Here is a 57,001-nt window from a genome sequence, read left to right as displayed (position 1 = left end):
CCATGAAGCCCTCGAAGGCGACGTTCTCCACCTCCACCCGCTCCGGCATCGCCACACGGGTGCCGTAGGTCGTCTCCACCATCGCCGTCTTGGGCTTCACCGCCCAGGGACGGGTCAGGTCGAAGCGCAGCGCGGCCTTCTCGCACAGCCGCCCGGAGGAGTCCTCGCGCACCGCGGCGAGGCAGTCCTCGTCGACGGCCATCATCACCGCCAGGCAGTCGGGCGCGGGCACGACGTCGTCGTCCATCAGCCAGAACCGGTCGTGGCCCAGGGCGTGGGCGGTGCGCAGCCCGAGGTGGAAGCCGCCCGCGCCGCCGAGGTTCTCCTCGCTGCGCACGACCGTGAGCGGCGCGAGACCCGGCAGGTCGGCGCCGGCCCCCGCGAGCACGTCGGCCGTGGCGTCGGTGCTGGCGTTGTCCACGACCACGATCGCGTCGGGGCTGTGCTCCTGCGCGGCCAGCCCCCGCAGCATGCCGACGAGGAGCTCGGCACGGTTGTAGGTGACCACCACCACCGCCACGCTCTCGGCGGGCGCGCCCGGCCGGCTGGGCGGGCTGGACGGGCTGGTCACGACAGGTACCTCCGGTGTCCGGTGAAGTCGCCGCGCAGCCCGGCGAGCATCGCCCGCGCGCTCAGCAGCAGCCGACCCGGCTGCGGTCGGGTGAAGGAGTAGAACCACACCGTCTTGGCCACGAAGGCCAGCGCGTGCGGCCAGCCACGGTAGTCGCGCAGGTTGAGCAGGTTGTTGCGCGCCATGCAGTAGTGCTTCAGGTCGCTCGGGCTGTGGTTGTACGTCGTGCGGCCGAAGGCCATCGGGGTGCCGAGCGCATCGGTCGCGGGGTGCAGGACCCGCGCCCCGACGACGGTCGCCACGCGCGCACCGGCGCGCCGGGCGCGCCACAGGTACTCCACGTCGTCGCCCCAGATGAAGAACTCCGCGCGGGGCAGACCGATGCGCTCCACCAGCGCGCGCGTCACCAGCACGCCGTTGAAGGGGATGACCACGTCGGGCAGCAGGCCGTCGGTGGCGGCGGCCTCGACGTCGTCCATGGCGTGGACCACCCGGGTGCCCCCGGGCAGACGGATCGGGAAGACCAGGCGGCGCGGGTCGTCGTGGGCGGCCACGACCGGACCCCAGAAGTCGAGGTCGCGGTGCTCGAGCAGCAGCGGCAGCGCCTCGACGTCGGGCAGGCCGTCGTCGTCCATCAGCCAGACCAGGTCGGCGCCCTCCTCGAGCGCCCAGGCCAGGCCGTCGTGGAAGCCGCCGGCGCCGCCGCGGTTGTCCTCCAGCGTGCGGGCGCGCACGTCCTCGCGCCCGGCCAGCCAGTCGCCGGTGCCGTCGGTGGAGGCGTTGTCGACCACCAGGACCTGCGCCAGGCCCGGCACCTGCGCCAGACGGTCGACCAGGTCGCGCAGCAGCGCGAGGCGGTTGAAGGTGACGACGACCGCCACGACACGGGGGGCGGGGGTCTCGGGCACGGAGGTCACCCTAGGTCAGCAGGCGGCGCCGAGGTCCTGGGCCTGGTTGGCGGCGTAGCCCCCGCTCAGCGAGCCCACCGAGCCACCGGTCACGGGGCCGTCGACGGGGCTCGTCGAGCCCGAGCCGCCCGAGCCGCCCGAGCCGGAGCCGGCCGGGGCGGTGCCCTCGGCCTTGGCGATGGCGGCGGCGACCTTGGTCTGGATCTCCTCGACGTCGGGGTGCGCGGTGTCGATCATCGGCGGCACCAGCGAGAGGGTCGAGACCTTCTGGCCGCGGGCCTTGAGCGCCAGCTGCATGAACGTGTCGAGCTCGGAGGCCGGGAGGTTGGTGGAGACCATCTCGGAGGAGGCGGCGGCGATGGACTCGAAGTTGCGCACCGCGACCTGGGGGCTGACCTGCTGGAGCATGGCGTTCATGACGCACTTCTGCCGCGCCATGCGCGAGTAGTCGTCGGAGCCCTCGCGGGCCCGGGCGTACCAGAGCGTCTCGAAGCCGTCGAGGGTGCGCGTGCCGGGCTCGATGTAGCCGGTGACGTCGTCGCCGAGACCGCCCACCGGGATCGGGGAGCGCACCGTGAGCTCGACGCCGCCGACGGCGTCGACGAGGTCCTTGAAGCCCTGCAGGTTGACCATGGCCCAGTAGTTGACCCGCAGCCCGGTGATGCCCTCGACGGCCGAGACGGTGGCGTCGACGCCGGGGTTCTCGGAGTCGCCGAAGAGCTCGGTGTTGTCGCCGGCCCAGGTGCTCACGCCGTTGAGGTAGCAGCCGTCGCAGTCGAAGCCGTCGGGGAACTGCTCGTCCATGACCGAGCCCGGCGCGAAGGGGAAGTCGGCCATGTTGCGGGGCAGGCCGACCAGCACGGTGCGGCCGGTCTCGACGTCGATGGAGGCCACCGTCATCGAGTCGGGGCGCAGGCCCCAGCGCCCCGCACCGGAGTCGCCGCCCATGAGCAGCACGTTGTAGCGGCCGTCGTGGGCGTCGGTGACGGTGGAGGAGGCGAACATCGTGACGATGAAGTCGCGCTGCACGGCCACCACGTGGGCGCCGAAGAGCATGGTGCCGGCGACCGAGAGGCAGAGCAGGCCGTTGACCCCGACCACCGCGCGGCGGTGGCTCATCGAGAGCGTCAGCGGCTGGCCGATGCGCCAGGCGTCGACGAAGAGCGCGGCCCAGGCCACGGCACCCACCATGAGCAGCACGCGCAGCACCAGCAGCACGGCCGGGCTCACGGCCATCTGGAGGGCCAGGCCGGGGTGGATCGCGACGGCCAGGCCGACGACCAGCACGGTGAGCAGCGTGCCGAGCCAGATCCGCACGGCGATCCTGCCGATGCGGCGGTCTCCGGCGACGAGCTGGGCCGAGCCCGGCACGACGAGGGTCATGGCCATCAGCGCGAGCGCTCGGCGGAAGCGCACGCGGGCCGCGCGGTCGGCTGCGCTCGGACGGGGCTGGCCGTCGAGCAACCCGGGGGAAGGTACGGGTGGCATCGAGGTGTCTCTCTCCTGCTCAGGACTGGTGGGGAAGGGTCCAGTGCTGTCGGCCAGTATCACCAGCCTCAGGAGTCACACGGGCCCCGACGCGCCGTGCCCGGCCAGGTCGGCCCATCGCGTAGCGTCCTCCCCATGGCAGACGGGCCCGGCCGCGGCGGCGACGACGAGAAGCGCTTCGACTGGCTCTACGGCGGACAGGGGGCGAGCGACCCCGACGCGACCCGGCCGGTGCGGCGCCAGCCCCGCCCCGCCTCCCCCGCCGCCGGGTCGGGCGCCCCCGACGACGAGGCGACCCGGGTCATGCGGGCCCGACCCCGTGACCAGCCCCGTGACCAGCCCCGTGACCAGCCCCGTGACCAGCCCCGCACGGCCACCCCTCCGCCCCGGGCCCCGGTCGCGCCGGCGCCGGCCGCGGCCTCCTCGGGCCGCCGACGTCCGCGCTTCCGCGCGCGCTACGTGCTGCTCCTGGTGCTGCTGTGGGTGGTCTACCTGGTCGCCGTGCCGGTCTTCGCCTGGACCAAGGTCGACAAGGTGGCCTTCGAGCCCCGCGGGGAGCGCCCGGCGGAGCAGCCGGGCACGACGTACCTGCTCGTCGGCAGCGACTCGCGCCAGGGGCTGAGCGCCGCGGAGCGCAAGGAGTACGGCACGGGCGACGCGAGCGGTCAGCGCACCGACACGATCCTGCTGCTGCACACCGGCTCCGGGCCCAACCTGCTGATGTCGATCCCCCGCGACTCCCTCGTCGACGTGCCCGGGTCGGGCACCACGAAGATCAACGCCGCCTACGCCTTCGGGGGCCCGAAGCTGCTCACGCAGACCATCGAGCAGAACACCGGCATCCGCGTCGACGAGTACGTCGAGATCGGCATCGGCGGCTTCGTCGACCTCGTCGACGCCGTGGGCGGCATCGAGATCTGCCCCCGGCAGGCCATGGTGGACCCGCAGGCCAACCTCGACGTGAGGAAGGGCTGCCAGGAGGCCGACGGCGTGACCGCACTGGGCTACGCCCGCTCCCGCAAGACCAGCGGTCTCGGCGACATCGAGCGCGCCCGCCAGCAGCGCGAGGTGGTCGCGGCCATCGGGCGCGAGGTGGTCTCGCCCTGGTCGGTGCTCAACCCCGTGCGCTACTGGCGGCTCAACCTCGCCGCCACCGAGACGGTCACCTTCGGCGACGGCATGAACCCCGCGCGGGCCGCGATGTGGGCCTCGGCGATGACCCGGGTCAACGGGGAGAACGGCCTGACCTGCTCGGTGCCGATCAGCGACCTCGCCGTCAACTGGGACCCCGAGCGCTCGCGGCAGATGTTCCAGGCGATCATCGACGACGACACCGACAGCATCGACGACAGCCTGTGCACGCCCTCGGGCCTGCCGGAAGGAGCCACCTCGTGAGCTACGAGACCCTCACCTGGAGCGTGGACGACGACGGGGTCGCCACCCTGACGCTGCACCGCCCCGAGCAGCTCAACGCCTTCGACCTGGTGATGGCCCGCGAGCTGCTCCAGGTCTTCACCGTCGACGCCCACGACGACGCCGTGCGCGCCGTGGTCGTCACCGGCGCCGGTCGCGCCTTCTGCGCGGGCATGGACCTCTCGGCCGAGGGCAACGTCTTCGGGCTCGACGAGTCCCTCGACGTCACCCCCGAGGAGCTGCGCGAGCGCTACGACCAGGAGCCCTACCAGGACGGCCTGCGCGACACCGGCGGCAAGGTGACGCTGGCCATCCACGCCCTGCCCAAGCCCGTGATCGCGGCCATCAACGGCGCCGCGGTCGGCATCGGCGCCACGATGACGCTGGCCATGGACCTGCGCCTGGCCTCGACCCGGGCCAGGGTCGGCTTCGTCTTCGGCCGGCTCGGCATCGTGCCCGAGGCGTGCTCGAGCTGGTTCCTGCCCCGCATCGTCGGGGTGCAGCAGGCGCTGGAGTGGGTCTACTCCGCCGACGTGCTCACCGCCGAGCAGGCCCTCGAGGGCCGGCTGCTGCGCTCGGTGCACGAGCCCGACGACCTGCTGCCGGCCGCCCAGGAGCTGGCCCGCTCCTTCGTCAAGGACCGCTCCCCCGTGGCGCTCGCCCTGGCCAAGCAGCTGGTCTACCGCAACAGCGCCGCCCCGGAGCCGCTCGACGCGCACCTGTCCGACACCCTCGCGATGTTCCACACCTCGATCGGCGACGGCAAGGAGGGGGTGGCGGCGTTCAAGGAGAAGCGCACGCCGGTCTTCACCTCGCGCGCCTCCGAGGTGCCGCGGGTCTTCCCGCGCTGATCCGGGCTCCGGTCCGCGACCGGACCTGCCCCGGACGCCGACGACCCCCCGCCCAGCCGGGCGGGGGGTCGCCTGCGTCGACGGGGCGTGGCTCAGCCGGCGGCGGCCGCGGCCTGCGCCTCGGAGGTGGCGCCGGCGGTCGACAGACCGCCCGACTTGTCCTCGAGGTGGGCGCGCACGAACCAGTGGAAGAGCTCCAGCTCGTTGATCTGGGCGATGAACATGTCCTGGGTGACCAGGTCGAGGTCGTCGAGCTCCTTCATGCCGTCGCGGTAGGAGGAGATGACGCCCTGGTAGACCAGGTCGAGGGCACCGAGGTGCTCCTGGGTGGTGGCGCGACCGATGCTGTACTCGTCCCAGGTGCGGTTCTCCACCAGCGAGCCCGGGGTGCCCTTGGGCGAGCCGCCGAGGGTCGCGATGCGCTCGGCCAGGTCGTCGGCGAAGCCGCGCACGGTCTCGACCTGGGGGTCGATCATCTCGTGCACCGCGATGAAGTGGGGACCCACGACGTTCCAATGGACGTGCTTGAGCGTCAGGTGCAGGTCGTTGCAGGCGTAGAGGCGGCCCTGGACCAGCTCGACGACGCGGGCAGCGTCCTCGTCGCTCATGCCGGGCACGGTGTACTTGAGGTTGGGAGTGGCCATGGATCGAACGTACTGCGCCCCTCCGGGGGTCCCATCACCCGAAGGGGTGCCGCCCCCGCGCACGCCTCAGGCCGGGGCGATCGTGCGCTCCAGGAGGGCTTGCAGCTCGCTCATGTGGCGCTCCGCGGCCTGCTCGTCGTACATCGAGGTGTCGGCCATGGAGTAGCCGTGTGCGGCGCCGGCGTAGACCTCGTTGAGGTGCGGGCGACCCGCCTCCTGCAGGGTCCGCTCGAGCGTCTCGACGGCCTCCAGCGGCATCGAGGCGTCCTGGTCGGCGTGGCCGAGCACGAACTCCGCGGTGGAGGCGGCCACGGCCAGGTGCGGGCTGTCGGGCTCGTCGGTGACCAGTCCCCCGCCGTGGAAGCCGCCGACCGCGCCGACCGTGCCGGGGAACTGCCCCGCGGTGCGCAGCGCGAGCCGCGCGCCCATGCAGTAACCGATCACGCCGATCGGGCCATCCCCGGCGTGCTCGAGCAGCGTGGCCACCCAGGCGTCGGCGTCGGGACCCGACCGGTCGGGGGTGAGGGCGGCGATGCGGTCCATGACCCCCGAGGCGAAGAAGGCCTCCCGGGCGCCGTCCTCGCGCAGGTCGCCCTCGGGCTCGAGGTCGGCGGCCGAGCCGTCGCGGTAGAACACGTGCGGTACCAGCACGACGTGGCCCCACGAGGCGATGCGGTCGGCCATGTCGCGGGTCTGGCGGCGCAGGCCGATGGCGTCGACGTACATCAGCACGCCGGGGCGGCCGTCCTCACCGGTGAGGTAGGCCTCCGCGGTGCCGTCGGCGGTCTGGATCGAGAGCGTCTGCTGGGTCATGGCGCCGACGCTAGCGACCGGCCGGTCACCGGTCGGCGCCGACCTAGAGCCAGGCGTCCTCGACGTCGAGGACCGTGCGGTCGAGGCGCTCGAGCAGGTCGAGCTGCGGGTGCACCCGGGGCAGGTCGCAGCGCACGAACCAGCGCGCCGCGTGCCGCTTGCCGGCGTGCAGGTCGCTGTCGCCGTCGGCGGCCATCGCCTGCTGCAGCCACAGCCACGCGACCACCACGTGCCCCGCCACCTCCAGGTACGCCGAGGAGTTGGCCGTGCTGACCCGGGGGTCGCCCGCCGACCAGAGCGTCGCCGTGACCGCGACCAGCCGGTCGGCCGCGGCCTGCACGGCCGCGGCGTCCTGGGCCAGCTCGCCCCCGCGGGCCGCGGCCGCGTCGGTCGTCTCCCTGATCCGGCGGGCGAGCAGGCGCAGGCCCGCACCGCCCTCGGCGACGACCTTGCGCCCGAGCAGGTCGAGGCCCTGGATGCCGTGGGTGCCCTCGTGGATGGGGTTGAGCCGGTTGTCGCGGTAGTGCTGCTCGACGTCGTACTCGCGGGTGTAGCCGTAGCCGCCGTGCACCTGGATGGCCAGGTCGTTGGCGGCCAGGCACCACTGGGAGGGCCACGACTTCGCGATCGGTGTGAGCACCTCGAGCAGCCGGTGCGCCTCCTCGCGCGCCGCGGCGCCCTCGGCGGTCTGCTCCTCGTCGACCAGTCGGGCGGTGTAGAGCACCAGGCCGAGACCGCCCTCGACCCAGGCCTTCATCGTGAGCAGCATCCGGCGCACGTCGGCGTGCTCGACCAGGCGCACCGGCGGCGAGGCCGGGTCCTTGGCGCCGACGGGGCGGCCCTGGGTGCGCTCGCGGGCGTAGGCGAGGGCCTTGAGGTAGCCGGTGCAGCCCAGGGCGGCCGCGCCGAGCCCGACGCCGACGCGGGCCTCGTTCATCATGTGGAACATGAGCGCCAGGCCACGGTGCTGCTCCCCGACGAGGTAGCCCACCGCGCCCGGCTCGCCCCCGGGACGGTGGGCCCCCTCGCCGAAGTTGAGCAGGGTGTTGGTGGTGCCGCGCCAGCCCATCTTGTGGTTGAGCCCGGCCAGCACGACGTCGTTGCGCTCGCCGAGCGAGCCGTCGTCGGCCACCAGGTGCTTGGGCACCAGGAAGAGCGAGATGCCCTTGACCCCGGCCGGCGCGCCCGCGGTGCGGGCCAGCACGAGGTGCACGATGTTCTCGCCCATCTCGTGGTCGCCGCCGGAGATCCACATCTTGTTGCCGCGCAGCCGGAAGGTGCCGTCGGGCTGCTCGGTGGCGGTCGTGGTCACGTCGGCCAGCGAGGACCCCGCCTGCGGCTCCGAGAGGCACATCGTGCCGAAGAACCGGCCCTCGAGCATCGGGCGCACGAAGCGCTCGACCTGCTCGGGGCTGCCGTGGGCGACCAGCAGGTGGGCGTTGGCCTGGGTGAGGAACGGGTAGCCCGCCGTGCCGCAGTTGGCGGCCTGGAACCACGCCGCCACCGCCGAGGCGACCACCTGGGGCAGCTGCAGGCCGCCGAGCTCCTCGTCGAAGGTGGCGCCGGTGAAGCCGCTGGCGGAGTAGACCGCCAGCGCCTCCTCCACCTCGGGGTGCAGGTGCACCCGCTCCCCGTCGAAGCGGGGCTCCTCCTGGTCGTTGCGCTTGTTGTGCGTCGCGAAGTGGCGCGTGGCCACCGTCTCGGCCAGCTCGAGCACCGCGTCGAGGGTGTCGCGCGAGTGCTCGGCGTACCGCTCGCGCGTGAGGAGGTCCTCGACCCGCAACCACTCGTGCAGCTGGAAGGCCAGGTCGGCGCGGGACATCACCGTCGACGACGGGGTGGTGCTGCGGGTCATGACGACCTCCTGCTCAGAGCTGGCTCTGCACCCCCGCGAGGAGCTGCCGGGCCATGACGATGCGCTGCACCTGGTTGGTGCCCTCGTAGATCTGGGTGATCTTCGCATCGCGCATCATGCGCTCGACGGGGTAGTCCTTGGTGAAGCCGTAGCCGCCCAGCACCTGCACGGCGTCGACGCAGACCTGCATGGCCACGTCGGAGGCGAAGCACTTGGCCGCGGCGCCGAAGAAGGTGAGGTCGGCGTCGCCGCGCTCGGAGCGGCCGGCGGCGGCGTAGGTCATCTGGCGGGCGGCCTCGATCTTCATGCCCATGTCGGCGAGCATGAACTGCAGGCCCTGGAACTCCGCGATCGCCTTGCCGAACTGCTCGCGCTCCTTGGCGTACTGCAGCGCGTAGTCGAGCGCGCCCTGGGCGACGCCGACGGCCTGGGCGGCGATCGTGACGCGGGTGTGGTCGAGGGTCTTCATGGCGGTCTCGAAGCCGGAGCCCTCGGCGCCGATCATCCGGTCGGCGGGGATGCGCACCTGGTCGAGGTAGACCTCGCGCGTCGGGCTGCCCTTGATGCCCAGCTTCTTCTCGGGGGCGCCGAAGGAGACGCCTGCGTCGGACTTCTCGACGACGAAGGCCGAGATGCCCTTGGAGCGCTTCTCGGGGTCGGTGACGGCGAGCACCGTGTAGTACTCCGACTCCCCCGCGTTGCTGATCCACCTCTTGGTGCCGTTCAGCACCCAGTCCTCGCCGTCGCGCACGGCCTTGGTCTTCATCGACACCGCGTCGGAGCCGGCCTCGGGCTCGGAGAGGCAGTAAGAGAAGCCGCCCTCGCCGCGGGCCAGCGCCCCGAGGTACTTCTTCTTCAGCTCCTCCGAGCCGGCGATCTGCACCGGCAGCGAGCCCAGCTTGTTGACGGCCGGGATCAGCGAGGCCGACACGTCGGCGCGCGCCACCTCCTCGATGACCAGCACGGTCGCGAGGGCGTCGGCACCGGCGCCGCCGTACTCCTCGGGCACGTGGGGGGCGTGGAAGTCGGCGGCGAGCAGCGCGGCCGCGGCCTCGTGGGGGTAGCGGGCCTGCTCGTCCACCTCGGCGGCGTGGGGGGCGACCTTGGCGTCGCACAGGTCGCGCACCGCCTCGCGGATCGCCTGGTGCTCCTCGGACAGGGCGTAGAGGGGATAGTTGGACGTCATAGCATCCGAGGTTACTCGGAGGTAGGACGCGCGTGCACCCCGCGACCTAGGCTGGCGGTGTGACCTCCGACGCTCCCCTCTCCGGCGCCCCCCTGACCGGCGACTGGCAGCACGCCGCCTCGGTCGACCTCATGCTCGACGCGTGCGACACCTGGGCCGTCGTCGGGCTCTCCGGCGACCCGAGCCGTACGGCGTACGCCATCGCCCACCTGCTCCAGCAACGCGGCAAGCGCATCGTGCCGGTCCACCCGGCCGCCGCCGACGGGCGTCTCGTCGTGCTGGGCGAGCCCGCCTGGCCCACCCTCGCCGACGTGCCCTTCGCCCTCGACGTGGTCGACGTCTTCCGTCGCTCGCAGTTCGCCGGCGAGGTGGCCGACCAGGCGGTCGCCGTCGGGGCGCGCGGGGTGTGGCTGCAGCTCGGCGTGGTCGACGAGGCGGCCCTGCGCCGCACCCGGTCCGCCGGCGTGGCCATGGTGATGGACACCTGCCCGGCCATCGAGTGGCGCCGTCGCGGCTCAGCCGTCTGAGGGGCCGTCCGAGGGGCCGCCCGAGAGGCCGTCCGAGGGGCCGGCTGAGCGCCCGCGCACGAGTCGGGCGGCCCCCTGGGAGGCCAGGGAGACCAGCTGCTCGAGGGGACCACGGCGCCCGGCCGCGGCGTAGAGCGCGCCGATGCCGAGCAGCACGAAGAGGTGGGCGGGGTAGGCCGAGGACTCCTCGGGCGGCCACAGCCGGTCGGTGCGCAGCAGCACGTGCAGCGAGTAGAGCGTGAGCACCATCGTCCCGGCGCCGAAGACGATGCCGACCGCGCGACGCGCGACGTCGAGGCCGTGGCGCACCAGGGTGGCGTCGAGGAGCAGGCACAGCCCCAGGACCAGGCCCGCGCTGCCGATGGTCTGCAGCAGGTCGAGCGTGGTCGAGCTGTGCGGCGCCGCGGCCACCAGCCAGCCCGGCTCGCCGGGCGGCGTCGTGCCGAACTTGCCCCCGGCGGCCTCGTCGAGCTGCGCGGCGGTGAGGTCGGTGCGTGCCACCAGGGCCCCGGCAAGGGCGCTGGACCCCACCGCGAGGGCCAGCCCGCCGAGCGCGACCGCCGTCCCGACCGCGCGCCGGGCGAGGTCGAGACGGCCCAGGGCCAGCCCCACCAGCACGTAGGACAGCCAGGGCACCGCCGGGTAGTAGCCGGTCCACAGCAGCTCGGCCGCCAGCCCGGTGGGGTCCGCCACCAGCTGGGCGAAGGTCGGGCTGGCGACGCCGCGCGGGGCGAGCTCGGCGCGCAGCACGTAGGAGAAGAGCGGCGCCGCCACCACCCAGGCGGCGGCCAGGCCCAGGAGCGCGGGCGGGCGGAGCCCGAGGAAGGGCAGGGCCAGCAGCAGCAGCACGGCGTAGTAGGTGAGGATCACCGCGAGCCCCGAGTCGGGCTGGCCGAGCGCGAGCCCGAGCAGCCCGATCAGGACCGCGCGGACCACGATGCCCGCCGAGCGCGCCGCGCGCTCGCGCCCCTGCACCGGCTCGCGGCGCCCGGTCGTCAGCGCGAGGCTGACCCCCAGGAGCACCGCGAAGAGCGCCGAGGCCCGTCCGCCGGCCAGCCACTGCGCCGCGCTGAGCGACCCGTCGGGGTCGCGCGGGTCGACGACGTGGGTCGCCACCATGCCGACCAGGGCCAGGCAGCGGGCCACGTCGACGCCGAGCAGGCGCCCCGCGCCGTCTCCCGACCTCGGCACGGTCGGGTCAGAAGCCGAGGCGACGGGGGGCGGCCTCGCGGCGCACGACCTCGCCCTTGGCGTGGGCCGCGGTGCGCAGCTCGGCCTGGAAGTCGCGCATCCGCTCCTGCAGGACCGGGTCGGTCGCGGCCAGGATCCGCACGGCGAGCAGGCCGGCGTTGCGCGCACCGCCCACCGCGACGGTGGCCACCGGCACGCCGGCGGGCATCTGCACGATGGAGAGCAGGGAGTCCATGCCGTCGAGGTACTTCAGCGGCACCGGCACCCCGATCACCGGCAACGGCGTGACCGCGGCGAGCATGCCGGGCAGGTGGGCGGCGCCGCCGGCGCCGGCGATGATCACCGACAGGCCGCGCTCGTGGGCGCGGCGGCCGTAGTCGAGCATCTCCTCGGGCATCCGGTGGGCCGAGACCACGTCGGCCTCGTGCGGCACCTCGAACTCGGCCAGCGCCTCCGCGGCGGCCTGCATCACCGGCCAGTCGGAGTCGGAGCCCATCACGATGCCGACGCGCGGGGCGGGCCGCCCGGTGGCAGGACCGGTGGGGGTGCCGGTGGGGGTGTCGGTCACGGGTCTACTCGCTCTCGTTGCCGAGGTCGCCGCGGAACCAGGCGGCGGCGTGCCGCGCCCGCTCCAGGCAGTCCTCGAGGTCGTCGCCGTAGGCGTTGACGTGCCCGACCTTGCGCCCGGGGCGCAGGTCCTTGCCGTAGAGGTGCACGCGCAGGTGGGGGTCGCGGGCCAGGGCGTGGGGGAAGCCGTCCCACAGCTGTCCCACCTCGGTGTCGTCGCTGCCGAGGATGTTGACCATCACCGTCCAGCGCGCGCGGGGGGCCGGCGAGCCCAGCGGCAGGTCCATGACGGCACGCAGGTGGTTCTCGAACTGGGAGGTCACCGCGCCGTCCTGGGTCCAGTGACCGGTGTTGTGGGGGCGCATGGCCAGCTCGTTGACGAGGATCCGCCCGTCGTTGGTCTCGAAGAGCTCCACGGCCAGCACCCCGGTGACGCCGAGCTCGCCGGCGATGCGCAGCGCGATCTCCTGCGCCTGGCCGCCCAGCTCCGGGTCGAGGTCGGGGGCGGGGGCGACCACCTCGTGGCAGATGCCGTCGCGCTGGGTGGAGGCGACGACGGGGTAGGCCGCGGCCTGGCCGCTGGGCGAGCGCACCACCAGGGCCGAGAGCTCGCGGCGGAAGTCGACGAGCTCCTCGGCCAGCAGGCCGACGCCGCCCTCGGCGGCGGCACGCAGCGGCTCGGCGCAGTCCTCGAGCGAGCGCACGAACCACACCCCCTTGCCGTCGTAGCCACCGCGGGTGGTCTTGAGCACGCAGGGCAGGCCGAAGGCCTCGACCTCGTCGGCCGAGGCCACGACGGCGTTGCGCGGGCACGGCACGCCGAGCTCGGCCAGGCGCGCGCGCATCACAGCCTTGTCCTGGGCGTGGACGAGGGCGTCGGGGCCGGGTCGCACGGCGACGCCGTCGGCCTCGAGCGCGTGGAGGTGCTCGGTCGGCACGTGCTCGTGGTCGAAGGTGACCACCGGGCAGCCGTCGGTGACGCGGCGCAGCGTGGCGAGGTCGCGGTAGTCGCCGACGACGTGGTCGGGCACGACCTGCGCGGCGGAGACACCCTCGGCCTCGGCGAGCAGGCGCAGCGGCAGACCCAGGGCGATGGCGGGCTGGGCCATCATCCGGGCCAGCTGGCCACCGCCGATGACGGCGAGGACGGGAGCGGACTGGGGCACGGCCCCAACCCTAGGAGACGCCCCCGTCAGGCGACCACGGGGCGCTCCGCGGCGGACACGCGGTCGGCCTCGGGAGCGCGGTAGGCCATCTCGGGAGCCCCGACACCGGGGGCGGCCGGGCCGTCGGCGCAGTCAGTCGCGACGTCGGCGTCGATGACGATCGGGGCCACCGGCTGCGCACCCTCGGCGCCCGCGGCCGGGTGGCCGGGAGGGGGCTGCGGCTCGAAGCGCAGGCCCTTGCCGCGGATGGTGGTGATCAGGTGCGGGCGCCGCGGGTTGTCGCCGATCTTGCGGCGCACCCAACCCAGGTGGACGTCGATGGTCTTGGAGGAGGTCCAGAAGCTGGTGTGCCACACCTCGCGCATCAGCTGCTCACGCGTGACGATCTCGCCGGGGCGGGAGATGAGGGCGAGGACGAGATCGAACTCCTTGCGGGAGAAGGTGATCTCGTCGTCCCCCTTCCACGCGCGGCGGGTCTCGGGGTCGAGGGAGACGTCCTGAACGCTGTGCACGGGACAACCGTACGAAGCGACCCGGGCGAAAGTAAGGAAATGCCGCAAAATGACAGTGGCAGGAAACTGTCACATCGGGGGAACTGAAGAAATGCTCAGTGGCGACGAACGGCCACCGGCTCGACGAGGCCGAAGCCGCGCACCGGTCGGGCCGGCAGGCGGCGGGTCTCGAACTGGTCCTCCGGCAGCACCGCAGCCGTCGCGGCGTCGATGATGATCCGGTTGCGCCGGGCCACCGCGGTCAGCCGCGCGGCCATGTTGACCGGCGGGCCGAAGACGTCGCCCAGGCGCATCACCACCGACCCGCTGGCCAGGCCGAGGCGGATGTCGGGCATCCGCGGGTCGCGACCGATCACGTTGATGATCCCCTCGGCGGTGTCGTAGGCCCGGATGGGGTCGTCGTTCACGAAGAGCACCGAGTCGCCGATGCTCTTGATCACCCGGCCGCGCTGGGTGGCCACGACGTCGGCGCAGCGCACCTCGAAGAGCTCCACGAGGTCGCCGATGCGCTCCTCGGTGAGGGTGTTGCTCAGGGCGGTGAAGCCCACGATGTCGGCGAAGCCGACGGTGAGCGTGGTCGTGTGGAGGTCCTCGTCGGTGGCGCCGAGGGCCTCGATGCGGGCCGCGGCGGCGGCCAGGTGGCGGCGCCACGCGTAGATCAGCATCGACTCGAAGGGCTTGGAGAAGTCCTCGACGACCTGCAGGGCGAGGTCGACGCGGGCGCCGGGGCCGGCCTCGTCGGCGTCCATCTCCTCGACGTGCTGCACCAGGGCCGAGACCTCCCAGTCGGCCAGGCGCGCCATCGTCTGCCCCACCGCGCGGGTGAGGTTGACCGCGAGGTCGAAGTCGATGAGCCCGGAGCGCACCACCTCCAGCAGTACGCCCACCGCCTCGGAGTCGGCGCCCATGAAGGCCGCCTCGTCGGCGGGGTGCTCGGGGAAGCCCAGCGCGCGCCACAGCCGGCGGGCCTGCTCGAGCGAGACACCGGCGTGCTCGGCCAGCTCGGGTGAGGTCAGCACCGGCACGTCGCCCATGATCGCCCGCTCCAGGTCGCCCGGTCGCCTGCTCGGCCCCGGCTCACGCACCGTCGGCCCGCGAGCGCGGCTCGTGCAGGTCGTGCAGGAGCAGGTTGAGGCGGCGGTGGGTCTCCTCGACGTGGGGGATGTCGGGCAGCGCGACCTGACCGTGGGTGCTGGCGTCGCTGATGATCAGCGTGCCGCAGCCCAGGAGCCGGTCGACCAGGTGCAGCTCGATGGCCACGTCGCTGATCCGCGACAGCGGGATGTCGTGGCCACGGCGGGTCACGACGCCGGTGCGGGTGATGAGACGACGGTCGGTGAAGGTGTAGGAGGCGGTGAGCCAGACCAGGAAGGGGCGCAGCACCCACCACAGCGCGGCCACGGCGACCAGCGCCCACACGACCAGCGACGCCACGCGGCCCACCTCGCCCTCGAGCAGCACCTGCGCCGCGACGCCGACGGCGAGCAGCACGACGAGGGTCAGCAGCGGCAGCAGCAGCGCCTTGGGGTGGGTGCGGGTGCTGAGGACGACGGACTCCCCGTCGTTGAGCAGCTTCTGCGAGATGGCCACCACACGATCATGTCACCTGCGGGCGACCCGCGCGCACCGGTCGGGCCACCTCACAGGGCGCGCGCGTGCACCACGTCGCCGGCCCCCACGGCCACCTCGCCGTCGGGTCCCGCGACCACCAGGCGACCCTGCTCGTCGACCCCGGTCGCCTGCCCCAGCAAGGTCCGCCCCGCGGGCAGCTCGACGCGCACGCGCCGGCCGACGCTCACGCAGGAGGCGGCGTACGACGCGCGCAGCCGCTCGGCCGCGCCGGCGCCGCCGCCCTGCCAGGTGTCGTAGGACTCCCGCAGCGTGGCGAGCAGGTCGACGAGGAGGGCCGCGCGGGTCGGCACCGGGAGGCCGAGCCGGTCGGCCTCGAGCGCCAGCGAGGTGGCCGTGGCGACCGGCAGCCGGTCGGCAGGGGTCCCGACGTTGAGCCCGATCCCGACCACGGCGGCCGCACCGGCGGGACCCTCGACCCGCTCGACCAGGATCCCGACCAGCTTGCGCTCGCCGCCCGCGGGAGCGCACAGCACGTCGTTGGGCCACTTCACCCCGGCCTCGAAGCCGTGGGCGCGCAGGGTCGCGGCGACCGCCTGCCCGGTCAGCAGCGGCAGCCACGGCCACTGCTGCGCCGGCACCCGCGGGCGCAGCAGGACCGAGAAGGGCAGGGAGGTGCGCGCCGGCATCTCGAAGCCGCGGTCGAGGCGTCCCCGGCCCGCGGTCTGGTGCTCGGCCACCACCACCAGCCCCTCGGCCTCGCCGGACCGGGCCCGCTCGGCGACCAGCGCGTTGGTGGACGGCGTGGAGGCGACCACCTCCACCCTCAGGCCGGGCACCATGAGCGCGGCCGGGTCGAGCGGGGCGTCGAGCGGGAGCCGCTCCGGCTCGTGGGGTGGGCGCTCGGCGGTGTCCGGGGTCACGGGCACTACATTGACGCACGACCACTCGACGGGCCAGATCAGGAGGCCGGATACACGTGAGCGCACAGCCAGGCGAGGGCACCGACGTCCCCTCTCAGGAGACAGGCATCGACCTCCACACCACCGCGGGCAAGCTGGCCGACCTCGACCGCCGTCTCGACGAGGCGGTGCACGCCGGCTCGGCCAAGGCCGTCGAGAAGCAGCACGCCAAGGGCCGCCAGACCGCGCGCGAGCGCATCGAGCAGCTCTTCGACGAGGGCTCCTTCGTCGAGCTCGACGAGCTGGCCCGGCACCGCTCCACCGCCTTCGGCCTGGAGAAGACCCGCCCCTACGGCGACGGCGTGGTGACCGGCTACGGCACCATCGACGGTCGCCAGGTCTGCGTGTTCTCCCAGGACTTCACCGTCTTCGGTGGCTCGCTGGGCGAGGTCTACGGCGAGAAGATCACCAAGGTGATGGACCTCGCCATCAAGACCGGCTGCCCGATCATCGGCATCAACGAGGGCGCCGGCGCCCGGATCCAGGAGGGCGTGGTCTCCCTCGGCCTCTACGGCGAGATCTTCCGCCGCAACGTGCACGCCTCGGGCGTCATCCCGCAGATCTCCATGATCATGGGCTCCTGCGCCGGCGGCCACGTCTACTCCCCCGCGGTCACCGACTTCACGATCATGGTCGACGGCACCTCCAACATGTTCATCACCGGGCCCGACGTCATCAAGACCGTCACCGGCGAGGACGTCTCGATGGAGGAGCTCGGCGGCGCGCGCACCCACAACACCAAGTCGGGCAACGCCCACTACATGGGCTCCGACGAGGCCGACGCGATCGAGTACGTCAAGGCGCTGCTGTCGTTCCTGCCGCAGAACAACCTCGACGAGTCGCCGACCTTCGACGACCCCGCCGACCTCGAGCCCTCCGAGCTCGACCTGGCCCTCGACACGATCATCCCCGACTCCCCGAACCAGCCCTACGACATGCACACCGTCATCGAGGCGGTCGTCGACGACGAGGAGTTCCTCGAGGTCCAGGAGCTCTTCGCCCCCAACCTCATCGTCGGCTTCGGCCGCGTCGAGGGGCACTCGGTGGGCGTCGTGGCCAACCAGCCGATGCAGTTCGCCGGCACCCTCGACATCGACGCCTCGGAGAAGGCCGCGCGCTTCGTCCGCTTCTGCGACGCCTTCAACATCCCGGTGCTGACCTTCGTCGACGTGCCCGGCTTCCTGCCCGGCACCGACCAGGAGTGGAACGGCATCATCCGCCGGGGCGCCAAGCTGATCTACGCCTACGCCGAGGCGACGGTGCCGCTCATCACCGTCATCACCCGCAAGGCCTACGGCGGCGCCTACGACGTCATGGGCTCCAAGCACCTCGGCGCCGACATCAACGTCGCGTGGCCCACCGCCCAGATCGCGGTGATGGGCGCCCAGGGCGCGGCCAACATCGTGCACCGCAAGGAGCTCAAGGCCGTCGAGAAGGAGGGCGGCGACGTCGAGGCGCGTCGTGCCGAGCTCATCGACGAGTACGACACCACCCTGGCCAACCCCTACATCGCCGCCGAGCGTGGCTACATCGACGCGGTCATCACGCCCCACGAGACCCGCGTCGAGGTCGTCCGGGCCCTGCGCCTGCTGCGCTCCAAGCGCGAGACCCTGCCTGCGAAGAAGCACGGGAACATCCCGCTGTGAGCGCCGAGCAGGAGCCCGCGGCCCCCGTGCTGCGGGTCGTCACGCCCGACGCGACGCCGGAGGAGATCGCCGCCCTGGTGGCCGTCGTCTCCGCCCTCGGTGCCGGCCCGGAGCCGGCGCCGGCGACGCGGCGCCCCGAGTGGAGCGCCCCGGCCCGCCTGGTGCGGCGCAACCCGCCGCACGGGCCGGGCGGCTGGCGGGCCAGCGCGCTGCCGCGCTGAGCCCCACGCGCGGCCCGGCTCAGCGCTGCTCGGCGCAGCGGTAGCCGACCTCGCCGACGGCCTCCACGAAACGGGGCCGGTCGCCGGTGTCCTCGAGCTCGTGGAGCAGGGCCTCGACGCACGCGTCGAGGCCCTGCCGGTCGTCGTCGTCGACCACGGTGGGGCCCGGCCGGTCGCCGCGCACCGAGAGCACCAGGTCGGCCTTGCCCCGCACCCGCCGTCCGGTCGAGAGCAGGGTCGTGAGGAGGGTGCGCTCGTGCGCGCCGAGGTCGACCGGCCGCCCGTCGACCTCGACCGCTCCGGTGGCGGTGTCGAGCACCAGGCCGTTGAGCTCCAGCGTCGCCGGCAGCAGGACCCCCGGCGGTGTGCGCGCGGCGAGGCTCGCCGCGTCGGCGACCAGCGCGTCGGCCTTGGCCCGCAGGTCGCGCGGGCGGAAGGGCTTGACCAGGTAGTCGTCGGCGCCGGCCTGCAGACCCGCCGCGGCGTCGCCGTCCTCGGCCATGGCCGAGATCATCACGACGTGGGTGCCGCTGAGCTCGCGCAGCCGGCGCGCCACCGCGAAGCCGTCGAGGCCCGGCATGTTGACGTCGAGGGTCGTCAGGAGCGGCGCGTGCGCGCGCACCGCGTCGATGCCCTCGAAGCCGTTGCCGGCGAGCACCGTGGTCAGGCCCGCCTGGGTGAGCACGATGTCGATGAGGTCGCGGACGTCGGGGTCGTCCTCGATGACCACCGCGACGGGGGCGGCGGCGGGGGGTCGCTCCGGCATGGCCGGGAGCCTAGGGCATGGTCGGGCCCCGCCGGCCGGGGGCGAAGCAGGCCGCGACCACCGCCACCGCGACCGCGGCGGACCCGGTCAGGAGGGCGACGCCGATGGCCCCGTCGTAGCCGGTGGGGGTGATGTCGCCACCCGCGCCGAGGAAGACGGCGGTGAGCACCGCGACGCCGAGGGCGACCCCGAACTCGCGGATCGTGGAGTTGGCCGAGCTGGCCACGGCGAAGTCGGCGTCGGGCAGGCCGTCGAGCACGGCGGTCGCGCTGGGCGCGAAGGTCAGACCCATGCCGATCCCGGCCATCGCCAGGGCGGGCACGAACGACGGGTAGGACGCCTGGCTCTCGGTGAGGGCCGCGAACCACGCCAGCGCCCCGGTCTGCAGCAGCAGCCCCGTCACCAGCAGCGCGCGCAGGCCGGTGCGCGCGGCCAGCGCCCCGGCGATCGGTGCCACGACCATCGGCGCCGCCGTCCAGGGCAGCGTGCGCAGCCCGGCCTCGAGCGGGGAGTAGCCGTCGACGACCTGGAGGTACTGCGAGAGCAGGAAGACCGTGCCGAAGACGCCGAGGGTGAAGGTGAGCCCCACGGCGTTGGCCACCGAGAAGCCCCGGGAGGCGAACAGCCGCAGCGGCAGCACCGCGTGGGCACGCCCCCGCGCCCACCCGACGTACGCCGGGAGCAGCGCGACCGCCGCGACGAGCGGGCCGACGACCCGCACGTCGGACCAGCCGTCGTCGTTGCCGTGCACGATGCCCCAGATGCCGAGGAACACCGCGCCGCCGAGCAGCAGCGTGCCCACGGGGTCGAGCCGCTGCCAGGTGCCGCGCGACTCGGGCACGGCCCAGAGCAGCAGGGGCACGGCCACCACCGCGACCGGCACGTTGAGCCAGAAGATGGCCTGCCAGCTGACGCCCTCGACGACGGCTCCCCCGACCACCGGACCAAGGGCGACGCCGAGCCCGGAGACGCCGCCCCACACGCCGATGGCCGCCGCGCGCCGCTGCGGCGTCACGCTCGCCGCGAGCAGGGTCAGCGACAGCGGCATGATCGCGGCCGCGCCGAGGCCCTGCACGGCGCGCGCGGCGATGAGCGACTCCGCGCTCCCGCTGAGCGCGGCGGCGATCGAGGCGGCCGTGAACACCACGATGCCCGCCAGCATCACGCGCCGGCGCCCCAGGCGGTCGCCCAGGGTCGCGGCCGGGAGCATGAAGGTCGCGAACGACAGCGTGTAGGCGTTGACGAACCACGACAGCTGGCTGACGCTCGCGGCCAGGTCGGCCTGCACCACCGGCAGGGCACTGGTCATCACGAGGTTGTCGAGCGTGGCCATGAACATCGGCAGCGAGGCCGCGAGGACCGCCAGCGCCACGGGCACGTGGCGACGCGCGGGCGGCGCGGGCGGGGTCGGTGTCAGCGCGGGGGTGGGGCGGTCGTCGGTGAGGGACATCGTGGGCTCCCTGGTGAGGAGGTCGCGGGAAGGCATCGGATGATCACCTCCGACGACGACCGTAGGTAATCGACTGATAACATGTCAAGCATGCCCTCCTCCCGCGCCGAGACCCGCCCCCCGGACCGCGCCGCCGGAGCCTCGCGGATGAGCGCCGAGGACCGCCGCGAGCTGGTGCTCGACGCGGCCACCCGGGCCTTCGCCCGCGGCGGCTACCACGGCACCAGCACCGACGCGGTCGCCCGGGAGGCCGCGGTCTCGCAGCCCTACGTCGTGCGCCTCTTCGGCACCAAGCTCGACCTCTTCCTCGAGGTCTTCGAGCGCGCCACGCTGCGCATCGACCGGGCCTTCGCCGACGTGCTCGCCGAGGGACCCTTCGACCCCGACAGCGACGACGACTGGGGACGCATGGGCCTGGCCTACACCGAGCTGCTGGCCGACCGGGCGCTGCTGCAGGTGATGATGCACGGCTTCTCCGCCGGCGACCTCGACGAGGTGGCCGAGCGGGCCCGCGCCTGCATGGGCCGCATCTTCGCGACCGTGCGGCGCACCGGCTGCACCGACGACCGGGCGCGCGACTTCGTCGCCCACGGCATGCTGCTCAACGTCATGCTCGCGATGCGGGCCCCCGAGCACGTGGGCGAGCGCGGGGCCGACGGCAGCGGCGCCCTCGCCGCCCTCACCAGCTGCACCTTCGGCGAGGCCCTCGACGTCGTGGCGCCGCCGTCCCCTGCGCCCGGTCGCTAGCCGGCCTCTAGGCTCGTGCGGTGACCTTCGTGCTGGCCAGTGCCTCCCCCGCCCGACTCGCCACGCTGCGCAGCGCCGGCCTCGATCCCGTGGTCGTGGTCAGCGGCGTCGACGAGTCGGTGCTCGACGGCCTGCCGGCCGCCGACCTCGCCCTCGGACTCGCTCGCCTCAAGTGCGACGCCGTGGCCGAGCGGGCCGGGTCGACGGGCTCCGAGGTGCCCGCCGACGCCCTCGTGCTCGGCTGCGACTCGGTGCTCGAGCTCGACGGCCGGGCGCTCGGCAAGCCCCACTCCCCCGCCGAGGCCGTCGCGCGCTGGGAGGCCATGCGCGGGCGCACCGGGGTGCTGCGCACCGGTCACCACCTGCGCGACCTCGCCAGCGGGCGCTCGACCGGGGCGACCGCGTCGACGACCGTGCACTTCGCCCGGGTCAGCGACGCCGAGATCGCGGCCTACGTCGCGACCGGCGAGCCGCTGCACGTCGCGGGCGCCTTCACCGTCGACGGCCTGGGCGGCGCCTTCGTCACCGGCATCGAGGGCGACCACCACAACGTGGTGGGCGTCAGCCTGCCGCTCCTCCGCGAGCTGACGGCGGCGCTGGGTCGGTCGTGGACCGACCTGTGGGCGCGGCCGTGAGGGTCTCCTCGGCGGGGTAGATGTCGCCGAGCCCGATCGGGCGCCGGAACACGAAGGTGCGGAAGAGGTAGAACCGCGCACCGACTCCGAGGGCCAGGCCGATGACGTTGGCCGCGACGTTGTCGGAGACCGGGTCGTCGAGGCCGAGCACGTCGCGGCTGACCACCAGGCACAGCACCGGCAGGGCCATGGTCGCCACGTTGATGACGACGAAGGCCGAGCGGCCCCCGTCGGCCTGGCGCGGCGGGCGGTCGCGGAAGGCCCAGCTCCGCGTGCCGCGGTAGCTGATGACCATGCCCACGGTGTTGGCGACGACGTAGGCCAGCACCGGCTGGTCGGGCAGCAGCGCGTGCTCGCCGGTGTTGAAGCCGTGGACCAGGAGGTTGAACAGCACGAGCGCCACGACGGTGGCCAGGCCGCCGACGGCCAGGAACCTGCCGACCTCGGCGAGGACCCGCTCGCGACCCTCGCCCATGGGTCCAGGCTAGGCCACGACGACGTCGGGCCGGGGAGCGACGTGCTCCCCGGCCCGACGGCCGTACGGTTCCGGAGGGGTCCGGAAGGTCCGGAGGGTCCGGCCGGCCTCAGCCGGTGAAGAGCGCCGAGGCCTTGCGGACGGTCTCGACGATGCCGTAGGCCAGCGGGACGCCGACCAGGGCCCAGGCGACGACGATCCGGGCGCTCATGCGTTGCTCCTCTCGGTGGCACGGGCCGCGCGCGGCTCGTGGTACTTGCTGGCGACGGGGCGGACCATCGCGTTGGCCAGCAGGCCCACCGCGAGCAGGCCGACCATGATGAACAGCGCCGGGCGGTAGTCGCCGGCCACGAGCTCACCGGGGGTGCCCTGGCTGTCGAGCACCGAGTTGACGATGAGCGGCCCGGCGACGCCGGCGGCCGACCAGGCGGTCAGCAGCCGGCCGTGGATGGCGCCGACCTGGTAGGTGCCGAAGAGGTCGCGCAGGTAGGCCGGGATCGTGGCGAAGCCGCCGCCGTAGAAGCTGATGATGACCGCGGCCAGCAGCACGAAGAGCGCGGTGGCGCTGCTGCCGACGGTGGCGAGCAGCACGTAGAGCACCAGGCCGAGGCCGAGGTAGACGAAGTAGATGCCCTTGCGCCCGATGACGTCGGAGGTCGAGGACCACACGAAGCGACCGGCCATGTTGAAGATCGACAGCAGGCCGACGAAGCCGCCGGCGGCCACGACCGAGACCGTGCTCGTCGCCCCGTCGCGGAAGAAGTCCTGGATCATCGGTGAGGCCTGCTCGAGGATGCCGATGCCGGCGGTCACGTTGCAGAACAGGATGGTCCACAGCAGCCAGAACTGCGGGGTCTTGATCGCGTTGGCCGCGGAGACCGAGTCGGTGGTGACGAGGCTCTTCTGCTTGACCGTCGAGGGGTCGAAGCCGTCGGGGCGCCAGTCGTCGGCCGGCACGCGCATGGTGAAGGCGCCGAACATCATGAAGACCAGGTAGAGCGCGGCGAGCGTGAGGAAGAGCAGCACGAGCGCACTGCCGTCGGCCACGGGGTTCTCCGTCGCGCTGAACGAGGGGTCGTAGGCGGCGAGCAGCTCGCCGCTGAGCGGGCTGGCGATGAGCGCGCCGCCGCCGAAGCCCATGATCGCCATGCCGGTGGCCAGCCCGGGACGGTCGGGGAACCACTTGATGAGCGTCGAGACCGGCGAGATGTAGCCGATGCCGAGGCCGATGCCGCCGATCACGCCGTAGCCGAGGTAGAAGACCCAGATGCTGCCGATCGCGATGCCCAGGGCGCCGACGAGGAAGCCGGTGACCCAGAAGCAGGCGGAGACGAACATGGCGGCGCGCGGACCGTTGCGGTCCACCCACGTGCCGAAGAGGGCGGCGGAGACGCCGAGCATCACGATCGCGATCGAGAACGAGATGCCCACGGCGGTGAGGCTGGAGTCGAAGTGCTCGACCAGGGCGCTCTTGTAGACGCTGGTGGCGTAGACCTGGCCGATGCAGAGGTGGACGGCCAGGGCGGCCGGGGGGATGAGCCAGCGGTTGAAGCCGGGCGGGGCCACGGTCTTCTCACGGGCGAGGAACGACGGAACCACGGGGGATACCTCCGAGTCGGGAACCCGCTAGTTCTACTCCCCCGCCCGAGTGGCGTGGCTCACCCCCCTGGGGTGGCTGGCCCGTGGCGTCGGGTGTAGGGGGCCCGCCGCACGGGCCTCACTCCACCGGGAGGCCCAGGCCCCGTGCGATGAGCATCCGCTGCACCTCGGAGGTGCCCTCGCCGATCTCGAGCACCTTGGCGTCGCGGTAGAAACGGGCCACGGGGTACTCCTCCATGAAGCCGTAGCCGCCGAAGACCTGCGTCGCGATGCGGGTCGCGGTGACCGCCGACTCGGTGGAGTAGAGCTTGGCCACCGCCGCCGCCTGCTTGAAGTCGCGGTACGGCGCGCCGCCGTCCTTCATCGCCGCGGCGCGGTAGGTGAGCATCCGGCTGGCGTGCAGCATGACCTCGAGGTCGGCCAGCTGGAAGGCCACGCCCTGCTTGCGCCCGATGGGGCCGCCGAAGGTCTGGCGCTCCCCCGCGTAGGCCAGCGCCATGTCGAGGCAGGCCTGGATGCAGCCCACCGAGAGCGCGGAGATCGCCACGCGCCCGTCGTCGAGGGTGGCGAGGAACTGGGCGTAGCCCCGGCCGCGCTCGCCCAGCAGGTGGTCGGCCGGGACCCGCACGTCGTCGAAGGACAGCGGGTGGGTGTCGGAGGCGTGCCAGCCGAGCTTGTCGTAGGCCTTCTCGGCGGTGAAGCCCGGCGTGCCCGCCGGCACCATGATCGCGGAGATCTCGGGCCGGCCGTCCTCGCGCGTGCCGGTGCGGGCCGTGGCGGTGACCAGCGAGGTGATCGCGCTGCCGGAGTTGGTGATGAACTGCTTGGCGCCGTTGACCACCCACTCCTCCCCCGCCAGCTCCGCGCGGGTGGCGGTGGCGCCGGCGTCGGAGCCCGCACCGGGCTCGGTGAGGCCGAAGCCGGCCAGCTGCTCCCCGGCGACCAGCGCGGGCAGCCAGCGCTCCTTCTGCTCCTGCGTGCCGTAGGTGAGGATCGGGTTGATGCCCAGGCCCACACCGGCCTGCAGGGTGATGCCCATCGACTGGTCGACGCGCCCGATCTCCTCGATCGCCACGCACAGGCTGGTGAAGTCGCCGTCCTCGCCGGCCCCGCCGAACTCCTCGGGCGCGGTGAGGCCGAAGAGCCCCAGCTCGCCCATCTGCTGCACCACGTCGACCGGGAAGTGGTGCTCGCGGTCCCACTGCGCGGCGTGGGGGGCGATCTGGGCCTGCGCGAAGTCGCGCACGCTGCGGCGGAACTCCTCGTGCTCGCGGGAGAGCTCGAAGGCCGAGCCCGGGAGGCCGGCGGGGACGGAGGACGTGACGGCGGTCATGTCGCCCATGCTAGCGGCGAGGTTAGCGTCTGTTAACCACGTGGGCGGCCGACTCCCGGACCGGGGGAGGGAGTCCGGAGGACAGACCTCGCCGACGCCGGCGCGGAGCGGGCGATAGCCTGCGCACGAGGTGCGGCCGGAGCCGTGCCGAGGACGACGCAGGACCCCTGCGGAGCCCCACCCAGGACAGCCAGAACCCACCAGCCCCACCACAGACACCCAGGAGTGACAGGTGCCGGAGACCACGCCGCTGCAGAAGGTGCTCATCGCCAACCGGGGCGAGATCGCGGTCCGGGTCATCCGGGCCTGCAAGGACGCCGGCATCGGCAGCGTCGCCGTCTACGCCGAGCCCGACCGCGACGCCATCTTCGTGCGCATGGCCGACGAGGCCTACTCCCTCGAGGGCGCCACCCCGGCCGAGTCCTACCTCGACATCGCCAAGATCATCGCCGTGGCCCAGCGCTCCGGCGCCGACTCGGTCCACCCGGGCTACGGCTTCCTCGCCGAGAACGCCGACTTCGCGCAGGCCGTGCTCGACGCCGGGCTGATCTGGATCGGCCCCCCGCCGGCCGCCATCGAGGCCCTGGGCGACAAGGCCAAGGCCAAGCACATCGCCGACAAGGCCGAGGCGCCCCTGGCCCCCGGCACTAAGGACCCCGTGGCCGACGCCGACGAGGTCGTCGCCTTCGCCCGCGACAACGGCCTGCCCGTGGCCATCAAGGCCGTCTTCGGCGGTGGCGGTCGCGGCCTCAAGGTCGCCCGCACCCTGGAGGAGATCCCCGACGCCTACGAGTCGGCGGTGCGCGAGGCGGTCACCGCCTTCGGGCGCGGCGAGTGCCTGGTCGAGAAGTTCCTCGACAAGCCGCGCCACGTCGAGACCCAGTGCCTGGCCGACCAGCACGGCAACGTCGTGGTGGTCTCCACGCGCGACTGCTCGCTGCAGCGGCGCAACCAGAAGCTCGTGGAGGAGGCGCCCGCGCCCTTCCTGAGCCAGGAGCAGCTCGCCGAGCTCTACGAGTCCTCCAAGCGCATCCTGCGCGAGGCGGGCTACTACGGCGCCGGCACGTGCGAGTTCCTGGTCGCCCAGGACGGCACCATCTCCTTCCTCGAGGTCAACACCCGCCTCCAGGTCGAGCACTGCGTCTCCGAGGAGGTCACCGGCATCGACCTCGTGCGCGAGATGTTCCGCATCGCCGCCGGCGAGGAGCTCGGCTACGACGACCCGGAGATCCGCGGGCACTCCATCGAGTTCCGCATCAACGCCGAGGACGGCGGGCGCAACTTCATGCCCGCGCCGGGCACCCTCACCGCCTGGGCGCCGCCCAGCGGACCCGGCGTGCGCGTCGACGGCGGCTACGAGTCGGGCCAGACCGTCCCCGGCTCGTTCGACTCCCTCATCGCCAAGCTCGTCGTCACCGGCCGCGACCGCACCCAGGCCCTCGAGCGCTCGCGCCGCGCGCTGGAGGAGTTCGTGGTCGACGGCATGCCGACCGTCATCCCCTTCCACCGCGCCGTGGTCTCCGACCCGGCCTACGTCGGCGCCTCCACCCCCACCGGCGAGGGCTCCTTCGAGGTCTACACCCAGTGGATCGAGACCGAGTTCGACAACCGGATCGAGCCCTACGCCGGTGAGGCCGGCGAGGCGGCCGAGGAGGCCGAGCGCCAGAAGGTCGTCGTCGAGGTCGGCGGCAAGCGCCTCGAGGTCGTCCTGCCCGGCGGGCTCGGCGGCGTCGCCGCGGCCGCCGGCGGCGGGGGCAAGGCCAAGCCGAAGCGGGCGGGCGGCAAGAAGGCCGGCGCGGCCGCCAGCGGCGACGCCGTCACCAGCCCGATGCAGGGCACCGTGGTCAAGGTCGTGGTCGCCGAGGGCCAGGAGGTCGCCGAGGGCGACACCGTCGTGGTCATCGAGGCGATGAAGATGGAGCAGCCGCTGAAGGCCCACAAGGCCGGCACCGTCACCGGCCTGCAGGCCGAGGTCGGCGCCACCGTCACCAACGGCGCCGTGATCTGCGAGCTCAAGGACTGAGCCGGCGGGCGCCGAGGGGGTCGGTCGGTAGCGTCGGACCCGTGCCCCACGAGCCCGACCCGCAGCCCGACCCGCAGCCCGAGCTGCGAGCCCCGTCGCAGCGGGTCAGCCCGCGCGCCCGCACGATGTGGACCGTCGAGACCCTCCTCGAGGGGCTCGTCTCCGCCGCCCTCGTGGTGGTCGTCGTGGCCCTGGTCGACGCGGTCGATGTCACCTGGTGGGGCGTGGCCCTGCTGGGAGCCGCGGTCGCGGCGTACGCCCTGGTCGTGCCGCGGTGGCGCTGGGCGGTGCACCGGTGGGAGGTCACCGACACCGCGGTCTACACCCAGGTCGGGTGGTGGAGCCTGGAGCAACGGGTCGCGCCGCTCTCGCGGATCCAGACCGTCGACCACGTCGTCGGCCCGGTCGAGCGGGCCTTCGGCCTGGCCACCGTCACCGTCACGACGGCCTCGGCGGCCGGGGCGCTGCGGGTCTCCGGCCTCGAGCGCGACCGTGCCCGCCGCCTCGTCGACGAGCTGACGCTGCGCGCCGAGGCCGCCGGCGGCGACGCGACGTGAGCGAGCCGGAGCCGGTGGTCGAGCCGGTGGTCGAGCCGGTGGTGGCGGAGTCCGAGTGGCAGCGCCTCGACCCCCGGATGCTGCTGGTGCACCCGGTCAAGGAGGTCGTGCGCTTCCTGCCGGTGCTCGTCGGCGTGTGGTTCGCCGGCAGTGCGGCGGGCTCGTCGTGGCAGCTGCTGGGGGTGGCGGTGCCCGTGGCCCTGGGGGTGCTGCGCTACCTCACGACCAGCTTCCGCGTCGCCCACGACCGCGTCGAGCTGCGTCGCGGCCTGCTCGAGCGCCACGTGCTCTCCACCCCCGTCGACCGGGTGCGCACGGTCGACCTCACCGCCTCCCCCGTGCACCGCGTGCTGGGCCTGACCACGATGCGCGTCGGCACCGGCACGGCCTCCAGCGACGACGACGAGCAGCTCGACCTCGACGGGCTGCCCGTGGAGCGGGCCCGCCGGCTGCGCGACGAGCTGCTGCGCGCGGCCCCCTCCGCGCCGGGCGCCGAGGGGGACCTCGACGCCGAGGGCCGGTCGCGGCCCCCGGCGCCCGCGGCGCCGCCCGTGCTCGTGCTCGACGCCGCCTGGGCCCGCTACGCCCCGCTCACCAGCGCGGGGCTCGTGCTCGCCGCCGCCGTCGTCGGCGGTGGGCTGCAGCTCCTGCAGGTCCTCGGGGGGCTCGACCGCATCGACGTCGACGGCGTGGCCCGCGACGTCGCCACCGCACCGCTGCTGGCCCTCGCCGCCGTCGCCGTGGGCCTCGGTCTCGTGGTCGTCGCCGGACTCGCCGTCGTGGCCTACCTGGTGTCCTACTGGGGCTTCTCGCTGCGGCGGTCGGGAGCCAGCTGGCACCTGGTGCGCGGCCTGCTCACCACCCGGGAGACCAGCCTCGACGACGCGCGCCTGCACGGCGTCACCCTGGCCGAGCCGGTCGGGCTCCGCCTGGCCGGCGGCGCCGGGCTCAGCGCGATCGTCACCGGGCTGCGGGGCGAGGGCGGCGCGGCCAGCGCCCTGCTCACCCCGCCCGCGCCGTACGCCGTGGTCGCCGCGACGGCCGCGGCCGTGGTGGGTGACGCCGAGCCGGTCACGGGGCCGCTGGTGCCGCACGGGCCGCAGGCGACGCGTCGTGCGTGGGTGCGCGCCTGCGCGCCGGCGCTCGTGCTCGCGGGCCTGGTGGTGGCGGGGGTGCTCGCCGACCTCCCGGGCACGTCGTCGTGGCTGCTGCCGCTCGTGCCCGTGCTGCTCGTGGGCGGCGCCCTGCTGGGCCGCGACCGCGCCCGCTCGCTGGGTCACGCGCTCACCGCGCGCCACCTCGTGGCGCGCCGCGGCAGCGTGGTGCGGCGCCGCGACGTGCTCGCCCGCGAGGCGGTCATCGGGTGGACGCTGCGGGCCACGTGGCTCCAGCGGCGCGCCGGCCTGTGCTCGCTGGTCGCGACGACCGCGGGCGGGCGGCAGTCGGTGGTGGTGGCCGACGTGCCGCGCGCCCTCGCGGTCCGGCTCGCCACCTCGGCCCGGCCCGGGCTGCTGGAGCAGTTCCTCCTGGTGGACGAGTCACACGGCTGACACACCGACGTCGGTACCCTCCGGGCATGTTCTCCAAGGTGCTGGTGGCCAACCGCGGCGAGATCGCGATCCGGGCGTTCCGTGCGGCGTACGAGCTCGGGGCCGAGACCGTCGCGGTGTTCCCCTACGAGGACCGGGGCTCGGAGCACCGGCTCAAGGCCGACGAGGCCTACGAGATCGGCGAGCGCGGCCACCCCGTGCGCACCTACCTCGACCCCGACGCGATCGTGGCCGCGGCGGTCCAGGCCGGCGCCGACGCGGTCTACCCCGGCTACGGCTTCCTCTCGGAGAACCCCGCCCTCGCCGAGGCCTGCGCCAACGCCGGGATCACCTTCATCGGGCCCACCGCCGACGTCCTCGAGCTGACCGGCAACAAGGCCCGTGCCATCGCCGCCGCCAAGGCGGCGGGCGTGCCCGTCCTGGCCAGCGTCGAGCCCTCGACCGACGTCGACGCCCTCGTCGAGGCCGCCCAGGAGCTGCCCTTCCCGCTCTTCGTCAAGGCCGTGGCTGGTGGCGGCGGGCGCGGCATGCGCCGCGTCGACGACCCGGCCAGGCTGCGCGAGGCCGTCGAGACCTGCATGCGCGAGGGCGAGGCCGCGTTCGGCGACCCCACCGTCTTCGTCGAGCAGGCCGTGGTGGAGCCGCGCCACATCGAGGTGCAGATCCTCGCCGACGGCCAGGGCGGCGTCATGCACCTCTTCGAGCGCGACTGCTCGGTGCAGCGACGTCACCAGAAGGTCGTGGAGATCGCCCCGGCGCCCAACCTCGACCCGGAGCTGCGCGATCGCATGTGCGCCGACGCGGTGCGCTTCGCCCGCGAGATCGGCTACCGCAACGCCGGCACCGTCGAGTTCCTCCTCGACCCCGACGGCAACTACGTCTTCATCGAGATGAACCCCCGCATCCAGGTCGAGCACACCGTGACCGAGGAGGTCACCGACGTCGACCTCGTCCAGTCGCAGATGCGCATCGCCTCCGGTGAGAGCCTCGCCGACCTCGGGCTGTCGCAGGAGACCGTGCAGCTGCGCGGCGCCGCGCTGCAGTGCCGCATCACCACCGAGAGCCCCGCCAACGACTTCCGGCCCGACACCGGCACCATCACCACCTACCGCTCCCCCGGCGGCGCCGGTGTGCGCGTCGACGGCGGCACGACCTACTCCGGCGCCGAGGTCAGCGCCCACTTCGACTCGATGCTGGCCAAGCTCACCTGCCGCGGTCGCGACTTCCCCACCGCGGTGGCCCGCGCGCGCCGCGCCGTCGCGGAGTTCCGCATCCGCGGTGTCGCCACCAACATCGCCTTCCTCCAGGCGCTGCTCGACGACCCCGACTTCGCCGCGGGCCGGGTGACCACGTCGTTCATCGAGACCCACCCGCAGCTGCTCACCGCACGCGCCTCCGGCGACCGCGGCACCAAGCTGCTGGCCTACCTCGCCGACGTCACCGTCAACAAGCCCCACGGCGAGGCCCCCGTGACCCTCGACCCCCGCACCAAGCTGCCGCGGGTCGACCTGTCGGTGCCCGCCCCCGACGGCACCCGCCAGCAGCTGCTGGCGCTGGGGCCCGACGCCTTCGCCCGCGACCTGCGCGAGCGCACCGGGGTGGCCGTCACCGACACCACCTTCCGCGACGCCCACCAGTCGCTGCTGGCGACCCGGGTGCGCACCAAGGACCTCCTCGCCGTCGCGGGCCACGTCGCCCGCACCACCCCCCAGCTGTGGTCGCTGGAGGCATGGGGCGGTGCGACCTACGACGTGTCGTTGCGCTTCCTCGCCGAGGACCCCTGGGAGCGCCTGGCCCAGCTGCGCCAGGCCGTGCCCAACATCTGCCTGCAGATGCTGCTGCGCGGGCGCAACACCGTGGGCTACACCCCCTACCCCACCGCGGTGACCCACGCCTTCGTCGAGGAGGCCGCCGCCACCGGCATCGACGTGTTCCGGATCTTCGACGCCCTCAACGACGTGGAGCAGATGCGCCCGGCCATCGAGGCCGTGCGCGCCACCGGCACCACGGTGGCCGAGGTCGCGCTGTGCTACACCGGCGACCTCTCCGACCCCGCCGAGGACCTCTACACCCTCGACTACTACCTGCGCCTGGCCGAGCAGATCGTCGACGCCGGCGCCCACGTGCTGGCCATCAAGGACATGGCCGGTCTGCTGCGCGCCCCCGCGGCCCGCACGCTGGTGACCGCGCTGCGCGAGCGCTTCGACCTGCCGGTGCACCTGCACACCCACGACACCCCGGGCGGGCAGCTGGCCACCCTGCTGGCCGCCATCGACGCCGGGGTCGACGCGGTCGACGCCGCGACCGCCTCGATGGCGGGCACGACCTCGCAGCCGCCGATCTCGGCGCTGGTCGCCGGCACCGACTTCTCGGCGCGCGAGACCGGCCTCGACCTCGCGGCGGTCAACGCGCTCGAGCCGTACTGGGAGGCCACCCGCCGCGTCTACGCCCCCTTCGAGTCGGGCCTGCCGGCGCCCACCGGGCGGGTCTACCGCCACGAGATCCCCGGCGGCCAGCTCTCCAACCTGCGCCAGCAGGCGATCGCGCTCGGCCTGGGCGAGAAGTTCGAGCAGATCGAGGACATGTACGCCGCGGCCAACGACATCCTGGGCCGGGTCGTGAAGGTGACGCCGTCCTCCAAGGTGGTCGGCGACCTCGCGCTCCACCTGGTCGCCGCGGGCGCCGACCCCGAGGAGTTCGCCGCCGACCCGGCCTCCTTCGACATCCCCGGCTCGGTGATCGGCTTCCTGCACGGCGAGCTCGGCGACCCGCCCGGCGGCTGGCCGGAGCCGTTCCGCACCAAGGCGCTGGAGGGTCGCTCCTACCAGGCGCCGGCCGAGGAGCTCACCGACGAGCAGGCCGCGGGCCTGGGCCTCGACGGCGAGGTCAGCCAGCGCACCCGCCGCGACACGCTCAACGAGCTGCTCTTCGCCGGCCCGACCAAGGAGTTCCGCGAGTCGCGCTCGACCTACGGCGACCTCTCGGTGCTGTCCACCCTGGACTTCCTCTACGGGCTGCGCCGCGGCGAGGAGCACACCGTGGAGATCGCGGAGGGCAAGAAGCTCATCCTCGGCGTCCAGGCGATCGGCGAGCCCGACGAGCGCGGCATCCGCACGGTGATGTGCACCATCAACGGCCAGATGCGCCCGATCCCGGTGCGCGACCGCTCGGTCTCGGCCGACGCCGCGGCCGTGGAGAAGGCCGACCCGTCGAAGCCGGGCCAGGTCGCGGCCCCCTTCCAGGGCGTCGTGAGCGTCGTCGTGGCCGAGGGCGACCGCGTCGCCGCGGGCGACACCGTGGCCACCATCGAGGCCATGAAGATGGAGGCGGCCATCACCGCCCCCGTCGACGGCACGGTGGAGCGGGTGGCGCTGTCGGGCACCCAGGCCGTCGAGGGCGGTGACCTGGTCGTCGTGCTGGCCTAGGGTCGAGCGATGACCCACGTCGTCCTCTTCCACCACGCCCTCGGGCAGACGCCCGGCTTCCACGCCTTCGCCGACCGGCTGCGCGCGGCCGGTCACGAGGTCACCGCCCCCGACCTCTACGCCGGGGCGACCTTCACCGACCTCGACGAGGGCGTGGCCCACGCCCGCACCACCGGCTTCGACGTCGTGCGCCAGCGTGGCCTGGACGCCGCCGCCGACCTGCCCGACGACGTGGTGTGGGCCGGGATGTCCCTGGGGCTGATGCCGGCGCAGACCCTGGCCCAGACCCGACCCGGCGCCCGCGGGGCGCTGCTCCTGCACGGCAGCGTGCCGCCGGAGGCGCTCGGGTCGCCCTGGCCCGACGCCCTGCCCGCCCAGGTGCACGTCATGGAGCACGACGACTGGGGCGACGTCGACGACTGCCGCGCCCTGGCCGCCGCGCAGGACGAGGTCGAGCTCTTCCTCTACCCCGGCGCGGGCCACCTCTTCACCGACGCCTCCTCGGTCGACCACGACCCCGCCGCGAGCGACCTGCTCCTCGAGCGGGTCCTGGCCTTCCTCCAGCGGGTCGGCTAGCCCCCGGGCGTCGCGGGCGCAGGCGTGGTGATGACGTCGACGCCCGTCATGCCGCCGGCACCCGCCGTGTAGGTGTGCGGCCGGTCGGCCGCCCACTCCGCGGTGGCGCCCGCGGCGAGCTCCAGGGGGGCGTCGTCGCCCGGCTCCACCCGGCACGAGCCGGTCAGCACCACCAGGCGCTCGCGGGTGCCCGTGGCGTGGGCCGGCGAGCGGCGACGACCGCCGGGAGGCATGCGCAGCAGCCAGACCTCCACCGTGCGGTCGGCCTCGGCGAGCAGGTGCAGCCGCACGGTCTCCAGCCCCGGGTCGGCCACCGCGACCCCGTCGCGGTCCTCGACGAGGGCGGCCAGCGGCACACCGAGCGGGCCCGCGAGGGCGTAGAGCGTGTCGAGGGTCGGGTTGCGACGCCCCGTCTCGAGCTCCGAGAGCGAGCCCTTGCCCACACCGGCGGCCTCGGCCAGCGCGGCCAGCGACAGCCCGCGCGCGCGGCGTACGGCGCGCACCCGTGCACCGGCCTCGGCGCCCGGGCGGTGGGCCTGGTCCGCCACGGGCGGCTCCCTCCGACTAGGGTTCTGTATACGGAACCCTAGCGCGGCGAGGAGGCCCCCGGTGCCGACCACGACCGACGACGCCCCGGAGGCGCCCGCCCACGGCAGCCCCGTGCTGGCCGGCGTGGTGGTCGCCCTCGTCGGCTTCTCCAGCTCCTTCGCGGTCGTGCTGGCCGGGCTGGTGGCCGTCGGCGCCTCGCCCACCCAGGCCGCCTCCGGGCTGCTGACGCTCTGCGTCACGCAGGCGCTGGGCATGCTCTGGCTCAGCCTGCGCCACCGCATCCCGCTCACCCTGGCCTGGTCGACCCCGGGCGCGGCGCTGCTGGCCACGACCGGCGGTGCCGTGGGCGGCTGGCCCGCGGCGGTGGGCGCGTTCGTCGCCACCGGCGCGCTGGTGCTGCTCACCGCGGCGTGGCCGCGTCTGGGTGACCTGGTCGCCCGGGTGCCGCCCGCGCTCGCCCGGGCGATGCTCGCCGGGGTGCTGCTGCCGCTGTGCCTGGCGCCGGTGACGGCGCTCGCCACCGACCCGTGGGCGGTGGGGCCGGTCGTCGTGGTGTGGCTGGTCCTGCTGCGCGCGGCCCGCCGGTGGGCCGCGCCCGCGGCGCTGGGCGCCGCGCTGGTCGTCGCCGTGGTCGACGTGACCGCCGGCGACGGCGCCCGGCTCGCCGCGGGCGACCTGCTGCCGCGTCTCGACCTCACCGCCCCGACGTGGACGCTGCCGGCCCTGGTGGGCCTGGCGCTGCCGCTCTACGTCGTCACGATGGCCTCGCAGAACCTCCCCGGGGTGGCGGTGATGAGCGCCGAGGGCTACGCCGTGCCGTGGCGCGAGTCGATGGCGGTCACGGGGGTGGCCACCGTGGTCGGCGCCCCGGCCGGCGCCCACGCGGTCAACCTGGCCGCGATCACCGCGGCCCTGGCGGCCGGCCCCGAGGCCGGCCCCGACCGTGGGCGCCGCTGGGTGGCCGCCGTCACCGCGGCGGTGGCCTACCTCGCGCTGGCGGTGGCCAGCGCCGCCCTGGCCTCGCTGGTGGCCGCCTCCTCCAGCGCGGTGGTGCCGGCCGCCGCCGGTCTGGCGCTGCTGGGCACGTTCGCCGCCTCGGCCAGCGACGCCCTGGGCGCGCGCGAGGAGCGCGAGGCCGCGGCGGTCACCTTCCTCGTCGCCGCCTCCGGCGTCGTCGTGCTCGGCGTGGGGGCGGCGTTCTGGGCGCTGCTGGCCGGGCTCGGGGTGCGCACTGCGCTGTGCGCGGGCCCCCGGGCGGTCACGACACCGCGACGGTGAACCAGGTCGAGCGCAGCCCCAGCGCGGAGCGGAACGCGTCGCCGCTCACCGTGACCGAGCCCCGCGTGCCGCTCAGCACCAGGGCCGAGACCCGACCGCCCCACTCGCCGTTGCCGTCGCGGGCGGTGACCCGCACGCCCCGCAGGTCGCCGATCGCGGGCCAGCGCCGCTCCAGGGTCTCGTCGGCCAGCCGCACCGACCAGTCGTGCACGGGGTTGCCGGCCCAGTCGTCGTACGGGTCGGCCCGGGCCACCAGGTAGGGCACCGAGCCGGCCGAGGTCCATCCCCCGCTGCTCGAGGAGAACTGCGTGAAGGCGGGCGACCCGTCGGCGAGCAGCACCTGCCCCACGGTGTCGGCGATCGCGGCGTCGGAGGCGGGGTGCTCGGAGCCGACCCCGCCGTAGACCTGGGAGGCCGTGGTGTCGTAGACGTCGAAGTGGCCCCCGCGGGGGTGGAGCCGCTCGTAGGCGGCGTAGGTGCGGGCCGCCACCGCCTGGGCGCGCACGGCGGCCGGCGACCAGCTCGCCGGCACCTCGCGCGGCACCACGCCGCGCAGGTAGGCCTCCAGGCGCAGGTCGTTGACGGTGTCGCGGGCGGCCGAGCCCGGGGTCACGGTGGCGGCACGCAGCCGACCGCGGTACCGCTGGTCCCCGCCGGGCGTCACCAGGGTGAGCGGCTGACCGCCCGCGGCGAGCTCCCCGTCGCCCTCGAGCTCGCGCCAGCGCCGCCATCGGTCGGTGCGGAAGGAGACCCGGGTGGCCCCGGTGGCGGCCTGCTGCACCCGCCACAGCGAGGCGCCCTTGTCGGGCAGCAGGGTCAGCTCACCGGTCGCGGTGTCGCGCAGCGTCAGCCCCGGCCGGGCGCGCACGACGAGGTCGTCGGTGGTGTCGGCGCCGACGAGCACGTCGATGCGTCCGGCGCGCCGGCCCCAGGTCAGGTCGGGGTAGTAGAAGTCGAGGATCTCGCGGTGGTCCAGGCCCTGGCGGGCCGCGCCCTCCGCGCCGTACTGCGACATGCCGTGACCGTGACCGTAGCCGTGGCCGGTGAGGGTCAGCACGGCGTCGGGCGGCACGGTCCAGGTGTCGGCGGCCGACGCGGCCGACGCGGGCGGCGTCGCCGCGAGCGGGGCGAGCGGGGCGAGCAGGGGCGCGGCGACGGCGGCGAGCAGCAGGGCGACGCGCGCACGACCGCGGGGGCGGCGGAGCAGCATGACCCGATGGCACCACAGGTCACCGCGGCCCCGCGGCGCTCTGCGCGAACTACGCCGGCGTAGTTCGCGCGGACGCGCGGTGCTCAGACGAGCCAGAACCAGTCCGAGCGCAGCCCGAAGAACGAGCGGAACCGGTCACCGCTCACGGTGCTGGAGGCGTCGGTGCCGCTCACGCGCACCTCGACGACGCGACCGCCGCGCGGGCCGTCTCCGTCGCGGCGGGTGACCTCCACGCCGGTGAGCTCTCCGATCTGCGGCAGCGCCCCCTCGAGCGCCTCGTCGCTGATCCGCACCGTGCCCTCGGGCCACGGCACGTAGGGGTTGCCGCGCCACGGGTCGTAGGGGTCCTTCTTCGCCCGCAGGTAGCCGAAGGATCCGGCCCGGGTCCAGCCGCCGTTGCTGGCCGAGAACTGCGCGAAGATCGGCTTCCCGTCCTTGGTGCGCACCTGGCGCGCGGTGGCCCGGATCGCCGCGTCGGCCCGCGGGTGCTCGGCGGAGAAGCCGCCGTAGACCTGGCAGGCGGCGGTGTCGCACAGCTGGTAGTGCCGCGAGCCCGGTGCGGCGGCGCGCTCGAAGGCGGCGTAGGTGCGGGCGGCGACGGCCTGGGCGCGGATCGCATCGGGGTCCCAGGTCGAGGCGATCACCTCGGCCGGCACCACCCCGCGCAGGTAGGACTCCAGCGCGACGACGTTGACGGTGTCGCGGCCCGCACCGGAGGCCGCCGAGCGTAGCGCGCCGCGGTAGTCCACGGCCCCCGCGGGCGTGTGCAGCCGCACCGGCGCTCCCCCGGCCGCGAACTGCGCCTGCCCCGGCAGCACCCGCCACCGCTTCCAGGGGCCGCCGGAGGTCTGCGACGAGACCAGGCTGTCGCCGTCGGCGGCGGTGATCCGCCACCGGCTCGCCTCGGGGCGGGCCTCGTCGAGTCGCCAGGTGCGCGCCGAGCCCGCCGACCCGGTCGCGGTCAGGGCCCGACGCGCGCTCACGACGACGTCGTCGCTGGTGTCGGCCGAGATCAGCACCCTGACGTCGCCGCCGACCGTGCCCCGGCCGGTGCCGGGGTAGTAGAAGCGCAGGATCCGCTGGGCCCCGAGTCCCTGGCGCGCGGCGCCCTCGGCGCCCCACTGCGACAGGCCGATGCCGTGGCCGTAGCCGCGCCCGGCCAGGTCGACGCCACCGATCGGGGCCCGCCGCTCCCCCTCCTCGGCGGCCGCGCCGCCCGGCGGCAGCGCGACCGACACCAGCGCCACCGACAGCAGGGCCACCGACAGCAGGGCGACCGACAGCAGGGGGCCGGCGCCGCTCAGGCGGCGCGCGGGGTGGGCACAGGTGGGGCGGAGGTGGCGCACAGGGACTCCCGGGGGGTGGAGGCAGGCAGGACGCGCCCGATCCTCACAGGAGGACCGGGCGCGTCTCAAGCCCGCTCGGTGCGGTGCGGTGCCGTGCGGGGTGGTGCGGTCAGCCGTTGTAGGACGGCTGCGACTGGGCGTTGAAGGTGCCCATGCGCACCTTCTTGGCCTTGTTCACGCGCGGGTCGTCGATGGCGAAGACCTCGAGGCCGCGGGTGATGTCGCTGGAGTAGATGTGGCCGTTGTACCAGTACGTCGACCAGGAGCCACCGAGCACGAGCTCGGTGTCGGAGATGGCTCCGCGGTCGAAGTGGGCGATCTCGACCGGCTTGCGGGAGTTGGTGAAGTCGAAGACCGAGAAGCCGCCCTGGTACCACGCCTGCACCATGATGTCGCGGCCCTCCACCGGGATCAGCGAGCCGTTGTGGGCCACGCAGTTCTCGGTGAGCGCCTGGGTGCGCGGGATCTTGTAGTAGCTGCGGAACTCCAGGTCGCGACGCACGATGTCGTAGATGCCGTTGGCGCCCCGCTTGGGGCCGGTGCCGGGGTTGCAGGTCGGCGCACCGCCGCCGCCGAGCTCGTCGGTGAAGACGACCTTGGTGCCGGCGTTGTTGAAGGTGGCGCTGTGCCAGAAGGCGAAGTTGCGCTCGTCGCGGACCCGGTCGATGACGCGGGGCTCGGCGCGCTTGCTGATGTCCATCAGGATGCCGTCGCCCATGCAGGCCCCCGCGGCGAGGTCCTTCTGCGGGTAGGCGGTGATGTCGTGGCAGCCGCTCGTGGCGCTGTTGCCGCCGGGCACGCCGCTGCCGGGGTTGCCGCCGCCGGGGAACAGCCTCGGCGTGCGGAGCAGCTCCGCCCCGGCGGGGTCGGCCACGGGCACGGTGACGATGCTGATGCGGTCGTGCGGGGTCTGGCAGTCGGGGAAGGCGTCGTTGGGTCCGTAGGAGGACACGTAGACGAAGAGCCGCTGCCCCGACTTCGACGGGGCGAGGGTGTGGGTGTGCGAGCCGCAGTCGGTCTCCACCGACGCGACGTACTCCGGGGCGGCGGGGTCGGAGATGTCGAAGACCCGCAGGCCCTCCCACGAGGACTCCTCCTCGGCCGACTGCGAGACGCTGCTGCACGAGTCGTCGCTGCGGCTGGAGTCGACGCTCAGCACGAGGACGTCGCGGTAGACCGAGACGTCGCCCTGGCCCCCGGGGCACTCGACCTGGGCCACGCGCTTCGGCTCGGTGGGGCGGGAGATGTCGAAGACCGCGAAGCCGTTGTAGTTGCCGTCGTAGGCGTACTTGCCCTGGAAGGCCAGGTCGCTGCCGACGCCGCCGTTCTCCGGGGTGAAGGAGCCGACCAGCGGCTTGCGGGCGATCTGCCGCACGTTGCTGCTCTTGTCGACCTCGCCCTGGTCGGCGGTGGCCTCGTAGGAGTCGAGCCCGGCGAGCGCCTGGCCGGGCAGCGCGCAGGCGTCGTCGAAGTTGTCGCCGGCGGCGCGCAGGTCGGCGCGCTCGGCGGGGGTGCAGGTCGGGTCGGTGCGCTCGGCGGAGGCCGAGCCGGCGCCGGTGACCGTGAGGCCGGCGACCGCGCCGGCGCCGAGGGCCAGCGAGAGCAGCGCGAGCCCGGCGCGGGTGCGGCGGGGGGTGGGTGGTGTCACGGGGGTGGGCCCTTCGTCCGAGTGTCGAATCCCTCCGCGGGTGCCGCGGAGGGGTGGGTCAGCAGAATCTTGGCCGCTGTGGCCCGATCGCGCCACCCTGTGATGTGCTGGATCCATGACTCGGGTCGTTGTCCTGCACCGTACGTCGATCGCCGCGGCCGCCGCCGTGCTCGCGCTGGGCCTCGCGGGGTGCAGCTCCGACGACGGCGCCGCGGACACGCCGGAGGGGGGCGCGTCGGACGTCCCGGCGGCGGCGCTGCCCGCCGGGGTCGACGCCGACGACGCGTCGTTCGTGACCCAGATGGTGCCCCACCACGCGCAGGCGCTGACGCTGGTCGACCTGGCGCAGACCCGGGCTGCGAGCCCGGCCGTGCTCGCAGCGGCCGACCGCATCGCGGCGGGCCAGGGCCCCGAGATCCTCGAGATGGCGGCGTGGCTCGACGCCCGCGGCCTCCCGGTGCCCGACGAGTCCGACCTGGCGGAGATGACCGAGGCGGTGTCGGGCGACTCCGCGGCGGGGCACGAGGGTCACGACATGGAGGGCATGGAGGGCATGGGGGCCATGCCAGGGATGCTCGGCTCCGACGACCTCGACGCCCTGGCCGCGGCCGAGGGCGTCGACTTCGACCGGCTCTTCCTCACCGACATGATCCGCCACCACGAGGGCGCGGTCACGATGGCCGAGGCGGTGCTCGCCGACGGCTCCGACCAGCGCGTCAACGAGATCGCCACCGAGATCTCCGCGGGCCAGACCGCGGAGATCGAGCGGCTCGAGGTCCTGCTCGACCGGCTCTGAGGCCGGCCGCGCAGCGGCCGCTCCCGGTCAGACGCGGCCCGGGCGCGCGGCAGACGCGGGTCAGACGCGGTGCAGCCGGCGGGCGGCCTCCGCGATCGACCCGCTCATCGAGGGGTAGACGGTGAAGGTGGCCGCGAGCTGGTCGGCGGTGATCGACTCCGCCACGGCCAGCGACACCGGGTGGATCAGCTCGCTGGCCCGAGGACCGACCACCACGCCGCCGACGACGATGCCGGTGCCGGGACGGCAGAAGAGCTTGACGAACCCGTCGCGCACGCCCTGCATCTTGGCCCGCGGGTTGCCCGACAGCGGCAGCATGACGACCTCGGCGGTGATCTCCCCGTTGTCGACGGCCTGCTGCGACCAGCCGACCGTGGCGATCTCGGGGGCGGTGAAGACGTTGGAGGCGACCTTCTTCAGGTCCAGGGGCGCGACGGCGTCGCCGAGGAAGTGGTACATCGCGATCCGGCCCTGCATGGCCGCCACCGAGGCGAGCATCAGCACACCGGTGCAGTCACCGGCGGCGTAGACCCCGCGGGCCGTGGTGCGCGAGACACGGTCGACGCCGACGAAGCCGCCGTCCTTGAGCCGCACGCCGGCGTCCTCGAGACCGAGGTCGGTGGTGTTGGGCACCGAGCCGAGCGCGAGGATGCAGTGCGAGCCCTGCACGCTGCGGCCGTCGGTGAGCGTCACGGTCACGACGTCGCCGTCGCGGGTCACCGACTCCATCCGCGAGCGGGAGAGCACCTTCATGCCGCGGCGCTTGGAGACCTCCTCGAGCACGGCCGAGGCGTCGGCGTCCTCGCCGGGCAGCACGCGGTCGCGCGAGGAGACGAGGGTGACGGGGATCCCGAGGGCGAGGTACGCCGACGCGAACTCGGCCCCGGTCACGCCCGAGCCGACCACGATCAGCTCGCTCGGCACCTCGGTGAGGTCGTAGACCTGCTCCCAGGTGAGGATCCGCTCGCCGTCGGGCTGGGCGCTGGGCAGCGTGCGGGGCGAGGCGCCGGTCGCGATGAGCACGGCGCCGGCCTCGAGGGTCTGCTCGGAGCCGTCGGGGGCGGTCACCACGACGCGCTCGGGGCCGTCGAGGCGGCCGCGGCCGCGCACCACCGTGACGTTCTCGCGGTCGAGGCGGCGGCCGATGTCGACCGACTGCTCGGCGGCGAGGGCCTTGACCCGGGTGTTGACCCGGGCCAGGTCCACGCTGAGCGTCGTGGCCGCGTCACCCTCCACGTCGTGGAAGTTGACCCCGAGCTCGGCGGCGCCGGCGACCTCGGTCATCAGCTCGGAGGTGGCGATGAGGGTCTTGCTCGGCACGCAGTCGGTGATGACCGCCGACCCGCCGAGACCGTCGGTGTCGACCACGGTCACCTCGGCCCCGAGCTGGCTGGCGACCAGCGCGGACTCGTAGCCCCCGGGACCACCGCCGATGATGACGACCTTGTCGACTGTCCGGTCGGGCATGGCTGTGCTCCTCGCGCTGGCGGGCTCGGTCAGAGGCTGACGGGGGCTGACGGGGGCGGTCAGAAGTTGATCATGTGGCCGGCGATGCCGTGCACGGCTTCCTTCACCGACTCACCCAGCGTCGGGTGGGCGAAGACGTTGCGGGCCACCTCGTCGGCGGTGAGGTCCCACTGCTGGGCCAGGGTCAGCACCGGCAGCAGCTCGGTCACGTCGGGGCCGATGAGGTGGGCGCCGATGATCTCGTTGTGCTCGGCGTCGGCGACGACCTTCACGAAGCCGACCGCGTCGCCGAGTCCCTGCGCCTTGCCGTTGGCCGAGAAGGGGAAGGTGGAGGTCTTGACGTCGTAGCCCTTGTCCTTGGCCTGCTGCTCGGAGTAGCCGAACGAGGCCACCTGCGGCTGGCAGTAGGTCGCCCGCGGGATCATGTCGAAGTCGATCTCCATGGTCTCCGCGCCGGCGATGGTCTCGGCGGCCACGATGCCCATGGCCTCCGCGGCGTGGGCCAGCATCATCTTGCCGGTGACGTCGCCGATGGCGTAGACGTGCTCGACGTTGGTGCGGCCCCGCCCGTCGACGGCGATCGCTCCCCGCTCGGTGAGCTCCACACCGGCCGCCTCGAGGCCGTAGCCCTCGACGCGCGGGGCGAAGCCGATGGCCTGCATGACCTTGTCGGCCTTGAGGACCTCCTGCTGGCCGTCCTTCGACACCGTCACCGAGACCTGGTCGCCGGAGTCCTCGATCGACTCGACCTTGGTCGACAGGCGCACGTCAACGCCGAGCTTCTTGTAGTGCTTGAGCAGCTCCTTGGACACGTCGGCGTCCTCGGTGGGCACCATGCGGTCGAGGAACTCCACGATGGTCACCTCGACGCCGAAGTTCTTCAGCACGTAGGCGAACTCCACGCCGATCGCGCCGGAGCCGGCGATGATGATGGAGCCGGGCAGCTGGTCGGTGAGGATCTGCTCCTCGTAGGTCACGACCCGCTCGCTGAGCGAGGTGCCCGGGATGAGCCGGGTCTTGGCGCCCGCGGCGACGATGAGGTCGGTGCAGGTGTAGGAGGTGACGTTGCCGTCCTTGTCCTTGACGTCGACGCCCTGACCGCCGTCGACCGCGCCGGTGAGGGTGCCCCAGCCGTCGATCTCGGTGATCTTGTTCTTCTTCATCAGGAAGTGGACGCCCTTGACGATGCCGCCGGAGACCTGGCGGCTGCGCTTGTGGGTGGGCCCGAAGGCCATGGTGGCGTCGCCCTCGATGCCGTACTTGGCCTTCTCGTGGGTCAGCACGTGGGCGAGCTCGGCGTTCTTGAGCAGGGCCTTGGAGGGGATGCACCCGACGTTGAGGCAGACACCGCCCCAGTACTTCTCCTCCACCACGGCGACCTTCTTGCCGAGCTGGGCCGCGCGGATCGCGGCGACGTAGCCACCGGGACCGGCGCCGAGGACGAGGACATCGAAGTGCGTGCTCACGGGCCCCACCCTAGGGCTCGCGCGCAGGTCGGCCCAAGGCGGGCGGGCACCCGGCACTACTCTTCGTCACGTGACGCTCTACGCCGCCTACGGGAGCAACCTCGATCCCGCCCGCATGGGCGAGCGCTGCCCCCACTCGCCGCTGCGCACGACCGGCTGGCTGGAGGGCTGGCGGCTGACCTTCGGTGGCGAGGAGCACGGCTGGGACGGCGCCCTGCCCACCATCGTCCAGGACCCCTTCGAGCAGGTCTTCGTGGCCGTCTACGACGTCACCCGCGAGGACGAGAGCAGCCTCGACGGCTGGGAGCAGGCCGACACCGGCCTCTACCGCAAGACCCGGGTGCGGGTCTCCACGCTCACCGGCGAGCAGGTCACGTGGGCCTACGTCCTCGACGCCTACGAGGGCGGCCTGCCCTCCGCCTCCTACCTCGGCGTGCTGGCCGACGCCGCCGAGGCCGCCGACGCCCCCGCCGACTACGTCGCCGCCCTGCGCCGACGCCCCTGCCGCTCCTCGGGCCTGTAGCTCCCCGGGCGTGGCCCGTGGCCCGCGACGGGTCGCGGCACGCATAGGCTGAGGAGGTGAACGACGACGCATACTCCCTGGCCACCGACGCCGCCCAGAAGCTCGCCGACCTGACCGGCGTCGAGCGCCACGACGTGGCCCTGGTGCTCGGGTCCGGCTGGCTCCCCGCGGTGGACGCACTCGGCGAGGCCACCGCCGAGATCGCCACGACCGACCTGCCCGGCTTCAACCCCGCCGCGGTCGCCGGCCACTCCGGCACGATCCGCTCGGTGCGCTCGGGCGAGCGCAACCTGCTGGTCTTCCTCTCGCGCACCCACTACTACGAGGGCAAGGGGGTGCCGGCCGTGGTCCACCCGGTCCGCACCGCGGCCGCCGCGGGCTGCTCCACGATCGTGCTCACCAACGGCTGCGGCGGGCTCAAGGAGACCTGGAGCCCCGGCCAGCCGGTGCTGATCAGCGACCACATCAACCTCACCGGCCGCTCCCCCATCGAGGGCGCGCGCTTCGTCGACCTCACCGACCTCTACTCCCCGCGCCTGCGCGCCCTGTGCCGCGAGATCGACCCGAGCCTCGACGAGGGCGTCTACGTCCAGTTCCCCGGACCGCACTACGAGACCCCCGCCGAGATCGGGATGGTCCGCGCGATCGGCGGCCACCTGGTCGGGATGAGCACGACCCTGGAGGCCATCGCCGCGCGCGAGGCCGGCATGGAGGTGCTCGGCATCAGCCTGGTCACCAACCTCGCCGCCGGCATGAGCGGAGAGCCGCTCGACCACGCCGAGGTCCTCGAGGCCGGTCGCGCCGCGGCCAGCCGGATGGGAGACCTCCTCTCCACGATCGTCCCGCGGATCTGATGGCCCCCGACGAGACGACCGGCGAGACCCCCGACCCCACCGGCGACCTGTCCTCGGGTCGCGAGACCCGGGCACGACTGGTCGAGGCGGCCACGCGGGCCTTCGCCGACCACGGCGTGCAGAACGCCTCGCTGCTCGACATCACCCGCCAGGCCGGCCAGCGCAACCGGGGCGCGGTGCACTACCACTTCGGCTCCCGCGCGGGGCTGCTGACCACGGTGCTCGACCAGTTCACCGACGTCCTCGCCGCGCGCGAGCGCGAGCTGCTCGCCGTGGCGCACGAGCGGCCCGACGACGACCTCGGTGCGGCCGTCGAGGCCGTCGTGCGTCCCAGCGTCGAGGTGGCCGAGAGCGACTGGCGCGGTCGCTGCTACCTCATGATCGTCGCGGAGCTGATCGCCGACGACCACGCCCGCGCCATGGACGGGGTGGAGGAGGCGCTGGCCCGCACCGGGGGCCACGAGGTCTACGCCCTCATCGTCGAGCGGATGCCGACGATGCCCGACGCGCTGCGCGACGAGCGGCTGAGCCTGATGACCGGCTTCGTGCTGCGCGCCATCGGCGACCGCGCCCGGGCCCTGGGCGGCGACTCCCCCCGGCGCGAGCGCCTCGACACCGATGCCTTCGTCGCCAACCTGGTGGCCATGGCCGCGGCGATGCTGCGCGCCCACCCCCTGCCCGACGTGCCCGCGTCCGACCTGCCCGCGTGAGCACGCTGTCGGCGCGCATGCGCGAGGGGTCGATGGCCGAGCACCGCGCCGCCGAGGCCTCGGTCTTCGTCACCCGGCTGCTCGAGGGCGGGGTCGACGCCGCCGGCTACACCGCCTACCTGCTGCGGCTGCAGCGCGTGTACGCCGCGCTCGAGCGCACCGCCCGCGCCCACCTGCACCACCCCGGTGTCGTCGCGGTCCACGACCCCGACCTCGAGCGGTCGGCCGCGCTGGAGGCCGACCTGGAGCACTGGGCGCCCGGCGGGCCCCGCGAGGTCGACTCCCCCGCGGTCGCGGCCTACGAGCGCCGCATCGAGGCCAGCACCGGCGTGGCCGGCGGCGCCGGCTTCGCGGCCCACCACTACACCCGCTACCTCGGCGACCTCTCCGGGGGCCAGGCCATCGGCCGCACCCTCGACCGCACCTTCGAGCTCGGGGGCCGCGGCACGGACTTCTACCGCTTCGACGCCGTGCCGAGGCCCAAGCCCTACAAGGACGGCTACCGCCTGCGCCTCGACGGGCTCGACCTCGACGAGGCGCAGCAGGAGGCGGTCGTGGCCGAGGTGCAGGCGGCCTTCGCCCTCAACCAGGCGCTCTTCGTCGAGCTCGCGGCGGAGCTGGACCTGCTCGGCGCGCGCTGACGCACCCGCGGCTTGGACCGCCGCGCTTGGGTGGACCCATGAGCACCTCCGCACCGACCCCCGCGAGCATCCCGACCCGCACCCTCGGCACCGCCTCCCACGAGGGTCGACCCCTCACCGTCTCCGCCCTCGGCCTGGGCTGCATGGGCATGTCGGAGTTCTACGGGACCGGCGACGAGCAGACCGGCGTCGACACCATCCACCGCGCCCTCGACCTCGGCGTGACCTTCCTCGACACCGCCGACATGTACGGCCCCTTCACCAACGAGCAGCTGGTGGGCCGCGCCATCGCCGGACGCCGTGACGAGGTCCAGCTGGCCACGAAGTTCGGCAACGAGCGGCTGCCCGACGGCACCCGCCTGGGCATCAACGGCAGGCCCGACTACGTGCGCACCGCGTGCGACGCCTCGCTGCAACGGCTCGGCGTGGACCACCTCGACCTCTACTACCAGCACCGTGTCGACAAGACCGTGCCGATCGAGGAGACCGTCGGCGCGATGGCCGAGCTCGTCGAGGCCGGCAAGGTCCGCCACCTGGGGCTCTCGGAGGCCTCGGCCGCCACGATCCGCCGCGCCCACGCCACCCACCCGATCACCGCGCTGCAGACCGAGTACTCCCTGTTCACCCGGGACCTCGAGGACGAGATCCTCCCCGTGCTGCGCGAGCTCGGCATCGGCCTGGTGCCCTACTCGCCGCTGGGTCGCGGCATCCTCACCGGCGCGATCACCGACGAGAGCCAGCTGGAGGAGGGCGACTCGCGTCGCACGGCGTACTTCCCCCGGCTCAACGGCGAGGGGCTGCGCGCCAACCTCGCGCTCGTGGCGAAGGTGCGCGGGATCGCCGAGGCCAAGGGCTGCACCCCCGGCCAGCTCGCGCTCGCCTGGGTGCTCGCGCAGGGCGACGACACCCTCGGCGTCGCCCCCATCCCCGGCACCAAGCGCGTGCGCTACCTGGAGGAGAACGCCGGGGCCGTCGCGGTCTCCCTCGACGCCGCCGACCTCGAGGCCCTCGAGCGTGCCGTGCCGCGCGACGCCGTGGTGGGCGAGCGCTACGGCGACATGAGCAGCATCGACGCCTGAGCGGGCGCCGAGGGCCCACCCGGTTTCCCCCGCACCGGCGTGGGGCAGCCTCCGGTCGTGCCCCGTCGTCTCCTGGTCGCCCTGCTCTCCGTCCTCGTCGGCGTCACCGCCGCCTGCAGCAGTGGCGGCGGCCAGGACGGGTCGGGCGGGCCCGGCGCTCCCTCCGCGTCCTCGCCGGCCACGCCGACCCCGAGCGACCCGGCGCCCCCCGCCCGCTCGACCGCCGTCGCCCTGGACCGGGGCACGAGCACCCGGTGCGCGCCCGCCCGGAAGCCCTACGTGGTCTGGGAGTCGTTCCGGGTGAGCGCCCCGGCGACGGTCGAGCGCCTGGTGCTCGAGGGGCTGCAGGGCGTCGAGGTCTCCGGGCAGTCGATCAGTCGCCGCCCGCCCGGGCAGGTGTCCTACACCGGCATGGCGCGCGGCACCGCGCCTCCCCGGAGCGAGCGCGACACCGTGGCGTGGGGCGAGCGGAGCGCCCTGCCCGCGCAGGTGAGGCCCGGCGACTACTACGTCTTCGCACGCGTCTCGCAGGCCCGCCGCGGCGGCGGCTGGGACCGCTTCGGCCTGGAGTTCACCGACGCCGACGGGGTGGCGGGCAGCGTGACGCGCGCCTGGGCCACCGGCTTCCGGGCCGCGTCGGACCCGGTGCCGGCGCCGGGTGGTCGCTGCGGCTCCTGAGCGCTCGCGGCGCCGGACCGGCCCGGCTAGGACCGCCGGTCGCCACGCACTAGCGTCAGCCCCATGACCCGCCCCGACCTCGCCACGCTGCTCGACCTCGCCCGCGCCTGGACCGCCGACGACCCCGACCCGGCCACCCGGGCCGAGCTGGACGCGGTCGTGGCGGCGGCCGAGGCGGGCGACGCGGCGGCGCAGGACGACCTGGCCGACCGCTTCGACGGCACGCTGGAGTTCGGCACGGCCGGCCTGCGCGGCGCCCTGGGTGCGGGGCCCCGCCGGATGAACCGCGTGGTGGTGACGCGGGCGGCCGCCGGTCTCGCGGCGTACCTCCGGGGGACGGGGGCGCGCGGCGGCGTGGTGATCGGCTACGACGCGCGGCACAACAGCGACGTCTTCGCGCGCGACACCGCCGAGGTGATGACCGGCGCCGGCTTCGAGGCCCACCTGCTGCCCGCCCCCCTGCCGACACCCGTGCTCGCCTACGCCATCCGCGAGCTCGGCTGCGCCGCCGGCGTGATGGTCACCGCCAGCCACAACCCGCCCGAGGACAACGGCTACAAGGTCTACCTCGGCGACGGCAGCCAGATCGTCGCCCCCGTCGACGCCGCCATCGCCGCGCAGATCGCCGCGGTCGGCCGGGTCGCCGACGTGCCCCGCGGTCGCCCCGGGCGGGTGCTGGGCGAGGAGGTCGTCGACCGCTACCTCGACACCACCGCCGCCCTCGTGGCCGACGGGCCGCGCGACCTCGACATCGTCTACACCCCCCTGCACGGCGTCGGCGGCACCTCGGTCGCCGCGGTGCTGGAGACGGCCGGCTTCGCGGCCCCCCGCGTGGTGGAGCAGCAGGAGCAGCCCGACCCCGACTTCCCCACCGTCGCCTTCCCCAACCCCGAGGAGCCGGGCGCCATGGACCTGGCCATGGAGCTGGCCGCCCGCGTCGACGCCGACCTCGTGGTCGCCAACGACCCCGACGCCGACCGCTGCGCCGCGGCCGTGCCGACCCCGCAGGGCTGGCGCATGCTGCGCGGCGACGAGGTCGGCGCCCTGCTCGCCGACCACCTGCTGCGCTCGGGCCGCGAAGGCACCTACGCCACCTCCCTCGTCTCCTCCAGCCTGCTCGGCACCATGGCCGCTGCCGCCGGCCAGCCCTACGTCGAGACCCTCACCGGCTTCAAGTGGATCGGTCGCGTCGACGGCCTCGCCTTCGGCTACGAGGAGGCGCTCGGCTACTGCTGCGACCCCGAGCACGTGCGCGACAAGGACGGCGTCTCGGCGCTCCTGCTGCTGTGCGACATCGCCGCCGGGGCCAAGGCCGAGGGCCGCACGCTGCTGGACCTGCTCGACGACATCGCACGCCGCCACGGCCTGCACGCCACCGACCAGCTCTCGGTGCGCGTCGAGGACCTCGGCGTCATCACCCGGGCGATGCAGACGCTGCGCTCCACCCCGCCGACCGTGCTCGGGGGCCTCGCGGTGGAGGCGGTCGACGACCTCGCCGCTCCGCCCGCCGGCGGCCTGCCGCCCACCGAGGGCCTGCGCTACCGACTCGCCGAGGGCGCGCGCGTGGTCGTGCGCCCCAGCGGCACCGAACCCAAGCTCAAGTGCTACCTCGAGGCGGTCGTGCCCGTGGCGGCCGGCCCCGACGCCGACGTGGCCGATGCCGTCGCGGCCGCCCGCATCGTCGCCGCGGGACGCCTCGACGCCGTCCGCACCGACCTCGCGGCCGCCGCGGGGCTGTAGGCCCCGGCCGGGGCCCGGCGCTGCGCGACGAGGTCGCACGGGCAGGGTCCTACGAGCAGGGTCACACGAGCAGGGTCACCACGAGGGCGACGGCGAGCACCACGACGACGCCCACCCAGGGCCAGCTGGTGCTGCGCCGGGCCTCGCCGAGCAGCGCCTCCTGCTCGGGCGAGCGGGCCGCCACCCCGCGCGCCAGACGGGCCTGCTCGGCCAGGTGGCGCAGCCGCTGCTCGACGAAGTCGGCCTGGTCGACGCCCTTACCCGCGGGCGCGGTGACCTCGCTGAGCCAGCTGCTGGGGCGACCTCCCCGACGGGCCGCACGTGCCTCGCCGATGAGCTGGCGCGAGCTGCGCGCGATGGTCGGGGAGACGAAGCGGCGCTCACCGGCGAAGACGGCCAGGACGTGGCGCACGACCACGCTGGTGACCGCGGCCAGCGGCACCCGCTCGGTGCGCACGAGGTGGCGCAGCACCAGCACGTCGCCCTCGACCCAGACGGCCGGGCGCAGCATGACCAGCCACACCACGACCTCGAACAGCGCGACGCCCACGACGAGGGCCGGGCCCAGCCCGCCGTACACGCCGGCCAGGACGAAGACGGCCGGACCGATGGCGAGACCGAGGTAGCCGGTGAACCTGCCGTTGCTGGGCGGGAAGCGCTGGACCTCGACGCTCTCGTCGACCACGTGACTCTCCTCCACCCGTGCTGACCGGCTCCAGCGACGCTCGTCGCCCACGCACCCATCCCATCATCCAGGGCCAGGGCGAAGCACCCGCGGCCCGACGGTCAGCGGCCCTTGACAGTGACGACGGTCACTCACTAAATTCTGCAATCGATATCAGTAATCGATTACAGGAGGTGGGCCGTGGCCAACATCCAGGACGTCGCGCGCCACGCCGGTGTGTCGACCGCCACCGTCTCCCGCTTCCTGGCCGGGGAGCACGTGCGCAGCCACGACGCCGTGGCCGCGGCGGTCGAGGCCCTGGACTACCGCCCCAGCCGCACCGCCCGTGGCCTGCGGATGGGAAGGCACCTCGCCGTCGGCGTGGTCGTGCCCGACATCACCAACCCCTTCTTCGCCGCGGTGACCCGCGGCGTGGAGGAGGTGATCACCCCCGCGGGCCTCCAGGTCGTCATCGCCAACAGCGGTGAGAGCGTGGCCCGCGAGGCCGAGCTGGTCGGCGACCTCGAGCGTCGGGTCGACGGCATCGTGCTCGCCCCTGCCACCGAGACCGACGTGGTGCCGAGCCGGCTCGCGGCCTCCGGCACACCCGTGGTCTTCGTCGACCGCGTCGTCACCAGCGGCAGCGACGTGGACTCCGTCGAGGTCGACAACGCTGCCGGTGCCCGGCTCGCGGCCGAGCACCTGCTCGGCCTCGGCCACCGCGCCATCGCCGTGATCAGCGGGCCGCAGACCTGCACGCCGGGCCGCGAGCGCCACGAGGTCTTCCTCGCCGTGCTCGCCGAGCACGGGGTCGTGCCCGCGGCCGACCACGTCGAGATCGCCGACTTCACCGAGGCGGGCGGGTCCGCGGCCATGCACCGTCTCCTCGAGCGACCCGACCGGCCCACCGCCGTCTTCGTCGCCAACAACCTCATGGTCGTCGGCGCCCTCAAGGCCATCCGTCTGCGCGGGCTGCGCCTCCCCGACGCCCTCTCGGTCGTCGGCTTCGACGACCTCGACCTGGGCGCTCTCCTCGATCCCCCGCTGACCGTGGTCGACCGACCCACCGTCGCCCAGGGCGCGGCGGCCGGACGCCTGATGCTGGCCCGCCTCGAGCACCCCGACCAGCCCCGAGCCTCGCTCACCCTCCCCGTCGAGCTCGTCGTGCGCGGCTCGACCGCCGCCCCACCCAGGAGCCCCCATGCGTGACAGCGTCCTCGTCGTCGGCAGCATCACCGCCGACCTCACCACCTTCGCGAGCCGACACCCCGAGCCCGGGGAGACCCTGCTCGGCTCCGACTTCGGCCTCGTGCTCGGCGGCAAGGGCGCCAACCAGGCCCTCGCCGCCCGGCGGGCCGGAGCCCCGACGACGATGGTCGGCTGCGTGGGCGACGACCTCTTCCGCTCCGTCGTCCTGGAGGGCCTGCACGCCGAGGACGTCGACACCTCCCTCGTGCGCACCGTGTCCGGTCCCACGGGGATCGCCCACATCCGCGTCGACGGCGCCGGGGAGAACAACATCGTGATGGTGCCCCTGGCCAACGCCGCGCTCGGCCCCGCCGAGGTCGAGGCGGCCGTGCGCGCCGCCGCGCCGCGCGCGTCGGTGCTCCTGCTGCAGCTCGAGATCCCCCTGGAGTCGGCGGTCCACGCCGCCCGGGTCGCGCGGTCCCTCGACATGACGGTCGTCCTCGACCCCGCCCCGGCCGCCTCCCTCCCCGAGGAGGCGTGGGCCCTGGCCGACGTCGTGACCCCCAACGAGTCGGAAGCCGCACGCCTCACCGGCACCACGGTCACCGACACCGCGAGCGCCGCCACCGCGGGTGCCTGGTTCGTGGAGCGCGGCGCCGGGCGGGCGGTGATCACCCTGGGCGGCCAGGGAGCCGTCGTGGTCGAGGCCGGCGGCACGACCGCGCACGCCCCCTTCCCGGCCGATCCGGTCGACACCACCGCCGCCGGCGACGCCTTCGCCGGCGCCCTCGGCGCCTCACTCGCCCGCGGTCTGGCCTGGGCCGACGCGCTGCAGCGCGCCATGGCCGCAGGTGCCCTCGCGGTCGGCGTGCGGGGCGCCAGCCCCAGCCTCCCCACCGCAGCCATGGTCGACGCGCTCCTCGAGCGTCACCCCCGACAGGAGACCCACCGTGCGTCGTAACCGCGCCACCCTCAACGCCCAGCTCAGCCGCGTCGTCTCCGAGATCGGCCACACCGACCTCCTCGCCGTCACCGACGCCGGCCTGCCCATCCCCGCCCACGTCGAGCGCGTCGACCTGGCCCTGGCCGAGGGCGTGCCGTCGTTCCTCGCCGTCCTCGACGTCGTGCTGGCCGAGCTCGAGGTGGAGGGTGCCACGGTGCCCGCCGAGATCGCGTCGCACTCCCCCGCGATGCTCGCCGAGCTGCGGAGCCGCCTCGCCGAGCGCGGCGTCGAGCTGACCCTCGTGCCCCACGTGGAGTTCAAGGCCCTCTCGCACGGCGCCCGCGCGGCGGTCCGCTCCGGCGAGTTCACCCCCTACGCCAACGTGCTGCTGCACGCGGGCGTCGTCTACTGAGGTCCGCCGTGCGACTCGAGCTGCACCAGATCCACCAGAGCTTCGGCGACAACGCCGTCCTCAAGGGCGTCGACCTCACCGTGGAGCCCGGTCGGGTGACCGCCCTCGTCGGGGAGAACGGCGCGGGCAAGTCGACCCTCACCCGGGTCATCTCCGGCGTCCACCAGCCCGACGGCGGACGCCTGGTCGTCGACGGCCACGAGGCGGCCTTCCACGGACCCCAGGACGCGATGGCCCGCGGCATCCGGGTCATCTACCAGGAGTTCCGGCAGAACCTCTTCCCCCACCTCGACATCGCCTCCAACCTCTTCGTGCTCGACCCGACCGCCCGCTTCGGACGCTTCCCCGTGCGCCGCGCCGCGCGGCGGCGGGCAGCGCGGGAGATCCTGGACCGTGTCGGCCTCGACGTCGACCCCTCCCGCCTCGTCTCCTCCCTCGGTGTCGCCGAGCAGCAGCAGCTGGTCATCGCCAAGGCGATGAGCGAGGACGTCCGGCTGCTGATCCTCGACGAGCCGACGGCGGCCCTCGACGACGCCGAGTCGGAGCTGCTGTTCACCCAGGTCGCGCGACTGCGGGACCAGGGGGTCGCCCTCGTCTACATCAGCCACCGGCTGAAGGAGGTCTTCGCCCTCGCCGACGAGGTGGTCGTCCTGCGCGACGGCCAGGTGGCGCTGGCGGCGGCGCCGGCCGAGACCTCCGAGGCCGAGGTGGTGACCGCGATGGCCGGTCGCAGCGTGGAGGACCTCTACCCGCGGCACTCGGCCCCGACCGAGCGCCCTCGACTCGAGCTGTCCGGGTTCAGCGCGTCGGGCCTGGTTGCCGACCTCGACCTGGTCGTGCACGAGGGCGAGGTGGTCGGCATCGGCGGCGTCGCCGGGTCGGGCAAGGGCGAGATCCCGCGTGGCCTGTTCGGACTCGCCTCGACGGTCGACGGCGAGGTCCGCATCGACGGTGAGGTCGTCGAGCTCTCGAGCCCGCGGCGGGCCATCGCGGCCGGCGTCGCCTACGTCAGCCCCGACCGGCAGGCCGAGGGGCTGCTGCTCCAGCAGTCGGTCGGTGCCAACATCTCCCTCGCCTCGCTGCCCGACCTGGCCCCCCGCGGCGTCGTGCGCCGCGGCGAGGAGCGACGGGTCGCCGGCGACATGGTCACGCGCCTGGGCATCCGCACCCGCTCGGTCGACACCGAGGTCGGCGACCTGTCGGGGGGCAACCAGCAGAAGGTGCTCTTCGCCCGCTGGCTGCGGCGCCGCCCGCGCGTCCTCCTGCTCGACGAGCCGACGCGGGGGGTCGACGTCGCCGCGAAGGCCGACATCTACCGCCTCATCGACGAGCAGACCCGCGAGGGCACCGCGATCCTCCTCGTCTCCTCCGACCTGCCCGAGCTCGTCGCCATGTGCGACCGCGTGATCGTCGTGCGGCACGGCCGCGCCGTCGCCGAGCTCAGTGGACCCGCCCTGACCGAGGAGTCCGTCCTCGCCCACGCCCTGGAGAGTGCCTCATGATCGACAAGCTCGGACCCCTCGGACGCGAGCTGCGCGCCATCTGGATGCTGCTGTTCGTGGCGGTGCTGCTCTTCATCGCCACCCCCGACTTCCTCGTCACCGCGAACCTGCTCAACGTGCTGCTCGCGGCCACCGTCACCGCACTGCTGGGGGCGGGCCAGACCTTCGTCATCATCCAGGGCGAGATCGACCTCTCCGTGGGCGCGGTGCTCGGCCTCTCCGGGGTGACCACGGCGCTGGTCCTGCAGGACCACTCGCTCGTGGTCGGCCTCGGCGCGGGTCTCCTCGTCGGCTGCGTCGCCGGGCTGGTGAACGGCCTGCTCGTCACCAAGACCCGGATGCCCTCGTTCATCGCCACCCTGGCGATGATGTCGGTGGTCGCCGGCCTCACCCTGCGCATCACCGAGGGCAACCCCGTGGCCGTGGCCGACGAGGGCTTCCGCGCGATCGGGCGCGCCAAGCCGCTCGGCGTGCCGCTGCCCATCCTCATCATGCTCGTCGTCTTCGTCGTCTTCGGCCTGCTGCTCTCGCGCAGCCGCTTCGGCCGCTACGTCTACGCGGTGGGTGACAACCCGGAGGCCGCACGGTTGTCCGGCATCCCCGTCGACCGGGTCAAGATCTCCGCCTTCGTCATCAGCGGCCTGCTCGCCGCCATCGGCGGCTTCATCCTCACGGCCCGGCTCAGCACGGCCCAGCCGACGGCTGGCAGCGGGTTGGAGCTCGCCGCGATCGCCGCGGTCATCATCGGCGGCACGAGCCTGGCGGGGGGTCGCGGCGCCCTCGTCGGCACGGCGATCGGCGCCGTGCTGCTCGGCACCATCGACAACGGACTCAACCTGCTCGACGTCTCGCCCTTCCTCCAGGACGTCGTCAAGGGGCTCGTCATCCTCTTCGCCGTCTACCTCGACCGCAACGGCGAGGTCCTGCGCCGCCTGGTGCGCCGCGCCACCCCGACACGACGCCGCGACCCGGCCCCGACCCCGGTCGGCTAGCCCGGCCCGCACACCCTGCACGACACGTCCCCACCCACGCACCGCCCACCCACGCACCGCCCATCCACGCACCGCCCACCCAGATCGGAGCACCACCATGCGACTGTCCCCGCGACCCACCCTGCGGACCACCACCCTCGCGCTTCTCGCCACCAGCACCCTGCTGCTCGCCGGCTGCGGCCGCGGGGAGGAGGCGGCCGCCGACGACCAGACCGCCACGCTCGTCATGAGCACGCTGAACAACCCGTTCTTCGTGTCGGTCGCCGACGGCGCCGAGGCGGGCGCGCAGGAGCTCGGCATCGACCTCAGCGTGCAGAACGCCAACAACAGCGACCAGGCCGCCCTCGACCTCACGGTCGACGCCGTGGGCCGCACGCCCGACGTCCTCATCATCGACCCGGTGAGCAGCCAGGGCGGCACGGCCATGGTCGAGCAGGCCAACGACGCGGGCGTGCCCGTCATGGCCTTCGACCGCGCCCCCGACGGCGGTGACCTGGAGACCTTCATCGGCTACGACGCGGTCCAGGCGGGCAAGGCCGGCGCCGACGCGCTGGCCGAGGCCGTCGGTGAGAAGGGCACGGTCGTCGAGATCCAGGGCATCATGGGCACCAACGTGGCCCAGGAGCGCAGCCAGGGCTTCCAGGAGCAGATCGCGACCTATCCCGGCATCGAGGTCGTGGCCACCCAGGCCGCGGAGTTCGACCGGGGCACCGCCCTCGACGTCATGACCAACGTGCTCCAGGCCAACCCCGACATCGACGGTGTGTACGCCGCCAACGACGAGATGGCCCTCGGCGTGGTCGCCGCCCTGGAGAGCCGGGGGCTGGCGGGCACGGTGCAGGTGGTCGGCAACGACGGCATCGCCGACGCCCTGGAGGCGGTCGAGGCCGGCACCATGTACGCCACGCACGCGGAGTCGCCGTACTCGCTGGGCAAGGAGGTCATGAAGATCGCCGCAGCCATCGCCGACGGCGAGGAGCCTGGTGAGACGAAGGTGCTCGAAGGCACGCTCGTCACGAAGGCGGACGTCGCCGACTTCTGTGCCACGCTTGAGGACCTCGGCGACACCGACACGTGCGCCGCTCTGTGATCACCGTCCCCTCGCCGGACCGCCCGGCAGCAGCACCCGAAAGGCATCTCACGTCGTGACAGTCTCAGTGCCCGCGTCGGGCCAGGCTCTCCGCACCAGCGGCGACCTGGCCGACGTGGCCTCCACGGACGCGTCCCTGCGCCGTTTCCTCCACGGGCTCCCCGGTGTCGACCAGGTCGGCGCCGAGGCCCGGGCCGCGTCGCTGGCGACGCGCTCGATCAAGACCACGGCCAAGGAGCACGCGCTCGACCTGGCCATCCGCATGGTCGACCTCACCACCCTCGAGGGCTCCGACACCCACGGCAAGGTGCGCGCGCTGGCCGCCAAGGCCGTGCGCCCCGACCCCGCCGACCCGGCGTGCCCGTCTGCGGCCGCGGTGTGCGTGTACCCCGACATGGTCACCACCGCGAAGGAGACCCTCGGCGACAGCGGCGTGCACGTGGCCGCCGTGGCCACCGCCTTCCCGAGCGGTCGCGCGGCCCTCGACATCAAGCTCGCCGACACCCGCGACGCGGTCGAGGCCGGCGCCGACGAGATCGACATGGTCATCGACCGTGGGGCCTTCCTCTCCGGCCGCTACCTCCAGGTCTTCGAGGAGATCGTGGCCGTGCGCGAGGCCTGCGCCCGCGCCGACGGAGAGGACGCCCACCTCAAGGTGATCTTCGAGACCGGCGAGCTGCAGACCTACGACAACGTCCGCCGGGTCTCCTGGCTGGCCATGCTGGCCGGCGCCCACTTCATCAAGACCTCGACCGGCAAGGTGCAGCCCGCCGCCACCCTGCCGGTGACGCTGGTGATGCTGGAGGCCGTGCGCGACTTCCGCCGCCAGACCGGCCAGATGGTCGGGGTGAAGCCCGCGGGCGGCATCCGCACCAGCAAGGACGCGATCAAGTACCTCGTGATGGTCAACGAGGTCGCCGGCGCCGACTGGCTCGACCCGGACTGGTTCCGCTTCGGCGCCTCGACGCTGCTCAACGACCTGCTCATGCAGCGCACCAA

At 73.9% G+C, this 57,001-nt stretch carries 55 protein-coding genes (2 of these 55 only partly in view); 28 read left to right on the top strand and 27 right to left on the bottom strand.

The window, feature by feature from the left end; translation table 11 throughout:
- The 3 genes in view from ASF50_RS05555 to ASF50_RS05545 are tightly spaced (at most 15 nt apart) and all read right to left on the bottom strand, a layout consistent with a single transcriptional unit that may run on beyond the window.
- Nucleotides 1–571 carry the 5' portion of a glycosyltransferase family 2 protein gene (locus ASF50_RS05555; protein ID WP_056903726.1) on the bottom strand. Its footprint begins 383 nt before the window's first position, so the window shows 571 of its 954 coding nt (coding positions 1–571); it begins with the start codon at nt 569–571; its stop codon lies off the left edge, out of view.
- Nucleotides 568–1,479 carry a glycosyltransferase gene (locus ASF50_RS05550; protein ID WP_056864590.1) on the bottom strand — a complete coding sequence of 304 codons (912 nt, stop codon included), beginning with the start codon at nt 1,477–1,479 and terminating at the stop codon, nt 568–570. Before ASF50_RS05550 ends, ASF50_RS05555 begins: the two co-directional genes overlap by 4 nt.
- 15 nt (nt 1,480–1,494) lie before the next feature.
- The gene (locus tag ASF50_RS05545) at nt 1,495–2,967 is read right to left on the bottom strand and encodes an LCP family protein (protein ID WP_056903725.1); all 1,473 of its coding nucleotides are present in this window, start codon (nt 2,965–2,967) and stop codon (nt 1,495–1,497) included.
- Nucleotides 2,968–3,102: 135 nt separating this feature from the next.
- On the opposite strand from ASF50_RS05545, the gene ASF50_RS05540 reads away from it, so the two are divergent.
- Nucleotides 3,103–4,362, top strand: coding sequence for an LCP family protein (locus ASF50_RS05540; RefSeq protein WP_056903724.1), 1,260 nt, complete (start codon nt 3,103–3,105; stop codon nt 4,360–4,362).
- Complete coding sequence (locus ASF50_RS05535; protein WP_056863942.1) at nt 4,359–5,231, top strand: crotonase/enoyl-CoA hydratase family protein; 873 nt, start codon at nt 4,359–4,361, stop codon at nt 5,229–5,231. The genes ASF50_RS05540 and ASF50_RS05535 overlap by 4 nt, the downstream gene beginning before the upstream one ends.
- Before the next feature lie 92 nt (nt 5,232–5,323).
- On the opposite strand, the gene ASF50_RS05530 is transcribed toward ASF50_RS05535, so the two are convergent.
- The 4 genes from ASF50_RS05530 to ASF50_RS05515 all read right to left on the bottom strand — a co-directional run bounded on the left by ASF50_RS05530 (nt 5,324) and on the right by ASF50_RS05515 (nt 9,729).
- Entirely contained in the window at nt 5,324–5,875 is a 552-nt protein-coding gene (locus ASF50_RS05530; RefSeq protein WP_056903723.1) for a Dps family protein, read from the bottom strand.
- Nucleotides 5,876–5,941: 66 nt separating this feature from the next.
- Entirely contained in the window at nt 5,942–6,688 is a 747-nt protein-coding gene (locus ASF50_RS05525; RefSeq protein ID WP_056903722.1) for a dienelactone hydrolase family protein, read from the bottom strand.
- Between the two features lie 43 nt (nt 6,689–6,731).
- Nucleotides 6,732–8,543: an acyl-CoA dehydrogenase gene (locus tag ASF50_RS05520; protein WP_056903721.1), complete on the bottom strand. Its 1,812-nt coding sequence runs from the start codon at nt 8,541–8,543 to the stop codon at nt 6,732–6,734.
- Between the two features lie 13 nt (nt 8,544–8,556).
- Entirely contained in the window at nt 8,557–9,729 is a 1,173-nt protein-coding gene (locus ASF50_RS05515) for an acyl-CoA dehydrogenase family protein (protein ID WP_056903720.1), read from the bottom strand.
- A gap of 59 nt (nt 9,730–9,788) precedes the next feature.
- Between ASF50_RS05515 and ASF50_RS05510 the strand changes: the two genes are divergently transcribed.
- A complete protein-coding gene (locus tag ASF50_RS05510; RefSeq protein ID WP_235557560.1) occupies nt 9,789–10,256 on the top strand; it encodes a CoA-binding protein in 468 nt (155 codons plus the stop codon).
- Here the strand turns inward: ASF50_RS05510 and ASF50_RS05505 are convergent.
- From ASF50_RS05505 to ASF50_RS05475, 7 genes are all read right to left on the bottom strand, one after another.
- Complete coding sequence (locus ASF50_RS05505) at nt 10,245–11,447, bottom strand: heparan-alpha-glucosaminide N-acetyltransferase domain-containing protein (RefSeq protein ID WP_156718114.1); 1,203 nt, start codon at nt 11,445–11,447, stop codon at nt 10,245–10,247. The two genes, ASF50_RS05510 and ASF50_RS05505, sit on opposite strands and share 12 nt — an antisense overlap.
- Before the next feature lie 7 nt (nt 11,448–11,454).
- Nucleotides 11,455–12,015, bottom strand: a complete 561-nt coding sequence (gene purE / locus ASF50_RS05500; RefSeq protein ID WP_268778347.1) for a 5-(carboxyamino)imidazole ribonucleotide mutase — start codon at nt 12,013–12,015, stop codon at nt 11,455–11,457.
- Between the two features lie 4 nt (nt 12,016–12,019).
- Nucleotides 12,020–13,180, bottom strand: coding sequence for a 5-(carboxyamino)imidazole ribonucleotide synthase (locus tag ASF50_RS05495; RefSeq protein WP_156718112.1), 1,161 nt, complete (start codon nt 13,178–13,180; stop codon nt 12,020–12,022).
- 26 nt (nt 13,181–13,206) lie between these two features.
- Nucleotides 13,207–13,692 (bottom strand): winged helix-turn-helix domain-containing protein, encoded by a 486-nt coding sequence (locus ASF50_RS18355; RefSeq protein ID WP_082502779.1) that lies wholly within the window; start codon nt 13,690–13,692, stop codon nt 13,207–13,209.
- Between the two features lie 95 nt (nt 13,693–13,787).
- The gene (locus ASF50_RS05485; protein ID WP_056863912.1) at nt 13,788–14,726 is read right to left on the bottom strand and encodes an adenylate/guanylate cyclase domain-containing protein; all 939 of its coding nucleotides are present in this window, start codon (nt 14,724–14,726) and stop codon (nt 13,788–13,790) included.
- 43 nt (nt 14,727–14,769) lie between these two features.
- Nucleotides 14,770–15,282, bottom strand: coding sequence for a PH domain-containing protein (locus ASF50_RS05480; protein ID WP_056864584.1), 513 nt, complete (start codon nt 15,280–15,282; stop codon nt 14,770–14,772).
- 50 nt (nt 15,283–15,332) lie between these two features.
- Entirely contained in the window at nt 15,333–16,184 is an 852-nt protein-coding gene (locus ASF50_RS05475; RefSeq protein WP_056904248.1) for a biotin--[acetyl-CoA-carboxylase] ligase, read from the bottom strand.
- A 107-nt stretch (nt 16,185–16,291) separates the two neighbouring features.
- Between ASF50_RS05475 and ASF50_RS05470 the strand changes: the two genes are divergently transcribed.
- Together ASF50_RS05470 and ASF50_RS05465 are read left to right on the top strand one after the other, a co-directional pair.
- Nucleotides 16,292–17,869 (top strand): acyl-CoA carboxylase subunit beta, encoded by a 1,578-nt coding sequence (locus ASF50_RS05470; protein WP_156697903.1) that lies wholly within the window; start codon nt 16,292–16,294, stop codon nt 17,867–17,869.
- On the top strand, nt 17,866–18,090 hold the full coding sequence (locus ASF50_RS05465; RefSeq protein ID WP_056903718.1) for an acyl-CoA carboxylase subunit epsilon: 225 nt from the start codon (nt 17,866–17,868) through the stop codon (nt 18,088–18,090). The genes ASF50_RS05470 and ASF50_RS05465 overlap by 4 nt, the downstream gene beginning before the upstream one ends.
- Before the next feature lie 19 nt (nt 18,091–18,109).
- On the opposite strand, the gene ASF50_RS05460 is transcribed toward ASF50_RS05465, so the two are convergent.
- Both ASF50_RS05460 and ASF50_RS05455 read right to left on the bottom strand, forming a co-directional pair.
- Nucleotides 18,110–18,856: a response regulator transcription factor gene (locus ASF50_RS05460; RefSeq protein ID WP_056903717.1), complete on the bottom strand. Its 747-nt coding sequence runs from the start codon at nt 18,854–18,856 to the stop codon at nt 18,110–18,112.
- A 10-nt stretch (nt 18,857–18,866) separates the two neighbouring features.
- A complete protein-coding gene (locus ASF50_RS05455; protein WP_056903716.1) occupies nt 18,867–20,306 on the bottom strand; it encodes an MFS transporter in 1,440 nt (479 codons plus the stop codon).
- A 90-nt stretch (nt 20,307–20,396) separates the two neighbouring features.
- On the opposite strand from ASF50_RS05455, the gene ASF50_RS05450 reads away from it, so the two are divergent.
- Nucleotides 20,397–21,053, top strand: coding sequence for a TetR/AcrR family transcriptional regulator (locus ASF50_RS05450; RefSeq protein WP_056903715.1), 657 nt, complete (start codon nt 20,397–20,399; stop codon nt 21,051–21,053).
- Nucleotides 21,054–21,073: 20 nt separating this feature from the next.
- Complete coding sequence (locus ASF50_RS05445) at nt 21,074–21,688, top strand: Maf family protein (protein ID WP_200919030.1); 615 nt, start codon at nt 21,074–21,076, stop codon at nt 21,686–21,688.
- Here the strand turns inward: ASF50_RS05445 and ASF50_RS05440 are convergent.
- The 4 genes from ASF50_RS05440 to ASF50_RS05430 all read right to left on the bottom strand — a co-directional run bounded on the left by ASF50_RS05440 (nt 21,615) and on the right by ASF50_RS05430 (nt 25,095).
- A complete protein-coding gene (locus ASF50_RS05440; protein ID WP_056863906.1) occupies nt 21,615–22,163 on the bottom strand; it encodes a GtrA family protein in 549 nt (182 codons plus the stop codon). The genes ASF50_RS05445 and ASF50_RS05440 overlap by 74 nt on opposite strands.
- A gap of 109 nt (nt 22,164–22,272) precedes the next feature.
- Nucleotides 22,273–22,374 carry an MFS transporter small subunit gene (locus ASF50_RS20040; RefSeq protein WP_414855733.1) on the bottom strand — a complete coding sequence of 34 codons (102 nt, stop codon included), beginning with the start codon at nt 22,372–22,374 and terminating at the stop codon, nt 22,273–22,275.
- Complete coding sequence (locus ASF50_RS05435; protein ID WP_056863905.1) at nt 22,371–23,762, bottom strand: OFA family MFS transporter; 1,392 nt, start codon at nt 23,760–23,762, stop codon at nt 22,371–22,373. Before ASF50_RS05435 ends, ASF50_RS20040 begins: the two co-directional genes overlap by 4 nt.
- Before the next feature lie 118 nt (nt 23,763–23,880).
- Nucleotides 23,881–25,095 carry an acyl-CoA dehydrogenase family protein gene (locus ASF50_RS05430; RefSeq protein ID WP_056864581.1) on the bottom strand — a complete coding sequence of 405 codons (1,215 nt, stop codon included), beginning with the start codon at nt 25,093–25,095 and terminating at the stop codon, nt 23,881–23,883.
- A 250-nt stretch (nt 25,096–25,345) separates the two neighbouring features.
- Between ASF50_RS05430 and ASF50_RS05425 the strand changes: the two genes are divergently transcribed.
- Genes ASF50_RS05425 through ASF50_RS05405 form a run of 5 tightly spaced genes read left to right on the top strand, consistent with a single transcriptional unit; the run spans nt 25,346 to nt 33,226 of the window.
- A complete protein-coding gene (locus ASF50_RS05425) occupies nt 25,346–27,118 on the top strand; it encodes a biotin carboxylase N-terminal domain-containing protein (protein ID WP_200919111.1) in 1,773 nt (590 codons plus the stop codon).
- Between the two features lie 41 nt (nt 27,119–27,159).
- Nucleotides 27,160–27,675 (top strand): PH domain-containing protein, encoded by a 516-nt coding sequence (locus ASF50_RS05420; protein WP_056903714.1) that lies wholly within the window; start codon nt 27,160–27,162, stop codon nt 27,673–27,675.
- On the top strand, nt 27,672–29,225 hold the full coding sequence (locus ASF50_RS05415; protein ID WP_056903713.1) for a PH domain-containing protein: 1,554 nt from the start codon (nt 27,672–27,674) through the stop codon (nt 29,223–29,225). The genes ASF50_RS05420 and ASF50_RS05415 overlap by 4 nt, the downstream gene beginning before the upstream one ends.
- Nucleotides 29,226–29,251: 26 nt before the next feature.
- Complete coding sequence (locus tag ASF50_RS05410) at nt 29,252–32,650, top strand: pyruvate carboxylase (RefSeq protein ID WP_056903712.1); 3,399 nt, start codon at nt 29,252–29,254, stop codon at nt 32,648–32,650.
- A gap of 9 nt (nt 32,651–32,659) precedes the next feature.
- Nucleotides 32,660–33,226, top strand: a complete 567-nt coding sequence (locus tag ASF50_RS05405) for a dienelactone hydrolase family protein (protein WP_056903711.1) — start codon at nt 32,660–32,662, stop codon at nt 33,224–33,226.
- Here the strand turns inward: ASF50_RS05405 and ASF50_RS05400 are convergent.
- Nucleotides 33,223–33,774, bottom strand: coding sequence for a helix-turn-helix domain-containing protein (locus ASF50_RS05400; RefSeq protein ID WP_082502777.1), 552 nt, complete (start codon nt 33,772–33,774; stop codon nt 33,223–33,225). The genes ASF50_RS05405 and ASF50_RS05400 overlap by 4 nt on opposite strands.
- A gap of 61 nt (nt 33,775–33,835) precedes the next feature.
- On the opposite strand from ASF50_RS05400, the gene ASF50_RS05395 reads away from it, so the two are divergent.
- Nucleotides 33,836–35,053, top strand: coding sequence for a benzoate/H(+) symporter BenE family transporter (locus ASF50_RS05395; protein ID WP_056903710.1), 1,218 nt, complete (start codon nt 33,836–33,838; stop codon nt 35,051–35,053).
- Here ASF50_RS05395 and ASF50_RS05390 read toward each other — a convergent pair.
- The 3 genes from ASF50_RS05390 to ASF50_RS05380 form a co-directional block, all read right to left on the bottom strand.
- Entirely contained in the window at nt 35,034–36,263 is a 1,230-nt protein-coding gene (locus ASF50_RS05390; protein ID WP_056903709.1) for a SpoIID/LytB domain-containing protein, read from the bottom strand. The genes ASF50_RS05395 and ASF50_RS05390 overlap by 20 nt on opposite strands.
- A gap of 83 nt (nt 36,264–36,346) precedes the next feature.
- Complete coding sequence (locus ASF50_RS05385; RefSeq protein ID WP_056903708.1) at nt 36,347–37,609, bottom strand: SpoIID/LytB domain-containing protein; 1,263 nt, start codon at nt 37,607–37,609, stop codon at nt 36,347–36,349.
- A gap of 109 nt (nt 37,610–37,718) precedes the next feature.
- The gene (locus tag ASF50_RS05380; protein WP_235557559.1) at nt 37,719–39,257 is read right to left on the bottom strand and encodes an LVIVD repeat-containing protein; all 1,539 of its coding nucleotides are present in this window, start codon (nt 39,255–39,257) and stop codon (nt 37,719–37,721) included.
- A gap of 115 nt (nt 39,258–39,372) precedes the next feature.
- Between ASF50_RS05380 and ASF50_RS05375 the strand changes: the two genes are divergently transcribed.
- Complete coding sequence (locus tag ASF50_RS05375; RefSeq protein ID WP_082502773.1) at nt 39,373–40,053, top strand: DUF305 domain-containing protein; 681 nt, start codon at nt 39,373–39,375, stop codon at nt 40,051–40,053.
- Between the two features lie 60 nt (nt 40,054–40,113).
- On the opposite strand, the gene ASF50_RS05370 is transcribed toward ASF50_RS05375, so the two are convergent.
- A complete protein-coding gene (locus ASF50_RS05370) occupies nt 40,114–41,520 on the bottom strand; it encodes an NAD(P)H-quinone dehydrogenase (RefSeq protein WP_056903706.1) in 1,407 nt (468 codons plus the stop codon).
- 59 nt (nt 41,521–41,579) lie between these two features.
- Nucleotides 41,580–42,986, bottom strand: coding sequence for a dihydrolipoyl dehydrogenase (gene lpdA, locus ASF50_RS05365; RefSeq protein WP_056863893.1), 1,407 nt, complete (start codon nt 42,984–42,986; stop codon nt 41,580–41,582).
- 70 nt (nt 42,987–43,056) lie between these two features.
- Between lpdA and ASF50_RS05360 the strand changes: the two genes are divergently transcribed.
- The 7 genes from ASF50_RS05360 (at nt 43,057) to ASF50_RS05330 (ending at nt 49,211) form a co-directional block, all read left to right on the top strand.
- The gene (locus tag ASF50_RS05360; RefSeq protein ID WP_056863892.1) at nt 43,057–43,509 is read left to right on the top strand and encodes a gamma-glutamylcyclotransferase; all 453 of its coding nucleotides are present in this window, start codon (nt 43,057–43,059) and stop codon (nt 43,507–43,509) included.
- Between the two features lie 56 nt (nt 43,510–43,565).
- On the top strand, nt 43,566–44,363 hold the full coding sequence (locus tag ASF50_RS05355; RefSeq protein WP_056863891.1) for a purine-nucleoside phosphorylase: 798 nt from the start codon (nt 43,566–43,568) through the stop codon (nt 44,361–44,363).
- Nucleotides 44,363–45,073, top strand: coding sequence for a TetR/AcrR family transcriptional regulator (locus ASF50_RS05350; protein ID WP_082500194.1), 711 nt, complete (start codon nt 44,363–44,365; stop codon nt 45,071–45,073). The genes ASF50_RS05355 and ASF50_RS05350 overlap by 1 nt, the downstream gene beginning before the upstream one ends.
- Entirely contained in the window at nt 45,070–45,714 is a 645-nt protein-coding gene (locus tag ASF50_RS05345; RefSeq protein ID WP_228941944.1) for a heme oxygenase (biliverdin-producing), read from the top strand. The genes ASF50_RS05350 and ASF50_RS05345 overlap by 4 nt, the downstream gene beginning before the upstream one ends.
- Nucleotides 45,715–45,752: 38 nt before the next feature.
- Nucleotides 45,753–46,793, top strand: coding sequence for an aldo/keto reductase (locus tag ASF50_RS05340; protein WP_056903705.1), 1,041 nt, complete (start codon nt 45,753–45,755; stop codon nt 46,791–46,793).
- Nucleotides 46,794–46,850: 57 nt separating this feature from the next.
- On the top strand, nt 46,851–47,471 hold the full coding sequence (locus ASF50_RS05335) for a hypothetical protein (protein ID WP_156718111.1): 621 nt from the start codon (nt 46,851–46,853) through the stop codon (nt 47,469–47,471).
- 63 nt (nt 47,472–47,534) lie between these two features.
- Entirely contained in the window at nt 47,535–49,211 is a 1,677-nt protein-coding gene (locus tag ASF50_RS05330; protein WP_056903703.1) for a phospho-sugar mutase, read from the top strand.
- Nucleotides 49,212–49,272: 61 nt separating this feature from the next.
- Here the strand turns inward: ASF50_RS05330 and ASF50_RS05325 are convergent, their stop codons facing one another.
- Nucleotides 49,273–49,896, bottom strand: a complete 624-nt coding sequence (locus ASF50_RS05325; protein ID WP_056903702.1) for a hypothetical protein — start codon at nt 49,894–49,896, stop codon at nt 49,273–49,275.
- 180 nt (nt 49,897–50,076) lie between these two features.
- Here ASF50_RS05325 and ASF50_RS05320 point away from each other — a divergent pair, with 180 nt between their 5' ends.
- The 7 genes from ASF50_RS05320 to deoC all read left to right on the top strand — a co-directional run.
- Nucleotides 50,077–51,084 carry a LacI family DNA-binding transcriptional regulator gene (locus tag ASF50_RS05320; RefSeq protein WP_056863886.1) on the top strand — a complete coding sequence of 336 codons (1,008 nt, stop codon included), beginning with the start codon at nt 50,077–50,079 and terminating at the stop codon, nt 51,082–51,084.
- On the top strand, nt 51,077–52,024 hold the full coding sequence (locus ASF50_RS05315) for a ribokinase (protein ID WP_056903701.1): 948 nt from the start codon (nt 51,077–51,079) through the stop codon (nt 52,022–52,024). Before ASF50_RS05320 ends, ASF50_RS05315 begins: the two co-directional genes overlap by 8 nt.
- The gene (gene rbsD / locus ASF50_RS05310) at nt 52,014–52,418 is read left to right on the top strand and encodes a D-ribose pyranase (protein ID WP_056863884.1); all 405 of its coding nucleotides are present in this window, start codon (nt 52,014–52,016) and stop codon (nt 52,416–52,418) included. Before ASF50_RS05315 ends, rbsD begins: the two co-directional genes overlap by 11 nt.
- Before the next feature lie 8 nt (nt 52,419–52,426).
- Nucleotides 52,427–53,920: a sugar ABC transporter ATP-binding protein gene (locus ASF50_RS05305; RefSeq protein ID WP_082502771.1), complete on the top strand. Its 1,494-nt coding sequence runs from the start codon at nt 52,427–52,429 to the stop codon at nt 53,918–53,920.
- Nucleotides 53,917–54,912, top strand: a complete 996-nt coding sequence (locus ASF50_RS05300) for an ABC transporter permease (RefSeq protein ID WP_082500192.1) — start codon at nt 53,917–53,919, stop codon at nt 54,910–54,912. The genes ASF50_RS05305 and ASF50_RS05300 overlap by 4 nt, the downstream gene beginning before the upstream one ends.
- Nucleotides 54,913–55,009: 97 nt before the next feature.
- Entirely contained in the window at nt 55,010–56,002 is a 993-nt protein-coding gene (locus ASF50_RS05295; RefSeq protein ID WP_056903699.1) for a substrate-binding domain-containing protein, read from the top strand.
- A 67-nt stretch (nt 56,003–56,069) separates the two neighbouring features.
- On the top strand, nt 56,070–57,001 hold the 5' portion of the coding sequence (gene deoC, locus ASF50_RS05290; protein ID WP_200920092.1) for a deoxyribose-phosphate aldolase. It continues 49 nt past the right edge of the window; only the first 932 of its 981 coding nucleotides appear in the window; the start codon lies at nt 56,070–56,072; its stop codon lies beyond the right edge, outside the window.

The organism is Nocardioides sp. Leaf307 (assembly GCF_001423135.1).
GTDB lineage: Bacteria > Actinomycetota > Actinomycetes > Propionibacteriales > Nocardioidaceae > Nocardioides > Nocardioides kribbensis.
Note: the sequence above shows the minus strand (reverse complement) of the source record. Positions and strands in the feature narration are given on the sequence as shown.

Coding starts and splice junctions, on each gene's coding strand:
- ASF50_RS05340 (WP_056903705.1), top strand. CDS start 45,753: ATGAGCACCTCCGCACCGACCCCCGCGAGCATCCCGACCCGCACCCTC.
- ASF50_RS05530 (WP_056903723.1), bottom strand. CDS start 5,875: ATGGCCACTCCCAACCTCAAGTACACCGTGCCCGGCATGAGCGACGAG.
- ASF50_RS05450 (WP_056903715.1), top strand. CDS start 20,397: ATGCCCTCCTCCCGCGCCGAGACCCGCCCCCCGGACCGCGCCGCCGGA.
- ASF50_RS05315 (WP_056903701.1), top strand. CDS start 51,077: ATGCGTGACAGCGTCCTCGTCGTCGGCAGCATCACCGCCGACCTCACC.
- ASF50_RS05410 (WP_056903712.1), top strand. CDS start 29,252: ATGTTCTCCAAGGTGCTGGTGGCCAACCGCGGCGAGATCGCGATCCGG.
- ASF50_RS05430 (WP_056864581.1), bottom strand. CDS start 25,095: ATGACCGCCGTCACGTCCTCCGTCCCCGCCGGCCTCCCGGGCTCGGCC.
- ASF50_RS05515 (WP_056903720.1), bottom strand. CDS start 9,729: ATGACGTCCAACTATCCCCTCTACGCCCTGTCCGAGGAGCACCAGGCG.
- ASF50_RS05295 (WP_056903699.1), top strand. CDS start 55,010: ATGCGACTGTCCCCGCGACCCACCCTGCGGACCACCACCCTCGCGCTT.
- ASF50_RS05300 (WP_082500192.1), top strand. CDS start 53,917: ATGATCGACAAGCTCGGACCCCTCGGACGCGAGCTGCGCGCCATCTGG.
- ASF50_RS20040 (WP_414855733.1), bottom strand. CDS start 22,374: ATGAGCGCCCGGATCGTCGTCGCCTGGGCCCTGGTCGGCGTCCCGCTG.
- ASF50_RS05375 (WP_082502773.1), top strand. CDS start 39,373: ATGACTCGGGTCGTTGTCCTGCACCGTACGTCGATCGCCGCGGCCGCC.
- ASF50_RS05540 (WP_056903724.1), top strand. CDS start 3,103: ATGGCAGACGGGCCCGGCCGCGGCGGCGACGACGAGAAGCGCTTCGAC.
- ASF50_RS05520 (WP_056903721.1), bottom strand. CDS start 8,543: ATGACCCGCAGCACCACCCCGTCGTCGACGGTGATGTCCCGCGCCGAC.
- ASF50_RS05460 (WP_056903717.1), bottom strand. CDS start 18,856: ATGCCGGAGCGACCCCCCGCCGCCGCCCCCGTCGCGGTGGTCATCGAG.
- ASF50_RS05485 (WP_056863912.1), bottom strand. CDS start 14,726: ATGGGCGACGTGCCGGTGCTGACCTCACCCGAGCTGGCCGAGCACGCC.
- ASF50_RS05330 (WP_056903703.1), top strand. CDS start 47,535: ATGACCCGCCCCGACCTCGCCACGCTGCTCGACCTCGCCCGCGCCTGG.
- ASF50_RS05525 (WP_056903722.1), bottom strand. CDS start 6,688: ATGACCCAGCAGACGCTCTCGATCCAGACCGCCGACGGCACCGCGGAG.
- ASF50_RS05545 (WP_056903725.1), bottom strand. CDS start 2,967: ATGCCACCCGTACCTTCCCCCGGGTTGCTCGACGGCCAGCCCCGTCCG.
- ASF50_RS05370 (WP_056903706.1), bottom strand. CDS start 41,520: ATGCCCGACCGGACAGTCGACAAGGTCGTCATCATCGGCGGTGGTCCC.
- ASF50_RS05350 (WP_082500194.1), top strand. CDS start 44,363: ATGGCCCCCGACGAGACGACCGGCGAGACCCCCGACCCCACCGGCGAC.
- ASF50_RS05390 (WP_056903709.1), bottom strand. CDS start 36,263: ATGCTGCTCCGCCGCCCCCGCGGTCGTGCGCGCGTCGCCCTGCTGCTC.
- ASF50_RS05455 (WP_056903716.1), bottom strand. CDS start 20,306: ATGTCCCTCACCGACGACCGCCCCACCCCCGCGCTGACACCGACCCCG.
- ASF50_RS05405 (WP_056903711.1), top strand. CDS start 32,660: ATGACCCACGTCGTCCTCTTCCACCACGCCCTCGGGCAGACGCCCGGC.
- ASF50_RS05440 (WP_056863906.1), bottom strand. CDS start 22,163: ATGGGCGAGGGTCGCGAGCGGGTCCTCGCCGAGGTCGGCAGGTTCCTG.